Source organism: Paenibacillus agri (assembly GCF_013359945.1).
Taxonomy (GTDB): Bacteria; Bacillota; Bacilli; order Paenibacillales; family Paenibacillaceae; genus Paenibacillus_AQ; species Paenibacillus_AQ agri.
This window is the reverse complement of record NZ_JABWCS010000189.1, coordinates 1-57,671: the sequence shown is the minus strand read 5'-3', so window position 1 is coordinate 57,671 and position 57,671 is coordinate 1. Positions and strand designations below refer to the sequence as shown.

General features: G+C 46.1%; 34 protein-coding genes, 2 pseudogenes and 1 riboswitch (1 of these 37 running past the window's edge). Of the genes and pseudogenes, 3 read left to right on the top strand and 33 right to left on the bottom strand.

The genetic code is table 11. The annotated features are described in order from the left end of the window. The 17 genes and pseudogenes from HPT30_RS04420 to HPT30_RS04340 all read right to left on the bottom strand — a co-directional run. Nucleotides 1–153: the 5' portion of a DUF7674 family protein gene (locus tag HPT30_RS04420; protein WP_246316928.1), read on the bottom strand. The gene continues 111 nt to the left of window position 1, outside the view; the window shows 153 of its 264 coding nt (coding positions 1–153); the start codon lies at nucleotides 151–153; its stop codon lies off the left edge, out of view. A gap of 15 nt (nucleotides 154–168) precedes the next feature. Then, nucleotides 169–465: a hypothetical protein gene (locus tag HPT30_RS04415; protein WP_246316927.1), complete on the bottom strand. Its 297-nt coding sequence runs from the start codon at nucleotides 463–465 to the stop codon at nucleotides 169–171. Nucleotides 466–576: 111 nt separating this feature from the next. Next, nucleotides 577–936 (bottom strand): annotated as a pseudogene (locus tag HPT30_RS04410) (transposase); the annotation flags it as partial. 6 nt (nucleotides 937–942) lie between these two features. Next, nucleotides 943–1,128 (bottom strand): annotated as a pseudogene (locus HPT30_RS30345) (recombinase family protein); the annotation flags it as partial. A 187-nt stretch (nucleotides 1,129–1,315) separates the two neighbouring features. Further along, the gene (locus HPT30_RS04400; protein WP_175370265.1) at nucleotides 1,316–1,816 is read right to left on the bottom strand and encodes an HGGxSTG domain-containing protein; all 501 of its coding nucleotides are present in this window, start codon (nucleotides 1,814–1,816) and stop codon (nucleotides 1,316–1,318) included. Between the two features lie 108 nt (nucleotides 1,817–1,924). After that, nucleotides 1,925–2,110, bottom strand: coding sequence for a hypothetical protein (locus HPT30_RS04395; RefSeq protein WP_175370264.1), 186 nt, complete (start codon nucleotides 2,108–2,110; stop codon nucleotides 1,925–1,927). A gap of 124 nt (nucleotides 2,111–2,234) precedes the next feature. After that, nucleotides 2,235–2,399, bottom strand: coding sequence for a hypothetical protein (locus tag HPT30_RS04390; RefSeq protein ID WP_175370263.1), 165 nt, complete (start codon nucleotides 2,397–2,399; stop codon nucleotides 2,235–2,237). 4 nt (nucleotides 2,400–2,403) lie between these two features. Beyond that, entirely contained in the window at nucleotides 2,404–2,868 is a 465-nt protein-coding gene (locus tag HPT30_RS04385; RefSeq protein ID WP_175370262.1) for a hypothetical protein, read from the bottom strand. A gap of 172 nt (nucleotides 2,869–3,040) precedes the next feature. Further along, on the bottom strand, nucleotides 3,041–3,418 hold the full coding sequence (locus HPT30_RS04380) for a 1,4-dihydroxy-6-naphthoate synthase (protein ID WP_175370261.1): 378 nt from the start codon (nucleotides 3,416–3,418) through the stop codon (nucleotides 3,041–3,043). A gap of 15 nt (nucleotides 3,419–3,433) precedes the next feature. Beyond that, a complete protein-coding gene (locus HPT30_RS04375) occupies nucleotides 3,434–13,195 on the bottom strand; it encodes an RHS repeat-associated core domain-containing protein (RefSeq protein WP_175370260.1) in 9,762 nt (3,253 codons plus the stop codon). A 26-nt stretch (nucleotides 13,196–13,221) separates the two neighbouring features. Next, on the bottom strand, nucleotides 13,222–14,031 hold the full coding sequence (locus HPT30_RS04370; RefSeq protein WP_175370259.1) for a hypothetical protein: 810 nt from the start codon (nucleotides 14,029–14,031) through the stop codon (nucleotides 13,222–13,224). Nucleotides 14,032–14,045: 14 nt separating this feature from the next. Continuing rightward, nucleotides 14,046–14,978, bottom strand: a complete 933-nt coding sequence (locus tag HPT30_RS04365; RefSeq protein ID WP_175370258.1) for a hypothetical protein — start codon at nucleotides 14,976–14,978, stop codon at nucleotides 14,046–14,048. A 23-nt stretch (nucleotides 14,979–15,001) separates the two neighbouring features. After that, the gene (locus HPT30_RS04360) at nucleotides 15,002–18,325 is read right to left on the bottom strand and encodes a fibronectin type III domain-containing protein (protein ID WP_175370257.1); all 3,324 of its coding nucleotides are present in this window, start codon (nucleotides 18,323–18,325) and stop codon (nucleotides 15,002–15,004) included. Nucleotides 18,326–18,431: 106 nt separating this feature from the next. Then, nucleotides 18,432–22,598: a fibronectin type III domain-containing protein gene (locus tag HPT30_RS04355; protein WP_175370256.1), complete on the bottom strand. Its 4,167-nt coding sequence runs from the start codon at nucleotides 22,596–22,598 to the stop codon at nucleotides 18,432–18,434. A 67-nt stretch (nucleotides 22,599–22,665) separates the two neighbouring features. Further along, a riboswitch (cyclic di-GMP riboswitch) is annotated at nucleotides 22,666–22,767 on the bottom strand. Nucleotides 22,768–23,094: 327 nt separating this feature from the next. After that, complete coding sequence (locus HPT30_RS04350; RefSeq protein ID WP_175370255.1) at nucleotides 23,095–23,952, bottom strand: AraC family transcriptional regulator; 858 nt, start codon at nucleotides 23,950–23,952, stop codon at nucleotides 23,095–23,097. A gap of 142 nt (nucleotides 23,953–24,094) precedes the next feature. Further along, nucleotides 24,095–24,808, bottom strand: coding sequence for a DsbA family protein (locus tag HPT30_RS04345; protein ID WP_175370254.1), 714 nt, complete (start codon nucleotides 24,806–24,808; stop codon nucleotides 24,095–24,097). Between the two features lie 7 nt (nucleotides 24,809–24,815). After that, nucleotides 24,816–24,965, bottom strand: coding sequence for a hypothetical protein (locus HPT30_RS04340; RefSeq protein ID WP_175370253.1), 150 nt, complete (start codon nucleotides 24,963–24,965; stop codon nucleotides 24,816–24,818). A gap of 242 nt (nucleotides 24,966–25,207) precedes the next feature. Here HPT30_RS04340 and HPT30_RS04335 point away from each other — a divergent pair, with 242 nt between their 5' ends. Next, nucleotides 25,208–27,823: a glycosyl hydrolase family 95 catalytic domain-containing protein gene (locus HPT30_RS04335; RefSeq protein ID WP_175370252.1), complete on the top strand. Its 2,616-nt coding sequence runs from the start codon at nucleotides 25,208–25,210 to the stop codon at nucleotides 27,821–27,823. A 776-nt stretch (nucleotides 27,824–28,599) separates the two neighbouring features. Here the strand turns inward: HPT30_RS04335 and HPT30_RS04330 are convergent. From HPT30_RS04330 to HPT30_RS04295, 8 genes are all read right to left on the bottom strand, one after another. Continuing rightward, the gene (locus tag HPT30_RS04330) at nucleotides 28,600–30,714 is read right to left on the bottom strand and encodes an alpha-galactosidase (protein ID WP_246316926.1); all 2,115 of its coding nucleotides are present in this window, start codon (nucleotides 30,712–30,714) and stop codon (nucleotides 28,600–28,602) included. A 27-nt stretch (nucleotides 30,715–30,741) separates the two neighbouring features. Further along, a complete protein-coding gene (locus HPT30_RS04325; protein WP_246316925.1) occupies nucleotides 30,742–31,560 on the bottom strand; it encodes a carbohydrate ABC transporter permease in 819 nt (272 codons plus the stop codon). Next, nucleotides 31,560–32,447, bottom strand: a complete 888-nt coding sequence (locus tag HPT30_RS04320) for a carbohydrate ABC transporter permease (protein WP_246316924.1) — start codon at nucleotides 32,445–32,447, stop codon at nucleotides 31,560–31,562. Before HPT30_RS04320 ends, HPT30_RS04325 begins: the two co-directional genes overlap by 1 nt. A gap of 76 nt (nucleotides 32,448–32,523) precedes the next feature. Beyond that, complete coding sequence (locus HPT30_RS04315) at nucleotides 32,524–33,846, bottom strand: ABC transporter substrate-binding protein (RefSeq protein ID WP_175370250.1); 1,323 nt, start codon at nucleotides 33,844–33,846, stop codon at nucleotides 32,524–32,526. Nucleotides 33,847–34,040: 194 nt separating this feature from the next. Continuing rightward, the gene (locus tag HPT30_RS04310; RefSeq protein WP_175370249.1) at nucleotides 34,041–35,630 is read right to left on the bottom strand and encodes a response regulator transcription factor; all 1,590 of its coding nucleotides are present in this window, start codon (nucleotides 35,628–35,630) and stop codon (nucleotides 34,041–34,043) included. Beyond that, nucleotides 35,623–37,413 (bottom strand): sensor histidine kinase, encoded by a 1,791-nt coding sequence (locus HPT30_RS04305; protein WP_175370248.1) that lies wholly within the window; start codon nucleotides 37,411–37,413, stop codon nucleotides 35,623–35,625. Before HPT30_RS04305 ends, HPT30_RS04310 begins: the two co-directional genes overlap by 8 nt. Nucleotides 37,414–38,722: 1,309 nt before the next feature. Further along, on the bottom strand, nucleotides 38,723–39,661 hold the full coding sequence (locus HPT30_RS04300; protein WP_175370247.1) for an aldose epimerase family protein: 939 nt from the start codon (nucleotides 39,659–39,661) through the stop codon (nucleotides 38,723–38,725). A gap of 136 nt (nucleotides 39,662–39,797) precedes the next feature. Continuing rightward, entirely contained in the window at nucleotides 39,798–43,130 is a 3,333-nt protein-coding gene (locus tag HPT30_RS04295) for a DUF5107 domain-containing protein (RefSeq protein ID WP_312876292.1), read from the bottom strand. A gap of 161 nt (nucleotides 43,131–43,291) precedes the next feature. On the opposite strand from HPT30_RS04295, the gene HPT30_RS04290 reads away from it, so the two are divergent. Beyond that, nucleotides 43,292–44,185 (top strand): AraC family transcriptional regulator, encoded by an 894-nt coding sequence (locus HPT30_RS04290; RefSeq protein WP_175370246.1) that lies wholly within the window; start codon nucleotides 43,292–43,294, stop codon nucleotides 44,183–44,185. Between the two features lie 90 nt (nucleotides 44,186–44,275). Here HPT30_RS04290 and HPT30_RS04285 read toward each other — a convergent pair whose 3' ends face one another. From HPT30_RS04285 to HPT30_RS04250, 8 genes are all read right to left on the bottom strand, one after another. Continuing rightward, nucleotides 44,276–45,898, bottom strand: a complete 1,623-nt coding sequence (locus HPT30_RS04285; protein ID WP_246316923.1) for a response regulator — start codon at nucleotides 45,896–45,898, stop codon at nucleotides 44,276–44,278. A gap of 1 nt (nucleotide 45,899) precedes the next feature. Next, entirely contained in the window at nucleotides 45,900–47,699 is a 1,800-nt protein-coding gene (locus HPT30_RS04280; RefSeq protein WP_246316922.1) for a cache domain-containing sensor histidine kinase, read from the bottom strand. A gap of 140 nt (nucleotides 47,700–47,839) precedes the next feature. Further along, nucleotides 47,840–49,492 carry a type 2 periplasmic-binding domain-containing protein gene (locus tag HPT30_RS04275; RefSeq protein ID WP_312876291.1) on the bottom strand — a complete coding sequence of 551 codons (1,653 nt, stop codon included), beginning with the start codon at nucleotides 49,490–49,492 and terminating at the stop codon, nucleotides 47,840–47,842. A 71-nt stretch (nucleotides 49,493–49,563) separates the two neighbouring features. Next, complete coding sequence (locus HPT30_RS04270; protein ID WP_175370244.1) at nucleotides 49,564–50,460, bottom strand: carbohydrate ABC transporter permease; 897 nt, start codon at nucleotides 50,458–50,460, stop codon at nucleotides 49,564–49,566. A 4-nt stretch (nucleotides 50,461–50,464) separates the two neighbouring features. Then, complete coding sequence (locus HPT30_RS04265) at nucleotides 50,465–51,358, bottom strand: ABC transporter permease (RefSeq protein ID WP_175370243.1); 894 nt, start codon at nucleotides 51,356–51,358, stop codon at nucleotides 50,465–50,467. Between the two features lie 282 nt (nucleotides 51,359–51,640). Continuing rightward, nucleotides 51,641–53,254 (bottom strand): extracellular solute-binding protein, encoded by a 1,614-nt coding sequence (locus tag HPT30_RS04260; RefSeq protein ID WP_217622249.1) that lies wholly within the window; start codon nucleotides 53,252–53,254, stop codon nucleotides 51,641–51,643. A 139-nt stretch (nucleotides 53,255–53,393) separates the two neighbouring features. Further along, on the bottom strand, nucleotides 53,394–54,284 hold the full coding sequence (locus HPT30_RS04255) for a carbohydrate ABC transporter permease (protein WP_175370242.1): 891 nt from the start codon (nucleotides 54,282–54,284) through the stop codon (nucleotides 53,394–53,396). Between the two features lie 26 nt (nucleotides 54,285–54,310). Continuing rightward, entirely contained in the window at nucleotides 54,311–55,267 is a 957-nt protein-coding gene (locus HPT30_RS04250) for an ABC transporter permease (protein WP_175370241.1), read from the bottom strand. A gap of 283 nt (nucleotides 55,268–55,550) precedes the next feature. Here HPT30_RS04250 and HPT30_RS04245 point away from each other — a divergent pair, with 283 nt between their 5' ends. Continuing rightward, nucleotides 55,551–57,314, top strand: coding sequence for a cache domain-containing sensor histidine kinase (locus HPT30_RS04245; protein WP_175370240.1), 1,764 nt, complete (start codon nucleotides 55,551–55,553; stop codon nucleotides 57,312–57,314). Nucleotides 57,315–57,671 lie beyond the last annotated feature (357 nt).

Below are 57,671 nucleotides of genomic sequence, written 5' to 3'. Positions count from 1 at the left end.
TAATAGTTTAATTATTTCAGGCATGAAGATGTCCTCAATTATGATAGTTTCTAGCACCTCGCCATAATTCGCGATTGATTTTCTATACGCATCGTCAGCTGACGGTAAGAAATCTAACATTATTCTCAAGAATTCTTCCGATTTTTTATTCATAACCACTTAACTCCTCTATTTAAACAGTCTTATTGCATTCCCTAAATCATCTCTTAAAGCATCAAGTATATCTAAGTCATTAAGACCAAGTTTCCCGGATTTCGCTAGATCATTTAACTGCTTTACCCGGTCCTTTGCTTTTTGTAGATGCGTTGAAGAGCCCTCGTAAAACTCTTTTCTTAGTACAGAAGCAGTTCCGCCATCTCCAACTGTTGCACCTGGTCTATAAAGTTCATTTACTATTTTTCTTAAATCTCCATTTTGAACAGCAGATAACAATTTTTCTCTAGTAGAACCAGTAAGTTCGGGCATTTTGTCTAAAAGATTAGTAACTTCATTTACAGTTTTACCCGTCCCCTATGTTGTAAAGCTAATCTATTGAAAAGTAACGGTGGTTGCTAGATATACTAGCGATACCACCTGTCAGCTTGCTTGTTTTTCAGTTTGCTCGGGGAGACGGAACGCTGTTTTGTGCTTCATCATGCCATAGATGATATTGACTAAACGTCGCATTACACAGACCAAGGCTTGTGTTGGCGTTTTGCCTTCTTCTTTCTTGCGGTTGAAGTATTCGTAAAAGAGCAGATTGCGTGGCTTTTTGCTGCCTTTTGAAACTTGCACTTGCTGGACAGCCAGATTGTAAAACAATCCATGCAACACTCGATTACCTTGTCTGCTTTTCAGGTTGACGTGCTTGCCGCCGGAACCCATTTTCACAGGAGCGATTCCAGCAAAACGAGCCAGCTTATCTGCACTAGCGAAGCGGTGTATGTCGCCTATTTCCTGATAGCCTTCACGTTCCTTGGTATTGCCACTTATACCTTCATCCTTGAAGATCGCTGCCAGTTGCCAGCCCTGACTTACGCAAAACGCTTCAATCTGCCTGACCTGTTCACTAATGGATGTGTTCTCCATCTGACTGTCCGAGGAGATACGCACATAGCCCACCCATTTCTTGACCTTCGTTTCCTTCATGTAAATGCCTCCTGTTTTTTGTAACACCATACGACCTTACGGAAGGCATTTACAACCCTCTTTATCCTTTTCGCCGCTCGTTAACCGTGATCGTGGTAAGGCATTTTTACATTCATTTTTAAATGCTATAACTTCTGCGCTAGTAAAAAGGAGCGAAACAAAGCGAATGCTCTGTCTGCTCCTGTCTTCATCGTTGCAACCTGTCTTTTCTGGCTTGCTCCAGAATCTCCACCAACTGGTCTAACGATCCGTCACTCTTCTGCTTCTGCATATCCCTGAGCTTACCGCTCTCCCGAATCAGTGCCGCGACATTCATCTGCACTTTGGTGATCGCATCTTCCATCGCTCTGATCTCGGCAGGGTCAGGCTTGTCCTTCTGTTCCTCCTGCTGAATACGTTGAAGCATTCGCCTAATGCGTAACTCTGAAAGCCGATACTCGCTATCCACCTGTACATTCGGGTCGGTTGAAACCTGATGGTACAATTCTCGCTCTTCCTCCGTTAGCGTATCTAGCCAGATCGTTTCGTACAGTCCGTGCTTCAAGGCGTTTTTGTTGCCCTTGAGCTTTGCCGGGTCTTTCGGTCCGGTTGATTTCCCTCCGTGCAATCGGCAGCGACCATTCGCTAATGCCTTCCTCTTGCAAGGTTCACCGCTCCTTGTCTTTGCTCCGCATGGATGTTTTTCCATTCTTTTCACCCCTAACCTCATTTCATGGGGTTCGTTTCCCTGACCAGGGGGAGGGCATCTTGCCTCCAAGCTGTTGATCTATCCATTTTCACAACATGCTTAACATTTTTACTCATCCGATTCTTCTAATGCTTTCCTACTCTCTGCTCTCAGTTTCTTATGCAACTGAAATGCCTCAAGCTGTTCTGTTTGAGCAATGAACGTAAAGCAGTCGAAGTACATATGTGTAAGTTCAGCTTTCGTTTCGATCTCGTGAAGTAGCAGTTCCCATAAGAATTCTTCATGTTTTGTCATTGTGCTATTTCCTCCTTCGACTGTCGTATTTGGTTGCTCTCGTGGTTTCGTGTCTGCTCCGGTAAAATGTCCTTGGTTGTACATCTGAATCGGTTCTCAGCCTATGAGCGTTGGGCTGCGTATGCTATGCTTTGGATTCCTGTGCCTTACGTTCCCAGTATCTGCGCTCGTACTCTCTTTGCTTCTCTCTGTTTTCAGGTTTTTGCCGCCATTTGCGCCGATACTCACGTTCGTATTGTTTTCTGTATTCTCGGCGTACTTCCAATGCTTCCGGACTCAATGACTTCATTAGCTTATCCCTCCAGTTCAGCTAACCTTTTCTTTTGAACAGCCAAGCATCTTGATGTTTCCTTCATTTCTTCTTCTGCTCGTCGTATCATTGCTACTGCTTCTTCCTTCACTTTTTCAAGCTCTGTTTGTTGTCGAGCCAACATATTTTCGTTATAGGCACTCTTCTCCTTCAACACATATGCTTCAATTTCAAGTTCATTCATGTTTTGAATCGCTTCTAACCTCTCATGATCGTCTAGCTGATCTGCGAATGAGGTCAATCTTTTTGCTTGGTCAAGCAACTGATTTACTTCTGTCATCACCTGTGCGTCGGTTCGTCCTGACTGTTCCAGCTTATCCGCTTGGTTTCTTAACTCTCTGGCTTGCTGGTAATGCTCCGCAATTTGTACCCTAATCGCTTCATACTCTGCTTGTGCCTGTGCAATTAATCCTGTTCCCTCTGCTACTGCCTGTACTTCTTTTGCCATTCGTTTCGTCCTCCTTTGATTTTGGGCATGCAAAAAAGCCCCTTCCTACTCATGGTTCAAGTGGGAAAGAGCTTTTGAAAGTTTATCAAGTGTTTGAATTGTTTAGTGTTTGGTTTGTTGGTTGTATTGTACGATCTTGTTGTTGGGGCTGTAAACCCGCAAGTTTTAATCTTTAACGCTCATCAAAATTATAACCACCTTTTCTTGGTAGCAAGTCTTCAAAATCGCACGATGCTATCGCTTTAAACTCAGCATTCCATAACTTTGTCAGCAAAATAGATATTTCTAATACATAGTTACGGTCATCCGCATCTTCTGTTGGTTCAATTTCAAGGTAGTACTTGTAATATAGAAAGCCATCATCCCCTTGATTTCTTTTGTCTTCATCGAAATCACCATTATTAAAAATAAATATTTCAGCTTGCTTCGTCAATATACTTGAACCGCTAATAGTACCTATAACAATGTTTGAGACTGTATCTAGCAACATCCCTTTATCGACATCGCTATCCACGAAAATTTTAGTAAATAAATCATATTTTTCTTCCAATGAAATCACCTCAGATCATTTGAGTGGTGTGAATGGGGGATTGTCAAAAGGTCCACCTATTTTAATAATTGAAATATCGACATCCATACCTAGCTCTTGTTGGAGTTGTTCTCTAAACTTGCTCAGTTTTGCTTCTCCTGATTGAATTTTCCCTGTTTCAATAGCATGAAGCATCGTTTTCTCCTTAGCAGACCCTGGATTAGGCGGCTTAACCTTACTAAAAGAGCTTTGTATTAATTCATCAAATTTCTCTGCTGGAACCCTAATAGCTATATCAATATCAGAAGTTGGTTTTGCTGTACCTTTTGCCCGGCTACCTTGAACAACTATATCGTCACTTATATGCCCTACTTTTTCTCGTATCATTGATGATGCTTTATCAAATTGTGCCTGTGTAAGTCCTTGCGGTACTTTGAGACCTTGTCCCGTCCCCTTAGTCGATACACCTTGAGCTTTTGGTGAAACATTGAATTTTGTAAATTTCCCTTCTTCACTTATTACGACTTCTTTAATTTGGCTTTTTGGAGTCAAACTTATTTGGCCGTTGCCCATTGCCTTCATGGCAACCAACCCCATAGCTTCCATAAAGCGAGGTCCAGCTACTTCCTGTCCATACAATTGCTCAGCCTCTGCAAATGACAGGCCCTTTTCCACGCCAAATTCATAAGCCGTCTGTATAACATCCACTGTACTAGGTTTGAGCAAAAATTTCCCTTTATCTACTTGCATTCCTGCATCTTTTAGTATTTTTTCAGTTGTATTGCCACCATTTGCTTTAATAGCATCTAGTATATAAGCTGCCTGTTTCATATCATTGAATTGGGCATTCTTGATAAACTTAAGCTCATTCTCTGTAAAAGCATAGGACATTGTGAGTGAAGAAGAAGCTGTTATTTTAATAATTTGTCCAGTATTAATACTTTTCTTTTGGGTAGAGGATGAGTTTACAGTAATACTCGTACGACTTATAGTTATCGTGCTTTGTGTACTCTTTTTTTCAGTATCTGTACCTTTTCCGTCTGGAGAAACCATAGCCGAAGTCGAGATACTTGGTAGTACTTTTATTCCTACTTTTTTCAGGGCGTTATCCCATTCATTGGAATTCGCATAACTTTTCCCTTGTGTTTTTGTAATAAATTCTGTTATTTGCTTGCCTTGAAACAGCAATGGAGTAACTACATCTTTCTCCTTAGCTGCTGCTGATCTGACTTGATTAGCTTGACCTTGTATCGCCTTTCTTTCTTCATTCGTTTGAGCTTTATAATATGCATTTGTAAGCGCGATAATTTGTGCTTGTGCTTGCACATTAAGCTTCTCATCACCGGCAGCCCAGTGTCCTGTAGGATCTAAAAACTGGATAGGATCATTATTGGCATACGTATAGAGGTTCAAGCTCAGAGGATCCTTCTCTTCTCCCCAATAAGTATCCTCAGTTAAGAAACGTCCAATGTTAGGATCATAATAACGAGCCCTTAGGTAATACAAGCCGGTCTCGGCATCAAAATGTTCACCGCCATAACGAATGGATTCCGAGTACACTTCGATCGTAAGTGTAGGATTACCAAACGCATCGTATTCGTATTGGTTCAGAACATTTCCGTTTGAAGTTACCGTTTGAACCACATCTCCATGCCCATTATAGAAATAATACGCAAGTTGATTCACTTGATCCATTCTAGCAATGTATTTGAGTCCCCGAATATAACGGGTACTTAATTTACCCGCAGCATCTGTTTCTAAGATGACATATTGTCGATCATAGCTGTAGCGGATTTCTTGAAGTGCACTGCCTCCTTTAGCGCTTTGGACCGTTTTCTTTGTACGAAGTCCGTCCCCATTATATTGGTAGTCTGTAATAACTCGATCTCCGGATTTTACCCTCACAGCCTTCTTTAATCGATTAAATCCATCATAAGACTGAGTTACTTTTTCGACCAAATTATTAATTTCCGCCTCATATGCCTCTCCCCCAGTTGTTTGATGCATATCGGCAACATGGGGCTGAATATAGCTAGTACGCTGACTAATTTCGTTACCATTTAGGTCATACAGATAATCAACGGATTTAAATAATACTTCTTTCCCATCTGTACTACTCATCCGTTCCTCAAACTTAATAAGCTGATTACTGGAAGTATATAAATATTCTGTCTTCTTCAGCTTGTACTCTATTGCTTTTTTGGTATCAGGATTGATGTAGCTACTTGGCTGAACAGAAGTATATGTTTCTAACATAGACTTTCGATTGCCTGCCCCATCATACGAATAAACCGTCGTTTTCCCAGGTGCTACCATTTCCTTAAGGCGCCCAGCCTTATCGTAATTATAAGCAGTTTTTCCATAGCTGTCCGTCTTAGATATCTGTTTGCCTGTATCATCATACGTATACATATAGCTAGATATTTCTGATCCATTTATACGCTTATTAACAAGGCTTTTCAGGCGATTATTCTTATCATAACCATATATTTCTTTTATTCCGCTCTCATACTGCACCGTAATTTGATTTCCAGATTTATCATAGGTGTAAAGTGTTTCTCTGTTGCTATCACCATAAATAACCTGCTCCATACGGCCTGCCTTATCATAACGGTAATTAGTAACAAAACCTGTCGCGTCGGTTAGCGCTTCTATGTTACCAGTATTGTCATAGGCATATATAGTCTCTACTTTACCGTCTTTCAAAACTTTTAATAGCTGGTTCTTCGAATTATAGGAATAAGTAGATACTCCACTTTCATCAACCATACGGATCTTATTACCAACTTCATCGTAATTGTATATTACTTGATCCGTTGAACCTAGTACCTTCATATTCGTCAATAAATTACGGTTGTCATAGTTGTAATCCGTGTGTTGTCCTGTACGATCAATCAATTTGGTTTTATTATGAGCTATGTCATATGAATAATGAATTGAATGTCCAGAGGCATCTGTTACAGATTGCAGAAGACCAAAAGCCCCATAAATGTATTGAGTTATCTTGCCTAAGCCGTCTTTCATTAAGATTTTATTACCAAGCCGGTCATAACTATAGTTGACTTCATTATCTTGGGCATCAATAACTTTAATTAGACGCCCCGCACTATCATATTCATACCGTAGGGCATTACCTAAAGCATCCGTTTGCTGCACCATATCACCTAGAGCATTGTAACGGTAGGAAGTAGTTACTACATTGCCTCCTTTGGCAGCTAATTCAGGCTCAATGAGAGAAACCATCCGATTGGCTAAATCATAACGGTACTGTATGCCATAGCGTTTTTCGTCTGTATCAGCCACTGCATATCCATTGCCCTCAATCTTTTTAATAACATTGCTGTTAGGGTCGTATATATTTTTACTTATAACAATATTATTGGGATCAATACTTAATACTAAGCGATTTAACTTGTCATAGGTATAAGAATTGGTATGGCCCTTAGCATTAGTTTCCGCTACTTTATTGCCGGCCAAATCGTATTTCCTTTTTATCTCCTTGCCTTCAGGATCGGTTGTGACCGCTAGACGATTTACTACATCATAGGAAAATCTGGTAATGAATCCTCTCTCATCTCTCTGAGATATCTTGTTACCTGCTTCATCATATCCGTATTGATTGTAGATCTCTTTCGTACCTTGCATGCGGATAATTTTATCCGGTCGATTTAAAACATCATAAGTGAAGATCTTTGTGTAGTTTTTCCTGTTGGCGGTATCAGTGTCCAAAAATGCATACGCCCTTGGATCCGTTTCCTCAGTTAAGTTTCCAAGTATATCGTAGTTATAACCGGTTATTTCGCTAATTTTGCCTGGGAAATCCGGATCTTTAAGATTAGACAAATTTGATAAACTGGACACATTCGTTATGCTTGTCTCATCCAACCACGCTATTCTTTTTAGCATCCGATTCTGGGAATCATACTCGTATTGTTCCACATCCGTCAGATTAGAATCTCTTAACTTTTCAGAACGGACTAAATTCCCATTTTTATCATATTCATTAAAAGTATTAGCTCCACTGTTATCTATGACACTTTTCACAAGATTATTGTCATAATAAACATATGTTAAATTTCTCTTAGCAGGATCATCTTTTGATCCTGTCAATGTTTTTTTCAACACATTCCCCGTAGCATCGTAGCTATAGCTCTCCAAAGCATATAGAACATTTTTGCTACCATCGAGATCTAACGGGATTTTTTTCTCTATTAAACGATTTAGTTCATCATAATAATAAAGTGTTGCGCTCCCTCGCTTATCTTTAATTGACACTAAGTTCCCAGCAGGATCATATTTATATTCCTCTGTGTATCCATTCGCATCTTTGATACTTTTTTGTTTGCCGAAGGCATTATGGCTGAATGTTGTAACAGCACCTAGTTGATTAGTCTCAGACGTCTTTCTGCCCAGTTTGTCATAGATATAACTGACCACTCCACCATCTGCATATGCAATTCTGTTAACAGAACCATCTGGATTCATCTCATAAGTAGTACTATTACCTCGCTCATCCGTTTGCTTTACTAGATGTCCCAATACATTATATTCGTAAAGTTTTATGTTTCCCAAAGCGTTGATTTCTTTACTCAGTCTGCCTAGTCCATCATAAGAGTATGTTGTTCCCTTGGATGCCTCAATGCTGCCTGAATATCTTAATCCATCAACGACTTTTATGATTTTGCCCATACCGTCATATTGGAAATATTCCAGACCTGTTCCTTCAGGGGATACCTTAGAAACTTGCCGATCCATAGCATCATAGGTATACGAAATCCCCAGCATCTCCTGTGCTGGCTGAACGCTATTCTTTTCACTCCTATTCTGATTAGGAGAAATCTCTTTAACCAGATTACCCTTTTGATCATACACATATCGTGTAACAGCCCGTTCCCCATCTCCAAAAGGAAGGTCCCTGTTTACAATACGATTCATAGCATCATATTGATAACGGGATACGACGCCCTTTGGATTGGTCTCGGTAACTAAATTACCATTGGAGTCATATTCGTATAAAGTTTCCCCTTTTTTAGCATCTGTTTTTTTAACCGTTCGCTTGTCGAAATCATATTCATAATTCATCTTACTTTCTTTAGCATCTGTTACAGTTTTCAACTGATCATTTTTGAAATATGAGTAACTTGTTATTGACTGCAATCGATCTACATACTCATTGTCAAATACTGCTTTAGCTAAGTACTCCGAACTAATGTCAGAGGTCTTGACCAGTAAAACATTTTTTGTAAGCCTTGATCTGGAGTCATAACTATTTCTTGAAATATCATAATAGCTATCGTTTACCTTCTGATAGGAAGTAATCACATTTCCTGCTCGATCAAACTCTTGTTTTTTTTCTCTTCCAAACGGACCTTTAACCTGAACAAGCCTACCTGCTTTATCAAAAACTTGTTCTGTACGGTCATTTGCACTGACCTCTTTTGAAGAACCATCTGACTTAGAAACTGTAATAAGAAATGTTTCTTTAGCTATACTGCGCCCAGCCTCGTCATACTCCAAACGAGATAGCCCATAAGTCGTATTTAAGTTACTAGTTCCTATAAAAGCTTTTTCTGATATCTTATTTCCAGCCATATCATAAGCGTAATACGTTGAATCCCCATTTTTATTTATATGTTCTAATAGCTCTCCTTTGTTGGAATAACGATATGTTTCATGCGTCTTATCAGGATATTCCACTAGATAGGGTTTTCCAAATATATTGTTGTATGATTTGGTCTCTTGACCTTTTTGATCCTTATCTACAAGAATCCATTTACCGGTAAGATCGTACTCTTTTGTAGTACTGGTTCCATCAGGATACGTGACTCTTTTAATCCTGCCTCCCAAATCATAGGAGTACTTCGTAATTCCCTTCAAGCCATCAGTAATACTTAGCACATTTCCAGATCCATCATAGGTTACTTGCTTTGTGAAGTGGCTAGTCCCATTTTGCTTGTTGTCATGAGCAGTCTGAGCTGATATCTGCTCGATAGGTTTATTAAGAACATTATAATGATACTCCGTTCCAATAGATTGGCCAGGATCTTCAGCGTTATAACCCTCACCATCAATTTGTTGTATTACATTATTTCTGCCGTCATAAATCTTAAACTCAATAACTTCACTCTCAGACCCGTTAAAGGAAATTGTTTTGATTAATCTATACTTTGAGTCGTATTCATAAACGATACCTGGCGCTTGATCTATCGATAGATTATAGTAACGAGGGTCAACCATCTTAATTGGGTTACCTTTTATATCATATTTATATCGCGTGCTATATCCAAGTGCATCTGTTACTACAGTTTTATATCCCAGACCATCGTACGCATAAGACGTTGTCCGCTCCGTTCCCGATATAGCAGATGTCTCGGCAATCAAGTTACCCACTTTATCATATTGGAACCGTTTTATCTTCGAGCCCTTAGCATTAAACGGTGAAGTAGTAGAAATAACCTGGTTTCTGTAATTATAAACATTCTCCTCAGTGTCGTAGCCTGAACCGTTGTAAATCTGTTTTTTTAACAGGTTTCCCGCGAGATCATATTCATTTCTTGTCTCATACTTGCCTCTTTCAATTTGTTTTCCATCTGCCTGCTTCTCTCTGGCTGCGCCAGCTTCCAGGGTGAGGCGTCCTGCATAATCATATTCAAAATTGCGTACAAGCAGACGGTTACCTGCAGAATCACCGTAATCGATAATCTTCAGTATATTTCCTTTGGCATCATAATCTGTATGTGTATGAGTAGTTGAAGTCGCGTCTAGTCTGTTATATTGATCTGTAACCCGATTTAACCCATCATACGCAAATGTAACAATAGAAGAGTCACGATTGGCTCCATTTGAGAACAAACCTACTGTATTTTTGACAGGATTTTGGCCACCATCATACTCTATCTGTGTATAGAAGTAGTCTTCTGAGCCGGATTGATAGACCCTCTGTACAGTGTTATTTCCGAAGTCATCATAAATCCACTCCGTAATTTTCCCTTCAGGAGCTTTTTCGGAAACTCTCTGATCCAAGTTGTTATACGCATACTCTGTTGTATTACCCAATGCATCGGTTTCACTAGTTTTCCGACCTTGGGTATCATAAGTGTATTGAATAGTATGTTTGGCCTCATCTGTCTCTATCAGAATATTCCCGGCATAATCATAAGTGTTAGTTGAAACGTAAAACTTCTGACGATCAGGCGTAACCTCTTCCTTTATCAATCTGTCCAAGATGTCATAATTGTATTTCTTGGCATATCCTTCTTCATCAGTGATCGTCATTAATAAAGGAACTTCAGGCGAACTGCCAATCTGGTAGTCAATCTTCAAAGTGCCCTTGATCGTTTTGTCATTCTCATACGAAGATTTCTCAATAATTTGCTGATTAGTATCATAAGTAAAACGTGTGCTGTGCCCATTCGCATCTATTTTCTTAATTAAGTTTCCAAAAGAATCATACTCCATGCTTTCAAGGTTGTTCCATTTCCCCTGATTTAGAACCTTGGAGTTTAGCAAGCTGCCTTTTATGTCATACTCATAGAGGAATTTAGATTGATTGACATCGGTGTATAAGATTTTAAAATTGGCAAAGGCATTATTCTGATATTGATATTCCTGCACAGCTTGATCAGGTTTAGTATTCTTAACTACTCTGCCCAGTACATCGTATTGATACGAGGTTTTATTGCCTCTCGGGTCAATTTCACTGAGGAGATTACCGGTCTGAAAATCATACGCATAGGTTTTGGCATAAGTTTTCCCTCCGGACTGGCGGTATTCCTTGGTAAGATAAGCTCCCTTGGTATCCAAACCATTGGCATCTGTGCCATATTCAAACCATGTTACAAAATCCTGCGCCTTGTCGTGAACTGTTTTCTGGATTAAGTTCCCAAAACTATCGTACGCAAAATCGGTGTTAATCCAAGAATTAATACCATCATTCCCAGATTTGCTCTCCTTAATGACATTGCCCTTCTCATCCAAGGAATAGTTAATTTGAGCTGTTGTGTTCTTATCTTGCTTCCAGGTCTTCTGAGTCAAAATATGAAATTTATTAATATCATAGGTATAAAGGACGGAATGTTCATTATTTACAGGGTATCCGCTAGCATCCCGCTCTGCATCTGGCCCCGTATAATTGGTCATATTCCCATATTCATCATAGCGGAAGTTCTCGATTTTTTTCACATTGTTGTTTGAAGGCTGTCCGTTCGTCACTTGATACTTTACGCTCTCCTGCTTCTTGATCAGCTTCATCTCATCATGTTCGCTCTTAACAACCTCTTTATGATCACGGCCCTGTTTCTCAGTCAGAATGAGTTCCTGATTGCCGTTATATGTGAACCGTGTGCTACTGCCGTTGACATCAGTAATTTGGGTATAGTATCTGTAGGTTTCCTTAAGGTAGGCTTCATCATTTCCTTTATAATCAGTTACGCCGTAACCATCTGCTTCATTGGTGTAGGTGTATGTGATTTTGTCTGTAGTGTCTACAATGAACTTGTCCAAAAAATTGGACGGAGCAGGATCAAATCCTTTCTTCACAAGAGACTTGCTCTCAAAAATCTTTCGGTACTGCATGCTGCCTTCATTAAGACGCTTAGTATACGTGTTGTATACATAACGCTTCATACTGTTATTCTTCACATCATCGACCAGTACCAGATTCTCATATCGGTTGTATGCAGAGTAGCTGGTGTTGTTGAAATAAGTAAACCCAAGATCCGGCTGCTCGTACCATAGTAAGTATTTGGGTTTGGAATCCGTATCAAATACCCGTTGAAGCCGGGTACGAATAACATGCTTAGACGGGCTGACCAAGACGGCTGATTTGTCATAAATCATGCTCTTATCTCCAGGAAGATGCAGGATCACCTGAAATTTTCCTTTTAAATCCCCTGAATCGTTATTGTTTGGATTCCCTGAAGTCTTATAGTAATCTTCTGCTCCATACGAAGTCTGATTATCGATAGGACCCACAGTGTAATTGGCATCCTCTACATATTCGATAGTGGATACCCGGCCGACCGAGTCAGTTATTTTGGAGATTAACTTCTTAGTGATAGATTCGCCCTCAATCTTATAGGTATGAGTAGCATACTCGAAACGAATCGTATTACCATAGCGATCCACAATCCCCAGAATGCGGCCATCTTCAGCAAAATACGTTTTTTTTCCGTCCTTTCCAGCCATTACGTATTTGGAAGTTCCATCTGTCTGACCATTCGAGTATACGGCTGACTCTCTGACCACAACATCCTTTACGGTCTGTCCTTCCGGCAAATACCCAAAGGAGCCATCAACGTAATTTCCTTTTAGACGATACACGTCACCACTTTCCGTATGCAAGAATTTATGGCTAGATCCATCGGAATTTGTTTTTATTTCCATACTAGGAAAAGAGAATCGCATGCCAATCCCAAGATTGTAACGGTCCTCATAAAAAGATGTAGTTCTGTTGTTAGATCTGGCTTTATCCACCCATGCCCCATCTATGTATTCAACTTCCATTTCCTGAACACTGGCTGCAGCATTCTTATAAATGCGTTTAAATATCAAATCAAGACCGTTGCGGCCAGGCAGAACATAATCTGTCTGGGTAATTGTCAGTGATCCGCTCTGCGGACTGATATCATCAATGGTCTCATTCGTTCTCAAATAGACCGGTGAAAGCATAGTATTATACTTCTGCTTAGGTCCAACCAGATTATTTAATTGTTCCTGAAGAGTCTCTGCATGTACTGCCGGCAGACATAAAATCATCAAGAAAAAAGATGCGATTGATATACGAATAATTGCCTTCACAAAGCTACCTCCATCTGCCGTTCGAATTATTCACCATATTTGCTAATATAACTCTCTGCCAAGATCAGCTCTTCGGAAAATCCATGCTGAATCTTGCCAATAACAATCTCCGGAGCTTCACCCACTCTTTGTGCCAGAACGAAAGCTCGGGTGATCTGCTGTTCTTTTAATTTTCCACCCTGCATATATTTATGTATTTCTTCACTTGTTATCCGAACTCTTGGAAATGGACTTCCGCTATTTAAAATGTTCTCACGGGAAAAAATAGAACCCCAATCCCCAGTCGTATTTTTTTCATTAATTAGATCATTGAACGGCTTCCCGCTTACAAAAGATAGCCGATCGCTAATCATAATGTCGTCTGGTGTAACATTCTGGATGTTCATTAATCGCTCCAGCTCTTCTGAATCAAAATTCCGGGGTTCAAATTCCGGATGTTTTTTATTATATTTTATAAAAATCTTATCCCAGCTTTCGCCCGAAGCTTTAGAGGCAAGAAGTTCCTCCCACTCGCTGACACTTCCATAATTATGATAGAGAAAATCGTAAGCAATGCAGATATCCGCTACATTGTATCCCTCTGAAATCAGCTTTTCTATTTTCTGTTGGTAGACCTCTTGAACCTTAAACTCTTTCAGAAATTGTTCAAATGTTACCTTAGTAATCTTAGACTGAAGTTTTTTCAAATCGATTTCCTCGTACTTAGAATCTAGCGCACTCTCGTCATGATTATTCTGAACAGCTGCTACTTTAGTGTAAGCAAACACCCCTGCCTGAAAAACGAGTGCCAGAATCATAATGAGTACTGTCATTTGAATCACTTTACGTTTATGCATCCTCATGAACTCCTCTATCTATGGTTGGGGTTAATATCCTGAATTTCTTGCCTAATAGCTTCAGCCGGATTTTGTGGCATGACGTCCTTTACCGTTGGTGGCTTAATATCAGGAAGCGGTGATTCTTTCTCTTGATCTGGTAAAATGGATTCGGCGAATGGCTTTAGATTCTCATCATCTTTAACAGACTTCTCATCAACTTGCTGGAGTTGATCCAGCATAGCCTTCTCGAGCTTTTCCATCGTGATAATTTGACTATCTTTAAGTCCCGCTGTCTGCTGCTCCTTATTCTTCTGATATAGTTTCTTATCCTTGATGTATTCTTCCAGATTTAAATCAGCTTGCAAAGAGAGCAGATATTCGTTCATCACCGCTCCCATAGACCCAAATTCCTGTTCTAACTTAAGCATCAGCTTCACAGCCTGTATCTCGCTGAAATCCCCTCTTATTTTCTCATATGCAGCCTCAGTCTCAGTTTCATCAGACTGTTCACGCCCTATTTCTGCAGAAGGTTTCAGGATGGCAGTGGAATTGCCATCCTTTACTTCCTGAAGCTGCATCATGACTCTTTCGGCTAATAACTTAGCTTCCATAATCTCATCATCCTGATAACCTTCTTCACGAAGCTGGTTCATGGCTTCTTCTCCCAGACCAGCTTCATTCAACAAGGCACTCCGACTTAATTTGTCTTCATCGCTGTTTATAGGAGCTTTCTTTTTCAGCCTTTCCGACACCTCATTCCATGAGTACCCTGTGTTTTTAAGCTTCATAATCTGACTAACTTCTACCCCGGTAAGATTGGACAAATCTGCTGCAATCTGTTCATCTTGTTGAGTTGCACTCACTGTGTCATGCTTAATCTTAGGAAGCGTTATAATTAATGCTTCTGAGACTAACGCAATGATAATGGCAATAGAAATGTATTTAATACTTCGTTTTCGAATCATAATGTTCTCCTTCAACCAATCTATTAATCAACTACAACATGAACACTCGTCTCTCCAGTTTTTAGTGACTTGAACGAAAGGGTTGTTATCTCACCTGACCATGAGGTCCCTGGTACGATATTTTGATCAATGGTAAACGTGATTTTACCAGGAGAAAAAGTCGCAGTCAGGTTGGAACCCGGAATTCTACCATTAGTGAGGTCTCGTAAGGGCGTGAAGTCATATAGATCCAATAGCTCCAGCTCTTTTGGATCGTAAGACACAACAAAACTCATTTCACTAAAATCTTGAACATTCTGAGCCAACAGTGTTAGGCTGCACTCTTCACCTTTCTTAACTTTGATAATGTAATCTGGACTAGTTGTACTCTTTCGTAAAGATGGACTCCATGCTGTAACCCCCGTAACATTCATTGCACGCAATCGGTAAGTATGTGCTGTTCCTGAAGGCAAGTTATTATGTAAATAGCTAGTGTTGCTTCCGATGTCTACAGCCTTACCGTCAATCTCAAGTTGATAACCGTTAGCCCCTTCAATTTTCTGCCAGTGCAACTCAATAGAATTATTTTTTGCTACTGCATCAATCTTGGACGGAGCACCAGGCAAATTAGGAAGAGTAGAAAGCGACAACACAGCTACCCAATCTCCTGTTTCGGTTCCCTGTTTAACCCTGATTTTGTACGTATGATATTCTTCCGGACGCAAGCCGGTGTGATTATAAACTGTGTTCGTTCCGTTATCCAACAATCTTCCGTCAACCTCTATATCGTATCGGGCATCAGGAGATGCCGTATCCCAAGATAAAGTAATTGCTTTATTAGTTACTACAGCAACAATATTGGTTAAGGATTCGGTGTTAGACTTCTCGGGCATAGTGCTTAAAGTAACCCGCTTGGACCACTCACTGTCGCCACTGATGTTTTTGGCCCGAATTCTGTAAGTATGAGAGCTATTAGCTGCTAGTTGATCGTGAACAAAAGAATTTTCAGTAACATTAACAATAGATCCTCCATCAATCTCAATATCATAACTATCGGTGTGAGGAACAACGTACCAGGCAGCAGTAATCTCAGTAACATCGGAAGTTGTCATGATATTAGTTGGGATATCCGGTATTTCTGGATGGGTTGTAACATCGAGTGGAAAACTCCACGCACTTTTACCGCCTATATTAACAGCCCGAACCCGATAGGTATGACCTGTAAGCGCATCAAGACCTTTATGTGTATAGTTGACCGAGTTTTTGTTGTCCATAATTAGACCATCAACTTCGATTTCATAAGATGTAGCCATATCCATTTCTTCCCATTTTAGAGCTATCGAATGAATATCAGGCACTGCGGACAATTTATTCGGTGTAGCTGGAGGATCTGGCCAAGTCTTCTGCGTGATAGAATTGCTCCAACCACTAGCTCCTCCGGTGTTGATTGCTCTGACACGATAGATATGATCAGTTAAAGGCTCCAAGCCCTGATGTACAAACGTATTTTTGCCGCCATTATCTATAACTTTGCCATCCGCTTCTACTTCATACTGAACAGCTCTTGCGACCAAGTCCCAGGTCAAAGTTATGAATCTTTGGGACGGTGCTGTAAGCAGATTAACCGGAGCTTGCGGTGGATCTGGCAGGGTCAGCTTAGTCAAAGTCTGGCTCCAGTTCCCTGTTCCTCCTGCATTTCGAACTCTAACCCGGTAACTATGTTGAGTATTCGCTAATAGGCCACTATGTGTAAAAACAGTTGCATTGCCATTGTTAAAAATGGAGCCGTCCGCTTCCACATCATAGCCAAGTGCGCCGGGAGACGCGGGCCAAGTCAGCTTAATCCATGCTTGGGAAGCATCTGCAGTCAGTCCGCTTGGTGCTTGAGCCAATGTTGTTCCGCTGGCGACGGCACCAAATGCAGTTTCTATGCCTTCTGCATTTTTTGATTTGGCTTGAAAAGGATATGTAGTATTTGCTTGCAGGCCGTTAAGCACAATTGTTTTACCCGAAGGAGTAATCCACACCGGAGAGGAGGTGAGTACTCCTGTTGAGGTAACATAAGAAGAACCTGTTTGAATCATATAAGAGGTGCTGGGAGAGTTATTATCATTAAGAAGTATTTTTACAGAAGTTTCACCGTTCTGCTGAATGGATAGAGACGGAGTTTGTGCTTGGGTATAGGCGTTCCGCTCACTGACTGCGATATGCCCAACCCGGTCTCTGGCTTCAAACTTCGTACGGTATAACGTATTGGCACTCAATCCAGAGGCGGTGAAACTCGGTTCAGCTGTCCAACCGCTGGACTGGGTCCCTACAGTATATCTATATGGAGCGCTATCCAAACCGGATATTGCATCATAAGCCGTACCAGCCATTCTAACTTGTGTGTCTGATGAAGATATATTCACATTTCCCAATTGAGGGTTACTTTTATCAACAACAATACTAATCGAACCTTGAGAGCTTGCTACTCCATCACTCACAAAGAATCGCAGTGTATGGAATCCTTCTGATATTGTTGACATGTTTAGAGGACTAAAGGAAACTGATTGGGCTGTGGCAGTATTGGTAGCTATTTTGGTCTCTCTTGGGTTTGCTTCCGAATCTATGTAATAATTAACTTCTATTCGATCATTGTTAGCATCCGAGACTCTGACTACCGGTACAAATAAAGAGTTCTCACTAAGTAGCTGATCGCTTGGTGTGCTTATAGTCAGGACTGGTGGAGAGTTTTGAGTCAAGGGTCTATCATTGATATATTGATATAACCCATTACTCCAACCGTTATTATATTGATTCGGCTCATGCTGTGCATCCCCAGCTCTAATAAAAACAGATAATTTGTTAGGCAGCTCTCCATAACTCTGGTACCAACTTCCAGTCTGCTGGGTCTCTAGGTCACTTGCATTAGTTATAAAGGTATTATTCTGCTCCGGTGCTGAAGGTCCCTCAACCAACCTATGAGTGCTAAAAACCATATGCTCAGAGCGCTGACTATTTGATAAAGAGATTTCAATGTTCAGATACCTAGTACGTTGCATCTCCGACCACCAATGTGCTCCAGAACCAGAAGTCATAACAATAGGCTGATCCAGCACAATATCATAAAAGAACTTGCCTGAGGATAAATTCAAACGGATATTTGTAAGTGTAAATCCTGGCATATTCAACGTTACTTCTCCGATATTCCCCATGCTTGGTTCCCACTCAGCAGTCCTATTAAAACCCTCCACACGTACATTGCTAAAACTGATTATATTAGGTTCTCCACTTGCAGTTATTACTTTGATATCTCCTAAAAAACCAAATAAGAAAACCATAATACTTAAGAAAACTACTGCCCATTTTTTTAATGTCTTGTTCATATTATCTTCTCCTACCAAGACCAAATTTTCATATTACTATTGAATTCTAACTTCATTCGAAAATACGTCATCCGGGAAGATATTTGTCCCCAGATGACTGTTCATCCTACTCAATGATATAAGTTACCTTGGTATAGTCATTGGTTAAAGCCGAGAATTTTATAGTATTCATCACAGTTTTACCATTGCTCTGGATGGTATAGATAATTCGGCCAGGTTCAAAGCTTGTTACCGTGACATTACTTGCCTTAATTTGCCCCACCACTGTTTCAAGTTCCGGGGTTTCCGCACGCAGGTCAATGACTTCCAAATCAGCTGCACTGTATGTTACGGTAATTTTCCGCTCCGTTAAACCACTCTTCTGAGGGATAATCATTGCAAAATTGAACTGGGTATCCTTTTCTGGTTGAATGGTTAATGCTGGCGTAGTGACCTTCTTTAGTTTATCCGACCAGCTACTGAGCATATCCGAATTTCGGGCTCGAACGCGATAGATATGCATTGTGTTGGGCTCAAGTCCAGTATGCTTATAGCTGGTAGTCTTGATTCCTGAGACCAGCTGTCCGTCCACTTCCAGATCATATTCCGTAACTTCCAGAACTGAGTCCCATGTTAGTTCTATGGAGTTAATGGTAGATGAAGCACGTAGATTCTTGGGTACATCAGGTGCTGTAATCCCAGTAAGAATAGTTGTCCATTCACTCCAATCGCTCACAACCTGAGTATTTTTAGCTCTGATACGGTACTTGTGCTTTGTATTAGGAAGCAGCCCCGTATGTGTGAACTTAACTTTAGCTCCGTTGTCAAAGAGTATACCATCGGCTTCAACCTCGTAGCCGGTTGCCCCCGCAACCGGGTCCCACGACAGAGCTATCTGATTGCTCGTTGATTGAACTTTAATATTACCTGGAATACCAAGAACGGTAGCTTTAGTTAGGGGACTGCTCCACTCACCAAGTAAATCTTCGTATTTAGCTCTGACACGATAAACATGCCATGAATAAGGCTCTAAACCGACATGCTTGTACGAGGTGGCAACTCCGTTATCCATGATCTCACCATCTACTAGGATGTCATATCCTGTTGCGCCTTCAACCTCATCCCATTTGAGTTCAATGCTCGTATTCTCCGAAACAGCCCGTAAGTTCTGTGGCTTTCCGAAAATAGTTTTGCCGGATACCACTCTGCTCCATTCCCCTGCACCACCTGCATTCCTCGCTCTTACTCTATAACTATGGCTGGAAAAAGGGGGTAATTTCTCATGGATGTAGGCATTTTCTTTGCCAATCTGAATGACTGCTCCATCCACTTCAATATCGTAGCCGATTGCGCCGACCACTACGTCCCATGTCAATGTAATTGCCGAGCTAGTAGCTGATACCTGAATGTTATTGGGAATACCGGCATGCGTTGTATAGACAATTAGATTCGTCCATCCTCCAAAAGCATTTTCATTTCTTGCCCTTACTCGATACGTATGCTCAGAATTCAGGTCTAAATCCGTATGGTTGAATTCGGTTTTTAATTCATTGTTTAGAATGGTTCCATCAGCCTCAATTTCATAGGCTGCGGCCCCAGGAACAGCATCCCACGAAACATGGATTGAATTTCCGTTAACCTCTGCCGTAAGATTCTGCGGAACTGCAGGAGGAGTATATACTGTAATCTTCCCGCTCCACTGGCTAACTCCATTCTCATTATGGGCTCTCACCCTATATTCATGCGCTGTATTGGGATCAAGATCAGTATGAAGGTATGAACTCTCCTTAATGTTGCTTATAACGCTGCCGTCAGTCTCCAGATCATAGGCTACAGCACCAGATACAGCGTCCCATTTCAATGTAATGGCATGCTCATCCGCAACACCTGAGAGATTTGCCGGAACCGCCACAACGGTAGTCTTGGCAACAATGTCACTCCATGCTCCCGATCCACTACTATTTTTAGCTCTGATTCTAAAAACTTTAGGCATGTTTGGATTTAAGTCAATTTCCTGATAAGTTGTGGTATTCCCAATATCATGAATGCTATTGTTAACCTCGATTTCATAGCCTATCGCTCCAGTAACGGGCGCCCAATTTAATGTAATTGTGTCACTAGTAGATGACAGACTAATGTTCTGAGGAATAGACGGCAATGTCCAATAAGATTCTTCCAATGACCATTCTCCCTTAAGATCACCGCTATTGGCTCGGATGCGGTAAACATGCTCCGTTCCTGACGGGAGATTTTCCACAGTGAAGTTAGACTCTTTTCCAAGGCTCGTAATATTGTTGTCGAACTCTAGCTCGTAACCGTCCGCATTAAACAGAGGGGCCCACTGTAAAGTAACCGCTGAATCGGTTGCACTGGCTCCTAGTAATGGTGTGCCAAAAGGCCTCAGTGACAAAGAAGGAACAACTTCTTTAGGTTGCTTGCCACTCTCCCAAAGCAGACTTGCCCGAGGATTGCCAAAATCGTTGGCATACTCCATTCGAAGATCGTATCTCATCCCCGCCTCAAGCTGAATGTTCCCTTTCGCAGAATTGTTTTTTGCTGTCCATTGATCAACCAGAAGCTGGTCGTTAACCCATAGCCTTACCCCACCGCTAGTTTCTACAGAAAAAGTGTATTCTCCAGAGTATTTAGGTTGAATTTGTCCCGTCCATCTTACGGAGAACCGTTTATCGGCAATCCCTGGCACACTTAATACAGGCCGACCTGATAGGAAGATTGATTCATCTACTTTCACTTCCTTCTCACCCGAAAAGTTACTGTCACTGAAATATTCCGCTTTCACTCCTGAGACAATATATTTCAGTAATGTCCGGCCTTCTATCTCATTACCGGTATGAATTACTGGTCTTTGATTGGAGATGATATTTCCACTAACTGCAAATAATCCTCCTGTAGTAATACTTAAATGATTATTCACGCTAATACTTCCACGTACGAAGAAATCTCCTTTGTTGACCTTCAAATTTGCAACTAAATTATTGGATATTACATCCCCTACGGACATTTCTTCATCAACAATCATATTTACACTCGTATTGATGCTCATACTTCCCGGAATTAGTACCCGCTTTGCTTCTAAGTTGAGCGTCCCACCGTTATATGCTAGGGTGTTCGCATAAAGTTCATTGTCTACATGAAAACTCACGTTATTATTCAATTGAAATGCACTTTGTACCCACAGATTCCCTAAACGCTGATCATCTCCACTGTTCAAAATATCAACGTTCAACTGCGCGTTTGCATTAAAGCCTCCTCGCAGAATCAAGGTACCATACACAGTTATACTCAGATTTTTATTGGAATTTATTCCATCAACAATCAAAACGACCGGTTTGTCCGGACTTCCAAATGTAACACTTGATTCCAGGTTTAAATATCCTGCTTTTACTATCGCCAAACTTTGAGAGTTTGAGTTAATGGCTTGTTGTAGGGCAGATATATTGTCCCCACCTGCGGAGATAGCATTCCGGTCATATTGCTGTATTTGTAGATTGATCTTATCAATCTGTTCGTTGATATGCCGAGATATTTCAGTCTGCAATCCATTTATACGTGTATACGGAGGAGCATTATGTACATTAGTCATCGTACCTGACATCAGAACTTTGTTCCCAGCCACCTTATTCTGCTCATACGGCAAAGATATACTTGCCGGTGTTAACATTGGATTGAATATATTCACCATAGAAATCTCAATATTATTCAAAGCTGTTTCGAAACCAAGACCATTTATTTGACTTAGGCTCAGCCTCCCATCCACTACCTTTACGCTTTTCTTCATAGTGGCATGTTGTCCCGCTTCTAATGAAAGCCCCTCCCAAAACGGGGTACCCTCTACATCCAGTGCATTCGTACTGCTATATACAGAATCACCTACGGTTACAGCTACTTCATAAGTTCCATTCTCTACTTGAATTTCCCACTTTGAATCAGAGTGCATTAGGGTCAAAGTGTCTAGAGTAGAACTAATGTAAGTATCTTCATTCACTGTTGCCCTACTATACAGACTCTCATTTGAATAGGTTATTCTAGTTACAGTAGTATCTGTGTGGTCTTTATTCCATCCGTACGCATATTTATTTTTCACTCCGAATAATTCTCCATAATCAGCCAGAAAATCTTTCGGAGTGGATGATTGTGCAGGTTGAAAATTGATTTTTATCGTCTCACCCTGTGCAAGCACCTTCATATCATTCCCTCCAAAAAACGGAAAGAAAATCTGCATTAACAGTAGTAAACATAGAAGTTTGCCTAAAAGTCTCTTTCTTTTCTTCATAAATGCCCTCCACATCAATATCAAATCCAAAACCTATGTATAAAAAAAGGCACAAAAAAACCATTGAAGAAGCGGCCCGGCTACCATTCGCCAGAACATCCGAAGATGCTGGGAATAAGGCCCGTGGCTTTGCGTCCCTGACTTTCGTACAGGTTTGCCTTTATAAATTCAAATGGTTATTAAGGATTGACGACAATTCATTACTTCAATTACAAAACATACTCCGCGTGGTAATAATAACCTATAAATGAATCTGTTAATATTGTCTATTTTGTGAATTTTATCTTTTATTCATGAAAGCGCTTATATAATCTATAATATTTTACATATCACCCAGACAAATAACAAAATAAGGATATATCAAGGAAAACAATAATTGTATTTTCACACTCAAGCCCCAAGTAAGTGTCTTGTCGACACCCACATCAAGCACCCCTTCTAGCCTCATTGAAAACATCTAATGAGCCCGAAGGGGTGCTAATGTATATGCTTCTATCTATTTCTGGCGAAACTCCCGCGGAGCCTCCCCAGTCAGCTGGTGAAACAGCCGGGAAAAGTAATGCACAGAGCTGAAATGATATTTCTCGGCGATTTCTGTGATGCTGAGCATGGTGTGGAGCAGGTCTTCCTTCGCTCGGCCGATTCGAAAGAGATTCATATACTGAATGGGCGAGCAGCCGGTAGATTTACGGAACAGTTCAAAAAAATGCCCGCGGCTCATATTAAGACTGGTGTAATAAACATCCAGTGGCTTGGGAGCGTCGTGGAGCAAATCCTGCTCCATTACCTCCAGAAGTTGACTGATTCTACGGTCTGGAATCTGCTGGTCCTTCAGCAAGCTGTTCAGGAAGTAGTCGATGAAGGTCTGGAAATTCCGCTGAATCGTCAAGCTGCGCATAAAGGTCTGCTCATTGGTAAAACTAGCAGTTTTATAAAAGTTCTGGAAGAGCTCCTGCCAAACGCGCACGGATTCCACCATGATAATTTCCGGTAGCGAATAAGGGAATGGCGGACCCACAAGTTCCTCCAACAACGGCTCGGGCGGGTAGCAGACTGGACAAGCCGTATCAAAAAACGCCGCTCGCTCGACATAGGACCAATCGAAATAGCAGCATAGGTGAACCATTGGCTCCTGCGAATCAGCCAGCCATTCATGTGGCTGCCCCGCCGGAAGATAAACAAGCGCACCCGGACCAAGCCGGGTACGCTCCCCATTTGTACACAGCACGCCATACCCCTCGCTGATCAAGTAAATGGAACTGGTGTAGCATATTCGCGGAGAACTGGACTGCCCTTTGGAAAAAGGGTATCGTGTCGCAAGATATACATAGGGATGCAAGGAAGTAAAGTTCATGAGGTAATCCCCTCCACTATTCCAGTTAATTACTTGATCAAGGTAAACGTGACCAAACATCACCATTGTAAACAATTTACTATAGCTTATTCAAATAGAATCTCAGCAGAATGTGTTCCTCAGTGTGTCGATCCAGGCGATATTACTGGGCGGCAAGTTGTGACTCGATAGCTGCAGCCAGTTCCTCATAGGAGGAGCTAGGCAGCAGCTTGCCATCTACCATGAACTGCGGAGTTCCGTTCACGCCGTAGTTCGCTCCTGTTTTGAAGTCTTCTTTTACCGGAAGCATATACGTATGATCGTCCAGGTCCTTGGCAAACCTGTCATAATCGATGCCACTGATGTTCTCCTTAACAAAATCCTTCAAGAACTTGGGGGTCGCCCAAATCTGGGTCTCATCGCCCTGGTGGTCATAGAGTTTGCTCATGAACTCCCAAAATTTATCGTTGTTCTGGGCGGCAATAGCTTCCCCTGCACTGGCGGCCATAATGGAATCACGATCAATAAAAGCGTAGTTTATGAAGAAAAACTCCACCTTGCCGGTCTCGATAAACTCTTGTTGAAAACGTTCAAAATAAGCCTGCTTCCAGTTCTTACACGCCGGGCACTTAAAGTCCGCAAACTCGATGACTTTGACCTTGGCGTCCGGACTGCCCAGATGGGGCTGCTTCTCATATTTCAGACCTTTCGCGTCATATTCCCCTTTGATTTCCGTATAGTTAGGTAACCCCTTCAGATCGGAGGTTGTGCCGGAGCCTTTCAGAAAGATTAGCGCCCCGGCAAGAACAAGCACGCTGATTGTAATCACGGTAAAAACATAAGGAAATCCCGATTTTGTCTTTGAATTGTTAGCCATCTGTTATTCATTCCTTCACGATTGATACAATAGTTACGGATACATATGCGATACAAAAGTACGATAGGATAAGCAGCAGTACATTCTTTTTAAAACAATGCTCCAGCTCAAGTCCGAGTTTATGCTTCAGAACCAGCTGCTGCTCTTTGTGAAACAAAGTCCCCCTCCCTTGCCGACTGAACAATTGCGCTTTATAATGTTAGCGCTTTCTATTATTCGATCTTACCGTGTTCCCAGTTGGCCTGAAAGGTACACTTCGGAAGAGTAGGTACACTTCTCCTGCTCTATCAATTCATCCGCCAATCGTGCAACTATTGGACCTCCCGCTAAATACAGTAATCTAACATTCAGATACATTAGGAACTGTGCTTAGCATGACAAGACGAGGAGGAACACAAGATGCGTAAGAACGTTAAACAAGCTGGCAAGTTTAAAAATAAGCACATGGGATATGAACGGGCCGGTCTGCATGATATTAAGTTCAACGGACCGGCAACGGATTTTTTTGAAGGTGCTTTGCTGGGCAACGGAGGAATGGGCGTGGTCGTCACGACCCGGCCGGATGCGATAATGCTGCATTTTGGACATAACAATGTGTGGGATATCCGGATTGCGGAGGAGCATAAGGACGAGATTATGACCTTTCAGGAGGTGTTTGACCGGTTCGCTGACCTTCCGGCTGATCTGGCGCAAGTCACCGATAACCCGTGGTATAAACAATATTGTGAAATGGCCGGCGATAATTACCGCAACCCCTATCCCAAGCCGATGCCATGCGGTTCGTTATTGCTTCGGTATGATCGGCGGGATGCCGAGGTGCTGGGCCACACTGTGCATATTGCTGATGGGCGTTGCACGATTGATTTTTTGATACAAGGTAAACCTGCCGTGCTCGAATTGTTCGTAGAAGGAGACCATGATCGTGTCTGGCTGAAGGTAACTGATGCCGCTAGTGGTAAGGCCGTTCCGCTCTTCACGGAGGTTAAGCTGATTCCTGACCCGGAGACACCGCCAGAATTCCCACAAGCAGAAGTTCTAACCGACACCGTAACAGGACTACAACACTTCACGCAGATACTGCCGCGTATGGAACAACCACCTACTCCTTATATCGGACAGGCGAGCGACAAGGCGTTCCGGCTTGCGGTCAAAGCGGCTGGCGTATCTAGTGTGACTGACGTTTCCAGCGTTTCTGACGTGTGTGGCGTTTCTAGCGTTTCTAGCGTTTCTAGCGTTTCTAGCGTTTCCAGTGTGGCTGGCGTTTCAAAAGTGTCCAGTCTGTATCTGGAGGATAGTTCGGGTAAGCCGGTCACGTCAGAGGATCAGACAGCAGCAGCAGTACCAGTAACTAAGGTCCGCGTAGCCGCGCAGGATCATTTATCTCAGGATAAATCTGAATCGCAGCAAGAGCTACAAGGTTTCATTGCCTGCGTCGAGCTGTGGGAAGGTCTTAGCAGCGAGGTTCAGGCCACAGCGTTCGTGATACCGCCCGAGCTAGGCGGTTTCGCTGTAGCCAAAGAAGTAACAGCGACGCTATGGCGAGATTACTGGAGTCGTTCCTCCGTCGCACTGGAGGATGAATTTCTGGAGCGTATCTGGTACCGAAATCTGTATTTCTTCAACTGCTCCGTGAAGGAAGGACTTACTTGCCCTGGACTATTTGCCAACTGGAGTTATCGGAAGATCGGCGCGGACTGGCATGGCGATTACCATATGAACTACAATACGCAGCAGCCCTTCTGGCTGGCGTTCTCCAGCAATCATCTCGACAAGCATCTGCCTTATGTCGATATGGTGGATCATGTATTGCCTGTCAGCCAAACCTGGGCGCGTGATTACTACGGCCTGCGCGGAGCATATTTCCCGCACTCGGCCTATCCGGTGGAAATGACGATGATGCCTTACCCGGTACCGCACTGGGGCTGGGAAATCTGCGAAACGCCATGGACTGTGCAAAGTCTATGGTGGCACTATCTTTACTCTATGGATGCTGTCTTCCTGCGTGACCGGGCTTTCCAGCCCATTAAGGAAGCTGTTCTGTTCATGGTAGATTATATGAAACGCCCGGAAGCTCGGGGAGAACAATGGGGAGACGAGAATTATCATATCTTTCCGACAGTTGTGCCGGAGCTATACGAGATCACGCCCGGTTTTGCCAAAAACAGCGACTGCCTCATCGACCTGACATTGACCCGGTTCGTTTTCCGTGCATTCATTCAAGCCTGTGCCGTGCTTGGCTCAGAGCAAGAAGAGGCGCAGCTCCTGGATGAGGTGGAAGAAATCCTTAACCATTTCCCGTCCTATCCTACAGCCGAATCCCGGAACGGACGTATCTTCGTATCGGTGGAGGGTGAGAATCCCGAGGTCGTCTATAACGTGCCGGTTCCGCTCACAACCGTCTTCCCAGGAGAAGACCATGGCCTGCATTCCTCCGAAGAGGACTACCAGACAGCAGTGAATTCCTATCTTAATCACCGCAATGAGGGCGGCAATGAGCTAGTATTCTACCATCTTGCCGGTGCCCGCCTTGGTGTATTGGATCTGGAGCGATTCAAGCGGCAAATCCAATATTGCCTGCTGCCGAACGGAACCTGCACAGACCGTGTTCTAATGAGTGGTGGGCGTTATGCAGACACGGAAAATTTCGATTTCATGTCCCGGATGGGGATATGGTTCGAGAATTTCTCCCTGCCTGCGGTTATTAATGAATGTCTGCTGCAAAGCTACAACGGAAACCTGCGCTTCTTCCCCAATTGGCCGGATGGACAGCACGCAGAATTCCATACGCTGCGCGCTGTGGGCGGCTTCCTTGTCAGCGCGGCATTCGGCGACGTTGAGCCAGAGTGGATCGAGATCATCAGCGAAGCTGGTGCTCCTCTCTCCTTCTATATCCCTTGGGAAGGTGGCGCACTATGTACACTCTCGTCCGGGGAACAGGTTACGTTGTCGGGTGAAATAGGCCGGATCAAGACCGCGCCGGGAGAAACAATCACCATCGTGAAGCACCCACATTAAGAAGATAAAGGTGATAGCTATATAGTGTGAACTTAATAATCTAACGTCCCGAATGGGCAGGAGAAATCCTTGGCCCGCACTTCGCCGGAATATTCACCTGAGCCCGCGTTCGAGCTAAAGAGGACATTAATAACAGGAAAATATACCGTTAATTGTTTACTTCCAGCTTATTTGTCGTAAATAAAGGGAATTTCTCCCGTTAAAAACCTCTTTTATCTGTTCTGTGGCCTAGTCACGAGGTAATTAACAGGAGTTTTTCCAGTTATTTTTAGAAAAGAAGAGAATTTAATCAAAATAACAGGAGTTATTCCCGTTATTCCAATGCCCTATCGAGTGAAGTTGAGCTTTTCGGCGTATTTGTCACTTGAATCAGTGAAATCCTTTTGAACCAAGGGTTCATTTTGTACCTTAGGGATACAAGAAACCCGTTATTGAGACGTCGAAGTCATTTTGAAATTGAACTGTGTTTTAAATGCGTGTTATACAAACAACAATATTAATCCCCGAACAGCGGATAGTGTGGCTTATCGTGTAGTAGCACAGTTATTTATCACAACAAGTAACAAAATATGCTAACAACATGTAGCAAAACACCGTAACAACTAACAGTAAAACACCATAACAACTAACAGTAAAACACCATAACAACTAGCAACAACAACTTGTAGCAAAATACCATAACAACTTGTAGCAAAATACCATCACGCAAAGAAGCGTCCCCAGCAAAAATCGGGGACGCTTCTTCTCTTTCACATTTCACCCAAATATCCGCCTGCCTACGACTGGCGGGTCAACCGGAACAGCTGACTGGCGTAATCGCCCCACAGGGTCAGCGGCAGGCCAAGGTTCATCAGGCTAGAGCCATGCCATGTCGTACCGGCTTCGCCCTTCTCATCTTGCACAAGATATATGCCTTGCGGATCAAGTCCTTGCAGGGTCAGTCTTTTCTCCGCAGAGCCGAAATATTGGGCCTGCTGGAAGGCGAAGACCACGCTCTCCTGTCCATCATGGCTGATGTATTGGCTGGCTGAAATATCGCCTTCACGGAACGAGGACAGCCGGTACAGACTTCCCTCCGTGATGACATGGCGAATGTCTTTATACAGCTGCACATACCGCCCTGCTTCGGCTATTTCCTCATCGGACCAGTTGCCGATATTCGCTCCGATGCCAAGGCCGCCCATCATGGCGCTGTGGAAGCGGAACGAGAGCGGCAGATTTCTGCCGTTCATGCCATGCGGCGATTCTGTCACCCAGCACATCATAATGGATGGGCTGTAGGCATAAGTGAAGCCCTCCTGTATGCTCAAGCGGTCGCGGGCATCCGTATTGTCGCTGATCCACGCTTGGTCGGCGAACCGCAAAATGCCGTGGTCGATCCGTGCACCGCCGCCGGCACAGGTCTCGAATTCCACCTGCGGGAAGCGGTGTCTCAGCTCTGCCCAAATCTCATACAGGTGATCCACATGCTTGATCCACACGGACTGGTCTTCATGCTCTTTCAGCGGCAGCATCCCTGGCTCTGTGACCGTCCGGTTCATATCCCATTTAATGAAGGAAATGTCGTGGGTACTCAGCAGTTCAGTCATAAAATCAAGCACAAAGTCCTTGACCTCAGGCTTGCCTAAATTCAGCAACAGCTGATTGCGAAGCAATGTCCCTTCACGGTTCGGGAACTGATAGACCCAATCCGGATGCTCCCGGTACAAATCGCTGTCCGGGTTGACAGATTCCGGCTCTACCCACAATCCGAAATCCATGCCCAGTCCTTTCACATCATCTATCAGTTCTTGAAGACCCAGCGGGAATTTCTCCGGGTTGACGGTCCAATCCCCGAGACCTGCCCGGTCACTGTTCCGTCCACCGAACCAGCCGTCATCCACGACGAACAACTCCGTGCCCATCCGGGCCGCCTGTCGGGCCAGCGCTTTTTGGCCTTCGGCAGTTACAGCGAACTCCGTCGCTTCCCAGGAGTTATAGAGCACTCTTCTAATCCGCGAGCCTGGAAGGATGCATTCGCTTTGATAGCGATGCAGATTGCGGCTCATTTGCCCGAAGCCGTTCGCAGCAAACCCGCCTGTAAAGACCGGCGAGGTGTAGCTCTCTCCCGGCGCAAGTGTGAACGAGCTGTCAAAATCATTGATCCCGCCGACGATACGCAGTCGGCCGAAGCTGGACTTCTCTGCGACAATCTTCCAGTTACCGCTCCAACCCAAGGCTCCGAACCAGACCTTGCCCTGAGTCTCCGTTGCTTGACCTCCATCAATCGCGAACCATGGATTGGCATGCGGTCCCGTGAATCCTCTTCTGGATTCCAGCACCTTCTTGCCCTCGGTCAGCAGCTGGGAGCGAAGCTGATATTCTCCAGACCAGCGGCCTGTGACATGCGTCAGCCGGTAAGCAGGCAATACCGGGAGCGACCACGCCGCCGCCATAACCTGGTTAATACCCACAGGCAGATCTTCTTCATTCGTGACCTTCACAACTCTTTCGACCAGATCATGTTGAATAACTGCTTTATAGCAGACCTCCACCCGCAGCGAGTAATGGGCATCGGTCAGGATGATCACCAGTTCATTGTCACTGACAATTTCATGTCCTGTGTATTGCAGCTTCAGGTCACGGACCCCATCACCGAATTTCACTTTCAGGCAAGGTTCGGTATAGCTGCTACCTCCCCAACCGCCGTACTCCTCCAGCTCGCCGTTCAAGTCGGCGTCAAAGGAACTGTGAGTGCGCGCAGCCAGCAGGCCCACGCAGTCGCGTGCCTCTACTGGCTCGCCCCAGTACAGATGCTGCACACTATCTTTTTCATTAATACCCAAAATATAAGAGGATTGCTTCATCCGGATTTCAAAAATTCGTTCCTGTTCCAAATACTGAATCGCCAACGTAAAACACTCCATTCATTTATCAGGTTATCCTTTGACTGCGCCTGCAGCGATCCCCTTAATGATAAATTTCTGCATCAGCAGGAAGAAGACGATGACCGGGATCATTCCCATGACCGCATAAGCGAACGCCAGGTTCAAATCACTGCTGTATTGACCGAAGAAGAAATATTGCTGCAGCGGGATGGTCCGGTATTGATTGTCCTGCAAATAAAGCAAAGGCAGCAGAAAATCATTCCAGATGTACAGTGCATTCAACACAACCACCGTTGCCGTCACCGGCTTTAACAAAGGAAGAATCACACGGAAGAAGATTCCCGGTGTAGAACAGCCATCAATCGTGGCCGCTTCCTCGATTTCCCGCGAGATTTGCTTGATAAAAGCTGTATAGAACAGCACGCCCATCTGGATACCAAATCCCCCGTAGATCAGGATAATGCCCCAATGCGTATTGAGCATATGCAGGGTTTTTCCAAGCTTATACAATGGGAGCATCGTCACCTGAAACGGAATCATCATTCCCGACAGAAACAGCAGAAATATGATGTTATAAAAAGGCTTGTTCCTTCTTGCAATCGAATAACCAGCTAAGGCAGATACCAGTACAATCAGCACCACAGATAAACCTGTGATGATAAGACTGTTGCTAATCGCCACCGGGAATTTCGAGGTCTGCCAAGCGTGCAGATAATTAGAAAAATCAAGGCTGGACGGCAGAGCATAAAAAGAATCAAAGGTTTGCTTGGCTGTTTTGACCGACATCAATACGGCAATATATAAAGGAAACAAAAAAATCAAGGCCAACACCAAAATCAATACAAAAACCGCGATTCGCGTCTTTTTCATTACATCTCCACCTCCCGTCTGCGGGAAATGGACATTTGCACAACTGTAACGATCACCAGGATCAGGAAGAACATCATGGACAATGCCATCCCGTACCCGCCCTGGAAGGAAGAAAAGGAAGTTCTGTAGATATACGTGGACACAACCTCTGTAGCGAAGCCGGGCCCCCCGTTCGTAGTTACAAAGACGAGATCAAATACTTTGAGCGACCCGGTCAGCACCAGCAACAGGTTAATGGTAACTGAAGGCGCGAGCAAGGGGAAGGTGATATGACGGAAGGATTTCCACACCCCTGCACCGTCAATCTTGGCACTTTCGCTGAGCTCCTGCGGAATACCTTGCAGGCCGGCAATATAAATGATCATCGGCGAGCCAATCCCCTGCCACAGCGCTACAAGAATCAGCCCGAACAAGGCATAATCAGGATTGCCGAGCGGGCTTGTGACATCCAGTCCGAAGTGGCTCAGCAATTGGGGAATCCCTGTGCTGTAGTTATAGCTCCAGATAAACCCCGACAGAACGATTGAAATCACACTCGGTAGAAAAAAAATCGTCCGGAATACATTGCGCAGTGGCAGAAAAGCATCCAGTACCAGCGCAAGCAACAGAGAGAACACATTCACAAGCAGCGTCAGTATGAGAGCGTATTTGGCTGTATTGCCAAGAGCAGCCCAGAAACCAGGGTCCTGATACGCTTTTACATAGTTATCCCAGCCGACAAAAGCGAACTTATTAGACACACCATCCCAGTTTGTAAAAGAATAACGCGCTCCCATGATCAGCGGAATAACAACCGCCATAATAAACAGACAAACACCCGGCACAATAAAAAGAAGGTACCACATCTCTTTCCGCAGGGCACGCTGGAGATTCCCCATAAGTCTCATATCCTTTCTTCCCGCAGGGTAAAAGACACAGAGTGTTCCTCCATGCCTTCCCCCACGTCTCTTTGTCTACTGAGCGCTATTTATGGTTCTTGCTCAACCAGTCGTCCATATTGGAAATAATCTGCTCCGGCGTAACTTTCTTAAAGAACAGATTTTGCAGGTTTTGATCAAATGGAGCCCGCCAGTCAATGGTCGTCTTCGCTAAATAAAGCTGGGAATCATAGGTCTGACCATTATCGAAGTACGGCTGCAAATCCTTGATGGCAGGGGCAATATCGGTAGAGGTTCCCTTAACATAGCTCAAGGATTTGATGTTCTCCACCCAGGCATCCCCGCCCTCTTTGCTGGACATGAATTCCAGGAATTTGAGTGCAGCTTCCTTGTGCTCGGTCTTGCTCCCGATAGCCAGTGACGCGTCTGCGTTAAAGTCCAGCTTGTTCAGACTCTCGTCGTTGCTGAAGGGGTACGGGAAGTAGCCCAAATCATTGTTGTACAGATCAGGATTTTTCTTCTCAATATCCGGGAGCGGCCAAGTGCCCATATACATCATGCCGACATTTCCTTTGGCAAAAAGATCGACAGCGCCGTTGTAATCCACGCCCAGCTGATCCTTGTTACCGAGCTCAAACAGCTTCGCGGCATGCTCTATGGTTGTTTTGACCGCAGGATTGTCTGCGAACTTCGCCTGACCTTTCTCTATCTTCTCGAAGAAGTCTGGCTGACCTTCTACCAAGGCACTATTGCTCGGCAGATCGCGGGTATTCCACATGGTCATCGTCCATCCGTCTTTCCAGCCAAGAGCGAACGGGGTTTTGCCGTCTGCCTTGATCTTCTCAGCGGCTGCAATCAAGGCATCATAGGTTCTCGGAACCTCCAGACCCAGATCCTTGAAGATTTTTTTGTTATAGAACACTGCAATCGGGTTCGCATTCAGCGGCATCACATAGTTCTTGCCATCTGTCGCCTGGCCTTTGACTACGCTTTCATCAAAGTTGTTCAAAAAAGGCTGGCCCGTAAGATCTGTCAGATAACCGCCGTCCGCAAAAAGCTGGGTATTGAAACCGGCGTTTAGTGTAAAGACGTCTATGACGTCACCGCCTGCCAGCTTGGTTTTGAGCAGGGTATAGTAATCATCGTATTTGACCGGCTGTATTTCGACCTTGATATTGGGATTTTCGCTCTCGAATTGCTCTACAATCTTGGCAATCTGATCGGTAAAATCGCTCTTGAAGTGCATGAACTTAATCGTCACCGGTTCTTCAGACTTTGTATTGCCTCCACTGCTGGGAGCGCCTTCGGCATTCCCGCCCGCAGACGGTGTATTATTGCCTCCGCCACATGCGGATAACAAGGTACTCAGCAGCATGACACCAAGACTGATGGACATCCATTTTTTCAACGTAATTTCCCCCTTCATCTAGTTCAAGCGTTGGACGCTATATAGAGTGAGCTTAAGGATCTGAATGCTCCGCTCGCAGTACGTGATCCTTAAGTTCAGCTTATACGGCTCTTTATGTCCTGCTTTTATCGTACCGGCTTCCGGGAGAAACCGTAATAAAATAAATGGTGCAGCGGATGTTCAATTTTTTGTAATCAGTCCCGCTGGAGATGGCTGTCCCGGTATTCCGAAGGCGTCTGTCCCGTGCTTTTTTTGAACACCTGGCTGAAATAACGCTGATTCTCATAGCCCACGAGCTCAGAGATATCGCTGATTTTCCGGTCAGAAGCACGCAGCAGCTCACATGCCTTTTCCATCCGTTTGCGGGTCAGATATTCGATGAAATTCTCCGAGGTCACTGTCTTGAACAGTTTGCTCAGGTAGCTTGGGTCCATATGAAATCTAGTGGCAATATCAATCAGACTGATATCTTCAAAGTAATGGTCATTCAAAAAAGCGGCGATGCTCTGGATCATCTGGATCGATTCGGATTCGTTCCGGTCCGTACTGTATTCCTCAATCGCCTCCAGCCAGCGGCCCAGCAGCAAAGTGACTTCCCTGCCATCCATAAGGCCTGTGATGGACTGGGGATCAAAGACCGTAGGAGAAGCCGATACCATCACCTTCAGCTCCGAGACTGCCACGTCCATAATTCTCGTCAGCTCCTGCTGAACCTCGCTCACCGTGATCACTCCGCATTCCGTTACCTTTGTCAAATAATTGTGCAGCAGCTCCCGGACCTCCTTCACATTACCGGAGGCCACCGCTTGACGGAGAGCCTGCAAATCAAAGGAAGTTAGCAGACCGCCGCCCCTGGTCTCGATTTGATCCTCTGCAGGGTATAGACCGCAGCCGGAATCATGCAGCCGGGCTCCCCCGATGGCTTTATTGGCAGCACGGAACATATGCGGCAGCTCGGCTAGTTCACTGAAAGACGGACTGAGTCCGGCGCAGACCTCCAGCTTCAGCATCCGCTGAACAGCCTTGTGGAACTCCGGTAACCAGGCAGGCCCCTGTGTCCCGGTAGTCAGCGTCCCATTCACGACCAGGCAAATTCGCAGACGATCATCCGATTTGTAGACCAGCGCCAGTTCATCCTGCAAAAGCTCATGCAAAATGTTCTCGATGCTGAACATCAGCAGATCGGCGTTGCCGTGAAACCGGGTACGGGCTGTCTCCTGAAAATGCCGGAACATCATCACTACCAGCCGGGAATGCTCCAGGCCAGAAGGAATCTGCAATTCTTCCTGATGCTTAAGGATGTCTGATGGATTAGTGATCCTTTCCGCAGTGACATTTTGCAAAAAAGCGCTCCGCTTCAGCTTGAGCAGATCCACGGCTTCTTTTTTCTGCTGCTGATGACTCCTGTAAGTGCGGCTCAGTTCCGCCGCCTTGATCATCGCGCTTCGCAGATCACCGATAGAAACCGGCTTAAGTAAATACTCGCAGGCTTGATAACGAATAGCCCCCCGCAAGTACTCGAACTGGGAATACCCGCTGATCACGATTACCCGGATGTCACTGTGATGCTCATGAAGATGCTCCAGAAATTGCAGTCCGTCCATGACCGGCATGTTCATATCGGTAACCACGATATGCGGCTTGCTGACTCCGATCAGCTTAAGCGCTTCTTCCCCATGCCTAGCTTCTGCGATGACCTCGACATCCAGAGCCAACTCGCTGATCATCTTACTGATTGCTCTGCGGCCCCAAAGTTCATCGTCTACGACCATCACTTTATACATGCTCAGCCCCCGTTTTTTTATATGGAATCCGGATTTTTACTATCGTTCCTTCGCCTAGTGTGCTATCCAGAGTAAGGCCATAAGGAGGGCCATAAAATAGCCGAATCCGCTCATGGACATTCCTCAGTCCAATGGAGACACCCGAAAACACTTCCGGTGCAGGGCTGGCAAGTGCCGCTTGCAGCTCGGCCAGCTTCTCTGTCTCCATGCCCGTTCCGTTATCACGGATGACAATCAGCACATCCTTCCCCTCACGGACAGCAGTTACGCCGATCACGAGTAGGTGATGATCCTCTTGGCCTAAAGCATGGACAATCGTATTTTCCATGATCGGCTGGAGCATAAAACGAATCATGGAGCAGTCCATCAGCTCCGACTGCACCTCAAACTCCGTCTTTAGCGATTCCTCGAACCGAAGCTGCTGGATATACAAATAGTTGTTCAGATGCGCCAGCTCTTGACCCAGCGTCGATTCCATATTGCCTTCATAGAAGCTGTAGCGAAACATATCCCCAAGGGCGCGGCACATCTCATGAATCTCATAATCCCCGATCAGCACCGCCTTGCCGCCGATCGTCTGTAACGTGTTGTACAGAAAATGCGGATTAATCTGCATTTGCAGCGCCAGAAACTGGGCTTCCTTGTTCCGCAGCTGCATTTTATACTCCTTCTCAATCAGTTCCTGGATCTTCTCCGTCATGAAGTTAAAGTTCGCCGTCAGCTCTGACAAATCATCATGCCAACGATTGGGCTTTAGTGTGGTGTTAAATTTCCCTCTCCGGACAGCACGCATCGCTTTGCCGAGATACTGAATCGGCCTTGTGATGAACTGCTGCGCCAGCAGAGAAAAGCCTGCAATGACGAGCATAACTAACACAAGCACAACAATGGTAATTCGCAGCGTGTTTCTGCGGTTATCTGCCAGCTCCGTGCTGGGATACAAGACGCTCAGCCCGACGTTGGCATGATCCAGATAGGAAGTGCTAGTTAGCAGTTCACGATTTTGCGAAAAATGCAGTTGGTGTGCATGGCTGTCGATCATCCGCTCCGGACGGACGTAGGGCTTGACCTCCCCGGCATAGGCCTCACTGGTCCGGTAAAAGGTCTCTCCGCGCTCATTCTGCAAGACGATCACATTCGGCGAGCGGTTATACTTTTCCATTTTCTTATAGAAGTCTTTCCCCTTCACATAAAAGACCAGCGAACCAAACTTCTTCTTATAGAAAGGATCGTAAATGGTCATCGCATACACAAAAAGATCCTGCTCAATCACAGGATCCGTATAAGTGAACATCAGGGAGTGCTGGAAAGGCAGATCAGGAATTTCCCGGTAATGGGGAACCTGATCATTTAGTTCAATGACGTTGTAGCTGTCGGCCCTAGACCAGCTGTCCTGGACGGTGTTATCACTTCCGAGCACGGTAATTTTGATAATATCGGCATTATTGCTAACCACAAGCCGGTAGTATCCTGCCAGCGACTCCCTGATGTCCATAATGTTGGCATCACTGTAGTTCGTACCATTCTCCATCAGATCAATGACCCGCTTGAAGCCGTAAACCTGGAGTGCCGAGGTCGATAGATTGCGAAAATACTGGTCCAGATTATCCGACACATATTCAGCATTCTGGTCAGAGCTGCGGATCATCGCCTGCTCCAGCGAGCTGGTGCTTGTCTGGTAGAACAGATAGGACAAAATCAGCAAGGGGACGAGGGAAATCACCATATTGCTCCATACGATTTTGGTCCGGATGCTCCGGTTCATAAACAGCCATTTGATCATCTCTGTGTCCCTCCTGCTGTATAAATTGAACTTTTCCTTTTAGTCTGTTCTATTATATATGACGAACTTAGGATCTGAACTTATGATCTGAACTTATGATCTGAACATAATAATATCCGAGCATAAGATCCAAACATAAGATCCAAACGTAAGTTCCAAACGTAAGCTCCAAACGTAAGCTCCAAACGTAAGTTCCAATCGTAAGTTCCAATCGTAAGTTCCAAACGTAAGCTCCAAACGTAAGTTCCAAACGTAAGCTCCAAACGTAAGCTCCAAACGTAAGTTCCAAACGTAAGTTCCAAACGTAAGTTTCAAACAGCTCCAAACGTAAGTTCCAAACAGCTCCAAACGTAAGTTCCAAACAGCTCCAAACGTAAGTTCCAAACAGCTCCAAACGTAAGTTCCAAACGTAAGTTCCAAACGTAAGTTCCAAAGGTAAGGCTCGATCGCCACTAGGGTGGATGTTTGGACTTCCGGCCGCTGTTGTCCCCGGATTTCTACTTTATGAACCACTTCTGGCGGTCGAAATCACGTGAGCTTATGCTTATGCTTACGCTTACGGGTGAGAGCTTTCCTGCGGAAAGCTTGCAGTCGTGCGCTTTCGATGCTAGCTTCCTATAGAAGCTTACAGGCATACACTACTGCTCTTACAGTTCCAAACCTTCCCTCTGCATTCTTTCTCGCTATATAGAACGCATAAAAAACAAACATTGACAAGAAAAAAGAGAGCTTTATATAAGAAGGATCGAACTGTAATTAACGGCATTTTCGTACCTTAAATCCTCTGCTGCTAAGGGTTTATGGAGATTAAGTGCAATATTGTACCTTAAATCTTCCAAAATACCCGTCCAGCGCGTTTTTTCGGAAATTAAGATACAATAATGCACTTATTTTACTCATTTATCTATTTTAAAGAAAAATAAGGTACAAAAATGCTCTTAGTTGCGAATTTCCCCTCTTATTCACCGTTAAGACGACTGGAGAAGGAGAATTTACCGCTTCTGGCGACATCGCTGAATTTGATTAGCCATGGATTATAGGTTTTGCTGCTGACAATCTATATTCCGACGCGAGCTTTCCTATGGAATGCTTTCAAGCATACGCTACCTTTGCCAGCTTTCCTATGGAATGCTTTCAGGCATACGCTACCTTTGCTAGCTTTCCTATGGAAAGCTAGCAGGCGAGCGCTCCCGTGCCTACAGTTCCAAACTTCCCCGTTTGCTCATCTTCGCTTTTTGTTATTTTCTTTTTTCGGCTTATTTGGTTGTTATTTTCTTTTATTCGTTTTGTATACATTAAATTTCCCAGTTTAAACAAGACTCACCTCAAGGTGCCAGCGGTACACTTGGCCGCCTGCAACAACGGCGACCTCGCTGCGCCGCACGGCCTCCCCGAGATGGTCCATCCGTCCGGTGGCCGGTTCCAGCGCAAGCTGATAATTGCCGCCGAATCCGCCGTAATTGGCCCAAACGGCCAGATACGGAACCTGTTCAGCGGGGTAGCTGAACGTGATGGACTCTCCAGTCGCAGGATCACTGACTGCTGCGACTCCTGTCTCCGCCTTGCCGGTGAAATAATATTTCTCGGCAAATCGTCCCTCATTCGCTTCCGTCACACTCAAATCGACGGTTCCGCCAGAGCTAGGGGCCAAAGGCCAAGGCTGTCTGTCCCCGAAGACGCCGAGCCTTTCCTCTGCCGAATAGGAAATCTCGATCTCATCGAGATTATTCGGTACATGCAGCTTCATCCCCGCCTGAACCTCCAACAGCGGATGGGCTGCCCAAAGGAAGGAGAACGGCGCAGTGGATGTGTTCGTGACGGAATAGTCTATCCGCAGCGTGCCATCCGCTGTGAAGGAATACGTCTTCTCCAGCAGGTATGGGAACTGCTCACCTTTTACCTGGCAGTGCAGGGTAGACCCTGTGTTGTGAGCTTCCCAAGGGAGTGACCATACCTCCCCATGATCCGGGATGGTCCGGCCTTGCCAAGGCTCCAGCGGATATTCACAGGCGTCGATGCAGGGAAACATCTCATCCCAGCCGCTCTCATCCCCATTCGGGAAGGGGGAACCATACCCCTCATTCCCGAGTGCTTTTTCACTACGCCATAGCCATTCCCGCCCGGTCCGGGTGCTCCGTAGCGACACCGCTTTAGCCCCAAGCCCCGGCACTATGCAGACCAAGAGCTGTGACGATTCGCCAATCCAGGCGTCATGGCCTTCGATTTTACTTTCCCGCCAATGTGTCATGATATCCCTCCCTCTAGACCACCAGAGGATGATCATCGCAGACGACCCTGCAATAATCATCCTCCAGTATACACCCGCTAGTATTCTTCCAGTATTATTCTGCCGCTATTTTGTCAGTGATGTTCATTATGTGCCACTAGCACAGGTTAAGATGGATCAGAGCTCCCTGATGATTGGCTTCCAGCGCCAGCACCTCTTGGAACCGGGCTTTGGCTTCCTCTGTGCGTCCCAATCCAAGTAATCCGAGACCCAGCATGTAGCGGCAATGGATTTCATTGCGTCTGTTCAGATCATCCTCGAAGACTAGGAAATCCGGGAGCGACACAGCAAAGTAATCAAATTCCACTTCATCGAACAGATGCTTTTCTGCGTAATCTACCAGCTTGTTGAAACGGCGTTTGCTTTCCTTCTCGACTTGTAGCTTCTGCCAAGCCAGCCCTTGATAGAAAATCATATCCGGCGGCTGATCGTTGTAATACATCGCTCCCGCTGGTTCCTCCAGCCCTTGCGAAGCGGCGTTCCAATAGAATTCGGCCTGCTCCCTGTTGCCCAAGCCCTCATACGCGTTACCCAGATAGTACAGAATATTGTTCTCTTGTGCCCCGTCCAGCTTGCCTTCCCCGAGATTCTCAGGATAGACCCGCGCCTTCAACAGCAAAGACACCGCTTCTTCATAGTTTCCTTCTTGCAATTTCTTCTTACCCAGCTCCACATGGCCGAACACATACTGTCCAGTCACCTTACCTTCTCCGCCTTCCCATGGATGGAAGTTGCGGTTTTCCAGTACCGAGATGGCCTCTTCGTGCCGCCCCAGAGAATTGAGCAAGGCCACGAACTCCACATACAGGTCATCACGCTTGCCGACAAGGTCCGAATGGGATTCCAGTTTGGCAAAGCGCCAGTCGGCAGGACGACCCAGCTTCTTGTAGAGCTGATCCAATTCATAGAAGACACGGGCATCGGCTGTGTTCAATTCAAAAGCACGTTCCAGCGACTGGAGTGCGGCCTGTGGATCATTGCGTTTGTTGAAATAAGCCAGCGCCAGATTACGGTGTACCGTTGGAAAATCGCTCTGGAGCGACGCAGCCGCTTCCCAGCGGGCGATGGCATCCGCATGGCGCTTCTTGTCATACAGCCAGTTGCCCAGATAGTAGTTCGCCATGCCATCGGCAGGGTTTGCCACAATGGCGTTCTCCAGCACAGCCAGATCTACCAGGCTGTTCGGGAAGCAGTAATCGGCAGGCGCCTGGCTGCCGGCCTGGCGGTGTGCTGCCGCAAGCTCAGCCGAGCCAAGCTGTGCGTAGGCATAGGCCAGTGTGTAATGCAGCATCGGATAAGCGGATGTGCCCGCATCCGGCGCGATTCGCGCCATGACCTGCACAGCCTCTTCATACAGGCCGGACCCGATATAATCGGCAGCCAGCTGCAGCGTGTTATGAACATCGCCGCGCATGAAGCGCTGCAGTTCAGCCAGCGCAGCTTCCGCCTGGGCGGCTTCGCCCAGCGCCAGCAGTGCCGCCCACCGTTCGTTGGCGGCTCCAAAGTCAGCGGGATCGAGCGCCAGCGTCTCTTCCGCAAAGGCCAGACCCTTCGCAGGCTTGCCCAGCCTGCGTAGCAGCGCCGCCTTCAGATGGCGCGCCTTATAGTTGCGACTGTTGCGGATGAGCGAACGCTCCACCAGCTCCAGCGCTTCACCGTATTGCCCCTGGCCGCTAGCGATGCCAGCCAGCGAGAAGTATCCGCTGTCCTGCCAAGCAGCGGACCATACGGCTTTGTAGAACGCAGCGAAGGCCTCTTCGCTCCGGTTCTGCAATTTCAAGGCCAACCCGAGCTGATAGTAGGCTTCGCTATCATAAGGGTTCGGATTCCGCCAAGTCAGCGATTTCACTGCGGTGCGGAAATGTCCCTCCGCCTCGGCAAAGCGCCCGCGGCGCAGCAGCAGCGTGCCGTAAGCTGTGTTGATCCGGATATCATCCGGGTCGCGCTTCAGCCCTTCGAGGTAATACGACTCCGGCTCAAAGGTGGCATGGCGATATTGCTCAAGGTGCAGACCGGCCAGATACAGCTGCTCGTTAGTCAATAGTTCTTCCGGCTTCGGCAGTGGCTTAGCTGCATCCGGGACCTGTTCAATGGACGGCTTCGCCGGACGGTAGGCAATCAACAGACGTCCAGAAGCATCCCTTACCGTAACCGTAAGATCATGCGGAAGGTCGCCCTCGTCCAGCGTGATGACTGACTTGTAGGTTGAGGTCGGAGAGAGTGTCACCTCATCGGAGACATAGGTGCGGCTCCGGCCCTTCAGCTCAATTACGGCACCCTCGAAGACCGATGTCGCATAGGCCAACACTGTAGCCGTGCGTTCTGTCTCATCCACTTCCAGATTGACAGCGGCTTCAATCGAAGCATTCTTGACCACGCCGATATCTTTATAAGGCATGAAATATTGCTTGAAGGATTTCTCTTCATACGGCTGGAGCCATGTGAAGTCCGGCTGGTTGTCCGTGAACACGCCTGTCATTAGCTCAATATACGGGCCGTCCTCATCCGTCAGATTGCGGTCCCACGCCTGGCCGAATTCGCCGTTGCCCCAGGTCCACTGCTTCTTACCCGGTGAGACATGATGATTCGCTACGTGCAATAATCCAGCCTGTACCCCATGATCATAACCGCCTACGAAGTTAAAGTCCGACTTGTAGGCCATATAAGAGGTCGGTACCGGGATGTTCTTGTAGCGGGAAATATCTACACCCTCGGAGTAGTCCATCTTATAATAGGTGCCAGTCGCTATCGGGAAGCGCGAGACATCGCGTTTGCCGTGGTCAAAAACCGCTGTTACGTCCGGAGGGAACACGGACTGAGTGTGATCGTTGACGGCAACCGCCGGATTCGCCCACCATAAGAAGGTTTGTGGCTCCGGTGTCCGGTTGTACATCTGCGCCGAAATCTCCAGATAAGCCTTGCCGGGATGCAGGGTGAATCCTGCGGTCACCTTGGTGCCGCTCATCCGGTCAATCTCGCTGACCCAGACCGTAGCGCTTCCGTCTTCACCCTGCTCCAGCCGGTATTCCACCGGACCAAAGGTATTGGGACGGTGATGCTGCGGCCAGTTGAACTCAATACCGCCAGAGATCCACGGCCCAGTCAGGCCGACCAGTGCAGGCTTGATAACCTGATTGTAATAAACAAAATCATAATTGTTAGTTTTGTCGATCGCCCGGTAGATCCGTCCGCCGATCTGCGGCATAATCTGAATCTGTACGAACTCATTTTCCAAAAAGACTATCTGGTAAGGCTTCATGACCTTCTCATCGTAAATTTTATCAATGACAGGAAGCGGATACACGCGTCCGGAGCTTCCCTGATAGACCCGCTTTTCCAGGAACATCGGATTCTTGTCCGGCTGTCCGACTTCATAGGTGGGAATCTCGACACTTTCCTCCCAAATCTTCACTTCTTCAATTGTTGACACGGGTGCCCATCCTCTCTTGTAAGGGATTCACTTGCTACCCTTATCTTACGAGTGAACACGCATAGACACCATTGACTATCTCATGAGGATGATGGACTATATGATGATTATAGGCCGTTGATAGATTTGACAAAGAAATTCCGCTCGAGCATAGTGTATATATGGAAAATATACGAATTGAGGAAGGCTTCAACGCCCAGAAATTAATCGTCCTGCCGGATCATATTATTAAAGACTATGCCCAGCATCCCCTGATCCGCCCGCTGCATCTGACCGATATCGGCTACTTTCCGCTCGCACAGCATCACTACAGGGAACGCCCGGAAGGCAGCGCAGCGTATATCGTTATCTACTGCATCAGCGGCGAAGGCTGGTACAGGGTGCAGGGTCAGAAGACTCAGACACTGCACAAGGGTTCCGCAGTCGTTATCCCCGCAGGAATGGCGCATGAATACGCCTCTTCCGCGGAGCATCCATGGAGTATTTACTGGTGGCATATGAAAGGAGAGAACGCCGCCGATTTCTTCTCGGGGAGCGACGGGGCATGTGAACCGATTCCGATCCCGGTCGACAAATCCTTGAAGATCGTAGAGCTGTTCGATGAGTGCTATGAGCTGCTGCAAAAAGGCTACACCCTGCACCATATCATCTATGTCTCACAACTGGCCTGCCATCTGGCGGCCATCCTGAAGTTCTCGCAGCTTCAGCCGCTCTCCAGCCAGCAGCAGCGCAACAAGCACGACATTGAGCGCTCCGTGAAATTTATGACCGAGCATCTGGAGCATAATCTGTCGCTCAAAGAACTGGCGGCAGAGAGCAACCTCTCTGTGCCACACTTTACCCACAGATTCAAAAAAACGACCGGCTATTCGCCGATCGATTATTACTTGCGCCTCAAGGTGCAGCTGGCCTGCCAGCATCTCGACCTGACAGATCACAGCATCAAGGAAATCAGCCACCGGCTGGGATTTCAGGACCCCTACTATTTCTCCAGACTGTTCAAGAAGATTATGGGTTGCTCGCCCTCGCAGTACCGCAGCACACATAAAGGGTGATAGATGCGCAACAGGCATACTGAAGCGTAAAGACACCATATCATAAGAGGGGTCCGAAAAAGCCGGTACTGATTCGAACCCTTCAAAAGCTCACCTCTTATCCCGCCCTTCCTCCTTAGAGTGATAATTCCGGTACTCCTGCGGGGTGCAGCCGACGATCTTCTTGAACAGGTAGGTGAAATACGCCGAGGTCTGGATACCGACCTGCTCGGCTACTTCATAGATTTTAACACTAGGGTCCTGCAGCAGTTCCCGTGCCAGCTTGATCCGGGTCTCCTGGACATAGTCGGAGATGGTGATGCCCATTTCTTTTTTGAATAACACACTTAGGTAGCTGGCATTCAGGTTGAATTGTTCCGCAAGCTGTTTTACCGTCCAGTTCTCCTTCACCTTCTCCTCGATAAAAACGGCGATTCTGCGAATCAGACTGCGCTGCTGGTTGAGCTGATCATGCTGGTCTTCGGTCATATAACGGTCTACAACCTCGGTCAGTACTTCAACAATCTGCAGGGTACTGCTGCAATCCAGCAGCCGCCGCCACATGAGGATATTGATTTCGCCTTCTGTTTTGCTGTGCCACTTGAGTGCCCGAATCAGCTCGCTAAGGAAGCTCATGCCGAAAGCCTGCACATGTGAAAAAGATATAGGTTCCTGCCCCAGCACCAAATCGAAAATGGATTGCATATGCCCAGACACGCCGGGGGCATCTCCCTCTTCCATCAGCTTCACCATCTTGGGCATCAATTCCTCACGCAGCCGGTAATCCTTGAAGCCCGCAGAATCGAGTTGCTCAAACCGGGCAATCTGCCCATCGGCAATCAGGCGCGACTGAGCCATCATGAACCGGACTTCTTTGTACAGCAGCTGAGCCTCTCCCCAGCCGCTGCCTTCTCTGCTGCAGCCAACGGTCACTGTGGATCCATATTGTTCCAGCACCATCTCCTGGATAAAGCTGAACTGCTTCTCCATCCGCGCCCGTTCCTCGGGACTTGCATTCAGCTCCAGCACCACGATCTCATCAGGTGCGGTTTGCCCCTGAAATAACAGGGAACCAAGGTCGGATAGGCCGATATCAATCGTTTTGCGAAAAAGCCCCCCAAGGACAACACGCTCCCTCGCCTCCTGCCCCGAGGTTAGAAAATGATCCAGACCAAAGACAATGACCCGCAGCCCCTGCTCCATCTGCGGTAGCTCCAGCAACCGCTCCCAGGAGGACAGCATCTCCTCCGTCTGAGCAATCCCGGCAATGAGGTCGCTGACAAAGCGCTCCTTCGCCACCCGGATACTCTCCGATACTTTTTGCTCCAGTTCACGGGTCTGATCTTTAATCGCATTCATCTTCTCCAGCGTCACCCGCAGCGAAGTCAGACGGCTTGCGACCTCCTCCAGTTTAAGCGGTTTCAAAACATAAGCCTGAGCTCCCACATCAATGGCGTCGCGGACAAACTCAAATTCGTTATATCCGCTAATCATCAGCACCTGCAGCTGAGGGTACATCCGCTTGGCATACGCTACCAGCTCTATCCCGCTCATTTCCGGCATCGATACATCCGAGATCAGCACATCAAAAGCCGTCCCCTTAAGCAGCTCCAGCGCTTCCTCACCTGATTCACAGGTCATCGGCTGCTCGTAACCAAGGCTCTCCCATTCTATATAACGGACCAGCCCATAGACATTGGACGGTTCATCATCCACAATCAGTACCTTCAGCATGCTACACATCCTTTCCCAGACTCATTGGTTCGGTACAAGCCGGGAACTTGATCGTCACCAGCGTCCACTCGCCTGCTTCACTCTCGATCTCAAATGACGCTTCCCCGCCAAAATAAAGACTGAGCCGCTCTTTAATATTGGCTGTCCCGAAGCCGTTGCTTCTATTTTTACTCACCGTTCGTCCCTCCCGGACATCCTTCAGCTCCTCGGCCGGGATTCCTTTTCCGTTGTCAAAGACGGTGAGCGCAATCTTCTCCTGTTCATACCGTACAGAAATAATAATCAGGGCATCTTTCTTACGCGTAATGGAACCATGCTGATAACAATTTTCTACAATCGGCTGCAAAATCGTCTTGACGGTAAAATAACGGAGCGCCTCCTCATCAATCTCCCATTCCACCTGCACCCGGTCCGGATAACGAAGCTGCTGAATTTCCATATAAGCCTGCACATGCTGGAGTTCTTCTGCAATCGGCACTACGCTGATGTTATTATTGAGCGTTAGCCGGTAAAAGACCGTGAGCGCGTCGATAATCCGAAGCTGTTCTTCATCCTGTAAATCCAGTGCCCGCCAGCGAAGCAATCCCAGCGAGTTATAGACAAAGTGGGGATTAATCTGCGCCTGCAGCGCCTTGAAGGCTTGCTCCTTCTCCATTACACCAGCCATGCGGATATCCTGCACCAGCTTGCCCAGCCGGCCGGACATGGAATTGAAGATATTCTCCAGTTCGCCCAGCTCATCATGCCCTGAGCTCCGCACCATGACCTCAAATTCACCGCGGGACAGGTCGCTCATCCGGTTGCCCAGCCTGCGGATGCGCAGCACGATGTTCTTGATAATAGTCAGCATCAGGAAGATGGACAAGAGCAAGAAGAAGGCCATAATACTGATCATCAGAATCAGTACGGTCCAATTCTGGCCGTCTACAAATTTCGCATGAATAACAGCAACAACCTGCCAGCCTGAAGATAGCGGCTTACTGATCACCAGCGCTTTGGTTTCATGCGGATTGTAGACATTGGCGTTCACCGGTTTAGCCGCCTTCCCTCCGGCAGCTTCATCCGGAAGCATGCGGTTCCCGATGACTTCGCGGTTTGTCCCCGCCAGAATCTGACGAGAGCTATCGATCACATACAGGCTCCCGTTGTCCTTAAACGGCTGACCCAGCAAATCGCCGAAGACGGCATCGTAATTCAGCAGGATATAGACTGCACCCAGAATATTTCCCGTCGGGTTGATAATTTTACGGGAGAGAACAATCTGGTTCGGATTACCGGGAACACTAGCCCAGTGCAGTGAATCCGGGGAATTCACCACCTCTTCGAACCAGGATTGTTCATCCCGTCCGGCCAGAGGACGGTCCTCCGGGCGCCACAGCAGCTGTCCGTCCTGCACTAGGGTGTCGTTGGTATGATAGATACGGAAATCCGCGATTCCCGGCAAATATTTGCTTGTAACCAGAAACGTCCGATCCACATAGTTAACCGTATCCACAATATCCGCCCGGTCTGTATATTCCCGCCCCAGCCGGGCCACGAGCTCACCGTCGGTGGCGGTGCGGACAGCTAACAGATCATAGCTCTGTTTGCCAAAATCCACATTGCGCGCCGTCTGCCGGACTGCCTCATCAACCGTAGCCAGAAAGCTGTTATGAAAGCTTTGAATGACCAGGTAAATGGCACCGCTACCAAGCAGCAGCGTCGGAATCAGCAGGATTAGAATATACATGGATAAAATTTTGCCGTACAGATCCATCCCTTGTGTGAACCCGATAATCCTGCGCTCCAACCATTGTCTCAAGAAAGTTCCTCCTCCCGCCATCCCCCATGTATAAAACCGTCTTAAAACAGGAATAAACGGGAGCCCTTCCCCCAAAAAAAGGAAGGTCCCCGTTCTTCGATGTCCTGACAGGAGGCGCCGTCATCCGGCGGTGCTGCATTTTACTTGCTTGCCTGAGCTTGCAACTCCTCATGCCATTCATTCTTTAGCTCGCTCCAGTGTGCGCGCTTCTCCAAGGCACCCTGGAATTCCGTCCAGGCCTGTTCGAACCCGGCCTCATCCTTGGCCATGATCAGCTTGGCCTTGTATTCCTTGCGCACATTTTCCAGCTCCGGCAGGTACTTTTCCCAAAGACCGCCCGGTTTAGCTTTAACCATATCATAGTCCTCGGCCACGCGGGCACCGCCCATTTTACCGATACTTTCGGTGAATTCAATAGTTTTGAGTCTGCCCTTAGGATCGGTTACGCCATAGTTCCACCAAGGATACCATTTGTTGCTGTAAGAAGAGGTCGCATATAGCTCCGGTGTCGTACTTGCTTTCTTGGCGGAGTCTCCGGAATCATGCAGCTCTTTGTACTTGGCATCTGTGTATGTCCATTTACCCAGCGGCTGATCTACCCAATCCCAGAACACTCCGGCCGGCCCTTCGTTGGCTACCTGCTGCTGCTCAGGTTTTTGCTGCAATGTGTAATCAAAGAAGGAAAGGATGGCTTCCAGATTCTTTGTGTTCTTGTTGATATATACATCGTTTGCCGGGTACGGATTGATGATTTGATTCGCACCGACATGCGGGGCGCCTGGAACTGTCGGATATGGAATGACATCATAGAACCACGCGGGTTCGGTTGGGCCATCCAACGTTTCCCACAGGGAAGCGTCCATGTTGAAGAATCCGCCTACGTTCATAGCTACCCGGCCAGTCTTGTTCTTCTCCTTGTAGCGTTCCTTCTTATCAGTGATCGCTTCAGGATCAAGCAGGTTCTCTCTGTACAGCTTGTTCATCCATTGGTAGGCCGCTTTGTACTGCGGGTTGTCATAGATGAATTCGTAATCGTTACCCTTCTTCTCTACTGGAATGACGCCGCCTGCCGAGCTGACGGTCACACCGAAGGTACTGAGGACAACGTTCTCGTCATTGGCATCCGACATGAAGCTGAGCGGGAGCAGATTTTTGCCGGATGCATCCTTCTGGCCTGCTGCCAGCTTCAGATACTTCTCCACACCCTCAATCGTTTTCAGATCGTCCTTGGTCATGCCGACCTTCTCCAGCACATCGCTGCGGACGAACCAGCCCAAGGAAGCCCAGCCCGGCCACGGGTCTGCAGGATCCTGATCAAACCAGGTCGGGATCGACCAGATGTGACCGTCGGCATCCTTCATTTTATCAAGATATACTTTAGGGATGGCCGCCAGACTTGGATATTTATCCGGCATATCGAAATATTGCTCCAGCGGAAGAACGCTCTTCGAACGAATCATGGCATTGGTCACCACATCGCCGCGAGAGAAAATGGCTGCATCTTCAAAACCGCCAGTGTTCAGCTTCAGATTTAACTGAGTCATGGCATCACCCTGCGTAGACTCCAATTGAACGTTGATACCCGGCTCTTTCTCTCTCCAATACTTCTGTACCATGCTGTCATTGTTGACGGTCGCCGACCAGCCGAGCCACAGCTTGAATGTCTTGGAACCGCTGGCGCCTTCATCTGTGCCAGGTGTGCCTGCACCGCCTGAGCATGCGGTCAGTACAGAAACTAGCATGGCAGTACTAAGTACTGCTGCCCCTTTATTTCTCCAGCTACGTAGATTCACTATTTATCCCCCTCATGGATAACAGATTGGTATATTGTTGTTGCCTCATACCCACTAATACAGGAGCTGCATCATCCCTTGACGGAACCGATCAGAACCCCTTTGACAAAATACTTTTGCAGGAACGGATACACACAGAGAATCGGAATCGCACTCACCATTACGGTAGCCATCTTAATGGACATCAGCGTTACGTTGGAGAGCATCGTTCCCCGTGCCAGTGCTTCCTGGTTATTGTTGGAGCCGAGCACTGTAGAAATATCCTGAGCGGACAAGAGCTGCTGCAGGAAGGTCTGCACCGGAATGAGATTCTGATCGCTGACATAGAATGCGCCGGCGAACCAGTCATTCCAATGACCTACTGCGGTAAATAATCCGATGGCCGCCAGCATAGGCTTGGAGAGTGGCAGCACGACTACGAACAGAATTCGCAGCGGATTCGCGCCGTCGATCTCAGCGGATTCTATTAGCGCCTCGGGAATGCCCTGAATGAATTTCATCATGACGAACATGTTCCAAGCCGAGAAGGCTGACGGAATAATATACACCCAGAAGGAATTCAGCAGGGACAGATTGTTCAGCTGAATGTACAGCGGGATCAATCCGCCGCTAAAGAGCATCGTGAGCAGAACGTAAGCGAGAATCTGCTTTCTGAATGGTAGCATCCGGTAAGATATGCCGAACGCCATCAGGAGCGTCACCGCAAGTCCGATCAGCGTTCCCAGCACCGTCCGGGCAATCGTAATCAGGTAAGCATGACGGATTACAACGTTGCCAAGTACAATTTCATAATTGTACAGCGTGAACTCCCGCGGCCATAGATACACCCCGCCCTTGGCAGCATCGCTACCAACGTTGAGGGAAACTGCCAGCATATACAGGAACGGATAGATGACCGATACGCAGAGCAGGGACAGTAGAACAATAATGATCACCTGGGCTGTTCTATCTCTTAACGAAGTCTTCATCTCTCTACCAAAGCCCCTCTCCATTGAATTTGCGGGCCAGCTGATTCGTAACGAGTACCAGAATCAAACTGATCACTGAAGATAACAGACCGATCGCAGTAGCCATTCCGAAATAGCCTTGCTGCAAGCCGCTGCGTAAAATGTACGTATCCAGCACATCTGCAACCGGCTGGTTGGCCGGATTCATCAGCGGATAGATCTGATCCATCCCCACTGCAATCAAGCTCGGCATGCTGAGGATCAGTACAATCGCAATGGTCGGCATCATACCCGGCAACGTGATATGGCGAATCTGTGCGAGTCTGCCTGCGCCTTCCACCTTCGCCGCTTCATAGAGCTGCGGGTCAATAGTCGTGATTGCTGCGAGATACAGAATCGTATTCCAGCCGACTTCCTTCCACAGGCCGCTCGCCACAATCATCGGACGGAACCACTCGGTCGAACCAAGGAAGAAAACCGGATCTCCGCCCATATTGACGATCAGCTGGTTGACTAGACCGCCATCGAGGGTCAGCAGGGACTGTAGAATGTAAGCCACCACGATCCATGAAAAGAAGTGAGGCAGATAACTGACCGATTGCACGAAACGTTTAAAAGCGTTATTTCTGACTTCGTTAATGAGTAATGCCAGTATGATCGGTGCAGGGAACCCGAATATAAATTTGAGTAAAGCAATCCAAATCGTATTTTTCACTACAATCCAGAATTGGTCATCCTGCAAGAAAGAAAAGTTCTCCAGCCCTACCCACGGGCTGTTCCAAATCGTCCCTCCGATATGGAAATCCTTGAAGGCGACTTGAATGCCGGCCATCGGAATATAACTGAATAGAAACAACAGCACTACAGCCGGCAGAATCATTACATATTGCCAGCGGTATTTAGAGAGTCTTGCAAGCATTTCATCACCTCTTTCAGCACGTTAATCATCTTGTATTGTCATTATAGTGCTGTTCTGTAAGCGCATCCATATAACAACGATTGGATTTTTGTCGTTATGATTGGAACTTGATGGCTGAAAGAAAGTGTATCAGCTAAAGCGTTTGATTTCTTGTAGTAGATTACCGCAGAGAATGTACTATTTTAACACCGGTATGAAGGACAGCAAAAAAAATAACCCGTAAGCCGTCGCCTCAGCAGAGGTTCGTCTTACGGGTTATTTATCCATTCAGAACTGGGCTAATTATTTTCCGCCCCAAAGCTTCATACGTTCTTCATACTTCTGGTTGATAATCTCTTCTACCTTCTCATCGCCAGCCTTTTTCATATCGTCAAGCATCTTGTCGAATGTGGCATTAGCTTCAGCTTCAGTAGGAGCAATGATTACTCGGGTAGTGCTTTGTTCCATAATATCTTTAACCTTCTGAGCTGTCAGTGCTTCAGGTGTTCCGCCATCAGGAGTCAGGTTATCATATTCCGCTGTATCCCAAACGGAATCCCCAAGATTCTTGATCGCCATTTCATCTACTTCGTTGCGTTGGAATTTAACCGCCATATCGTAAGGCTGTCCGTTTGGATCCAGACCATTCTTGATGAACCACAGCCATTTGCGGACGCCGCTCTTCTTCACGGTATCATCCCAGTTATCTTTGAAGCTTTGCAAGAATGCAGGATCCGGTTCTCTCTTGCCATCTACCATCGTGTAGTTGGTTCCTTCTTGACCCCACAGCAGCAAATGCTGACCTTCATCACTTGCCAGGAAGTTGAACAGTTTCATTGTTTCTTCAGGGTGCTTGTTATTCTTCGTGATAGCGATTGCATCCCATCCCAGCGAGCTTCTTGGTCCAAATGTTGTTTGGGCAGGGTCTGTACCTGGTGCAACAACCTTGTACGGGAAGAGCTGGTTATCTACGCCGCCATCCTTCTTCAAAGCTGCATTACCATTACCTGGATCCCAATAAGCGCCTGGTGAGGAGAATACTGCGCCAGTAGCCAGCTTTTGAATCCATGTTTGCGTTTTACTAATAGCAAATTCTTTCTCGATCAGACCTTCTCTATACAAACGGTTCACATAGAGCAGCATCTCACGATACTTCGGATCCTTTACATCATACTGCAATTTTCCATTGTTATCGTAGTAGGTTTTCAGGCCCCACATACCTTTGAACGTTCCAAGATTGGCGCCCATATTCTCACCGTTCATTGTCATCGGAACGGATTCTTTTCCATCAATAGTTTTGTGTTTCTCTTTAAAATCTTTCAATATTTTTTCCAGATCGTCAGTTGTGAGTGGTGTAGTACCATCTGCCTTATCCGGAGCCAGTTCCGAAAGCAGATTTTTTCTCATCAGCATCCCGAAGACAGGATCACTATCCAGTCCATACCAGTTCGCCAAATAATAGTTTTGGCCGTCTTTATAGCGTGTTTTAGTCAATGTGTCGCCATACATTTCTTTCACATCAGAACCATATTTCTCAATCAACTCATCGAGCGGTACGAATGCTCCGCTTGTAATATACTTATCGAGTGAAGCGTCCCCACGGCTCATTACCACTACGTCCGGGTAGTCACCGCTGGCAAGCATCAAGCTCAGCTTCTCTGTCGGGTTTCCGGTAGGCTGTTGTATAGAGAGCGAAATGCCTGTCTTTTTAGTAATTTCCTGTGCTACAGCATCAGTAAAGGGCTCTCCCTTTGTATTAGAATCAAACCAGGTTAGTGTAATCGGCTCTTGTTTTGTATTGTCTCCGGCCGTTTGGTTTGTATTGTCTTTTGCGTCATTTGAACCACATCCCGCCAGTAAACCAGCAGCTAGTGCAGCCGTAATACCTACGCTCATCCATTTGTTTTTCTTTATCATTGACACCCTAATTCCTCCCATTGAATAAGTTACTTTACATGTCGTTCAAGCAACCAAGCAAGTCTGTCACCTCACCCCCCTTCAGGGCCGCCAGCCGGACAAGTCTTCTCCAGCTGGCGTTCGGTTTTATTTAACCATATTAACTCTTAACAGCACCCAAAGTCATACCCTTGACAAAGTACTTTTGCAGGAATGGATATACAAGCACGATAGGCAAGGTCGCAACCATCGTCGCTGCCATTCGGATCGTATCGCTTGAAACGGCATTCCGCTTGGCCGAGTTGGCTAGCATCTGCGTCTGTGACACCATACTTCCGGTCTGGAACTGGCTTAATATTTTAACGAGTACGGCTTGCAAGGTTTTCAGGTCTGAACTGTAGGTGAACGCATAGGAGTCAAACCAGGAATTCCAATGTCCAATGGCCTGGAAGAGTCCGACGGTTGCAAGCACAGGCGTTGTCAGCGGCAGAACAATCCGGAAGAAAATCGTCAAATCGTTCGCTCCGTCTACCTTTGCTGACTCTTCAATCTCATAAGGCAACCCCTCCATAAAGGTCCGTACAATAATCATATAGAAGACGTTCATCAAACTTGGCAGAATGAATACGGAGAACGTATCAATCATGTTCAGCGCTTTTAGAACCATATAATAAGGAATCAGACCACCGGCAAAATACATTGTGAAGACGAAGTAAAGGTTCCATCCTTTGCGTCCTACCAAATTCCGGCGGCTTAGCGGATAAGCCAGCATCGTAATAACGAGGACTGACAGCGGTGCACCGATCACGGTCCGTTTCACGGTTACCCAGAGACCGTTCATGATCTCACTGTCTTTCAATATCTGATTGTAGCTGTCCAGCGTCCACGCTCTTGGCCATAAGTAGACGCCTCCTCTTACCGTATCCTCCGCGCTATTTAATGAAAGAACGAGAATGTTCCAAAAAGGCAGGAATGTAACCAGCAATACAATTGTGAGAATGAGGTACACAAAGAATTTAAAGAAATAATCTCCGAATCTACTTGAAACCATCGCAAGCGCTCCTCTCCTGTTTTTATTTAGAACAACGCCTGGTCGTTCACTTTTCTGGAAATGTTATTCACAATCACTACTAGAATAAAGGCGACGACTGATTTAAACATCCCCACGGCAGCCCCGTAAGAGAACATGCTGTTCTGTAGTCCGTATTTATAAGCATAAATATCGATAACTTCCGAATATTCAAGGACTGTATTATTTTGCAGCAGGTATTGCTGTTCGAAGCCTGCATTCAGAATGCCACCGACTGCGAGAATCCCCAGAATTACGATGGTTGGGCGCAGGGCTGGCAGCGTAATATGCCACATTTGGCGGAACCGGCTGGCTCCATCCACTCTTGCTGCTTCGTAAAGCTCCGGGTTAATGGCCGAAATCGCTGCAAGGTACATAATTGCGCTAAAACCCATTTCTTTCCACATATTTGATAAGGCGATAATCCACCAGAACAACGGTCCATTTTGCAGGAAGGCTACCGGTTCTTTGATCACTCCCAGCATAACCAGGAAGTTGTTAAGCATTCCATCCGAGGCAAGCAGTGTAATTACAATGTTTGCTGCGATAACCCAGGAGATAAAATGCGGCAGATAAGAAACCGTCTGTGTAAAACGCTTGAAGAATCCTTGTTTGGCTTCATTCAGCATCAATGCAAGTATGATTGGAGCAGGAAATCCGAATAACAGCGTCAGCAAGCTTGTTGCAAGCGTATTCCGCATTACCCGATAGAAATCTCCTGTGCTAAAGAAATATTCAAACCACTTTAAGCCAACAAATTCAGCACCAAAGAACTGATGTAAAAATGATCCTCCACCCGGCTGATAATTCGTAAATGCCATATACAATCCAAACATAGGACCGTAAGAAAACAGCAATGTCGCAATAAAGGCAGGGAACATAAGTACAAATAACCACTTTTGTTCTTTTAGTCTGTACCACAGACTGTTGCCCCTGACTGTTTTGATAGCGCTTGCTTTATACATCAAATACCCTCCCTTTCTCTTTACACAGCATGCCTAGCCATCTCTTGGCTTTACTTCTCTCCTCCTTATCTTAAGGCCGCTACAGGTTCCTTTCTATACTTGAATCCTCCGAAAGATACCGCTTTTTAAAGATGTTTCGCCGCAAACTATTGTTGGATTTCGATATTCAGTCTGCTATGATAAACTTGGAAAACTTGTCTTTGTGAGTCAGGAAAAATATGTATATCACTGCCTGTTAGTCATTAAGGTACACCAAATACTCCTTAGAGAAAGGGCTTCTTCGATGCGTCAGTTTTATAGAAAATACTTCTACATGCCGTTCCTGGATCTAAGCTTTCGTTCCAAGCTGTTCCTGGTGTTTGTCCTGGTCACCATTGTTCCAATGATGCTGTTGGCCTACATATCATTCGAGCTGACAAAGTCCAAGCTCACAGAACAAATCTATATCAATATGATGAATTCAACCGCCCAGATCACCAAGAATCTGGAGAACAAGCTGGATAGTTATGAACATATTTCAGCTTCTATTTATTTGGATAGTAGATTGGCCAGTTATCTGACAAGCGAATATCAGGATGACCCTTCTTACCTGGATGTCTATAAATACATTGCTAATCGAATTGACACAGTGATGGCTGCTTACCCTGATTTTGATAGCGTATTCATTTATTCAAATAATGCATCGCTGCCCAAAGACAACTACTATATCAAACCGGTTACACCGGAAGTTGAAAAGACAGAATTGTTCAAGCAGTTGCAGCATACTTACGGTAATATTGTTCATTTGTCCTCGCCGCAAACCCAGGATAGTCCCGCCATGTTCACACTGGCCAGGCAGCTTAATAATAACCGCAACCAATATCCGTACGGAATTCTGGTCTTCAGTATATCCGAATCGGTAATTTACTCCTTAATGGAGAAGGAGGCTGGCGGGGAAGGGAAAGACATCTTTATCATCAACAATGACGGTGTGATCCTGTCTTCCGCCGACAAACAGCTGTTGAACACGAATTTGCCGGATCTGCTGGACCATCAGTTTGATGAGGCATCATCAGGCAGATTCGATACTACGTACAACGGGGTCAAGGCTTTTGCCGTCTACAATACGCTCAAAAACGGCTGGAAGACAGTGTCCATCTTCCCGTATGACAGCATCATCAAGAACGCCCGCTCCTTATCGCAAACGATCATCAAAATCTCGCTGGCCTTTATTGGCGTGGCTCTGCTGCTTATTTATATCACTGCGTCGCTGTTCAGCAAACGTATCCGCATGTTAATCCGCATGATCCGGCGCATTGAGCGAGGCGATTTCACTACGACCAAGGACGAGCAGCTCGGCAATGATGAGATTGGACAGCTGCATTTTGCTTTCCGGCAAATGACGAACCGCCTGAAAAGCCTCATTACCGAGGTGTACCAGAAAGAGCTGCTGGGCAAGGAAGCTGAGCTGGATTTGCTGCAAGCCCAGATTAACCCTCATTTTCTGTACAATACGCTGGGCTCCATCTCCTCCTTGGCTATCAAGCATCAAGACCAACGGATTCAGGATATGGTCCTGAATTTAGCCAAGTTCTACCGTATCTCTCTCAATAAGGGGAAGAGCATCCTGACGATCAATGAGGAAATTAGGCTAACGAAAAGCTACAATGCCATTCAGTTGATTCGCTTCAAAGGGCAGCTGAATATTACCTACACGATTGATGAAGCCATCCTGCCCTACTCTACGGTGAAGCTGACCTTGCAGCCTTTTATTGAAAACGCGGTCATTCATGCCGTGTGGAATCAGGAGAGCCCGCTGAATATTCACATCAAAGGGATCATCGAGGACAACGACATTATCCTGTCCGTGATCGATGACGGTATGGGGATGAGACCAGACAAGTTACAAACACTGTTGGAGGACAAGCCTGGACGGGGCTATGGCATATCGAACGTGGATCGGCGAATCAAGCTGAAATTCGGGGAGCGTTATGGCGTAAAAGTGTACAGCAGACTGGGCATAGGGACCACAGTTCAGATCCGCCTGCCGCAAAAGGTGATGTTGTAACGAGGGCGTAGTTTCTTAATTGTTACGAGTAGTTGCTTCTAGTATTGTTTCTAGTGTTCTTTCTAGTGTTCTTTCTAGTGTTCTTTCTAGTGTTCTTACGAGTAGTTATTCCTAGTAGGATGTCCGCGGTCGCTAAGGTGGTAAATTTGGTGCTCACACCGCCGCCTAACGGACCCCAGAGACCTTATTGTCTATATATTCGACCGCTAGGGAAGCTAACGGACTCAGGTGACTCTATAGGCTGGCGTCTGATTAAAATGCGGGGTTTTGGAGTAAATAGCGGCGCTGGAGTCCGTTACATGTCTAAAACCCAGTTGTAATCGCAAATAGCGGCTGTACAGTCCGTTACACTCTTTG

What these genes read in the sequence shown, in the direction of transcription:
- HPT30_RS04415 (WP_246316927.1), bottom strand. Translation starts at nt 465, where the DNA reads ATGCCCGAACTTACTGGTTCTACTAGAGAAAAATTGTTATCTGCTGTT.
- HPT30_RS04400 (WP_175370265.1), bottom strand. Translation starts at nt 1,816, where the DNA reads ATGGAAAAACATCCATGCGGAGCAAAGACAAGGAGCGGTGAACCTTGC.
- HPT30_RS04395 (WP_175370264.1), bottom strand. Translation starts at nt 2,110, where the DNA reads ATGACAAAACATGAAGAATTCTTATGGGAACTGCTACTTCACGAGATC.
- HPT30_RS04390 (WP_175370263.1), bottom strand. Translation starts at nt 2,399, where the DNA reads ATGAAGTCATTGAGTCCGGAAGCATTGGAAGTACGCCGAGAATACAGA.
- HPT30_RS04385 (WP_175370262.1), bottom strand. Translation starts at nt 2,868, where the DNA reads ATGGCAAAAGAAGTACAGGCAGTAGCAGAGGGAACAGGATTAATTGCA.
- HPT30_RS04370 (WP_175370259.1), bottom strand. Translation starts at nt 14,031, where the DNA reads ATGCATAAACGTAAAGTGATTCAAATGACAGTACTCATTATGATTCTG.
- HPT30_RS04365 (WP_175370258.1), bottom strand. Translation starts at nt 14,978, where the DNA reads ATGATTCGAAAACGAAGTATTAAATACATTTCTATTGCCATTATCATT.
- HPT30_RS04360 (WP_175370257.1), bottom strand. Translation starts at nt 18,325, where the DNA reads ATGAACAAGACATTAAAAAAATGGGCAGTAGTTTTCTTAAGTATTATG.
- HPT30_RS04355 (WP_175370256.1), bottom strand. Translation starts at nt 22,598, where the DNA reads ATGAAGAAAAGAAAGAGACTTTTAGGCAAACTTCTATGTTTACTACTG.
- HPT30_RS04350 (WP_175370255.1), bottom strand. Translation starts at nt 23,952, where the DNA reads ATGAACTTTACTTCCTTGCATCCCTATGTATATCTTGCGACACGATAC.
- HPT30_RS04345 (WP_175370254.1), bottom strand. Translation starts at nt 24,808, where the DNA reads ATGGCTAACAATTCAAAGACAAAATCGGGATTTCCTTATGTTTTTACC.
- HPT30_RS04335 (WP_175370252.1), top strand. Translation starts at nt 25,208, where the DNA reads ATGCGTAAGAACGTTAAACAAGCTGGCAAGTTTAAAAATAAGCACATG.
- HPT30_RS04325 (WP_246316925.1), bottom strand. Translation starts at nt 31,560, where the DNA reads ATGAAAAAGACGCGAATCGCGGTTTTTGTATTGATTTTGGTGTTGGCC.
- HPT30_RS04320 (WP_246316924.1), bottom strand. Translation starts at nt 32,447, where the DNA reads ATGAGACTTATGGGGAATCTCCAGCGTGCCCTGCGGAAAGAGATGTGG.
- HPT30_RS04310 (WP_175370249.1), bottom strand. Translation starts at nt 35,630, where the DNA reads ATGTATAAAGTGATGGTCGTAGACGATGAACTTTGGGGCCGCAGAGCA.
- HPT30_RS04305 (WP_175370248.1), bottom strand. Translation starts at nt 37,413, where the DNA reads ATGATCAAATGGCTGTTTATGAACCGGAGCATCCGGACCAAAATCGTA.
- HPT30_RS04300 (WP_175370247.1), bottom strand. Translation starts at nt 39,661, where the DNA reads ATGACACATTGGCGGGAAAGTAAAATCGAAGGCCATGACGCCTGGATT.
- HPT30_RS04290 (WP_175370246.1), top strand. Translation starts at nt 43,292, where the DNA reads ATGGAAAATATACGAATTGAGGAAGGCTTCAACGCCCAGAAATTAATC.
- HPT30_RS04285 (WP_246316923.1), bottom strand. Translation starts at nt 45,898, where the DNA reads ATGCTGAAGGTACTGATTGTGGATGATGAACCGTCCAATGTCTATGGG.
- HPT30_RS04270 (WP_175370244.1), bottom strand. Translation starts at nt 50,460, where the DNA reads ATGAAGACTTCGTTAAGAGATAGAACAGCCCAGGTGATCATTATTGTT.
- HPT30_RS04265 (WP_175370243.1), bottom strand. Translation starts at nt 51,358, where the DNA reads ATGCTTGCAAGACTCTCTAAATACCGCTGGCAATATGTAATGATTCTG.
- HPT30_RS04260 (WP_217622249.1), bottom strand. Translation starts at nt 53,254, where the DNA reads ATGATAAAGAAAAACAAATGGATGAGCGTAGGTATTACGGCTGCACTA.
- HPT30_RS04255 (WP_175370242.1), bottom strand. Translation starts at nt 54,284, where the DNA reads ATGGTTTCAAGTAGATTCGGAGATTATTTCTTTAAATTCTTTGTGTAC.
- HPT30_RS04250 (WP_175370241.1), bottom strand. Translation starts at nt 55,267, where the DNA reads ATGTATAAAGCAAGCGCTATCAAAACAGTCAGGGGCAACAGTCTGTGG.
- HPT30_RS04245 (WP_175370240.1), top strand. Translation starts at nt 55,551, where the DNA reads ATGCGTCAGTTTTATAGAAAATACTTCTACATGCCGTTCCTGGATCTA.